Source organism: Pseudomonas sp. 30_B (genome assembly GCF_017491605.1).
Classification (GTDB): Bacteria; Pseudomonadota; Gammaproteobacteria; order Pseudomonadales; family Pseudomonadaceae; genus Pseudomonas.
This window is the reverse complement of record NZ_JAFGYY010000005.1, coordinates 167,285-222,580: the sequence shown is the minus strand read 5'-3', so window position 1 is coordinate 222,580 and position 55,296 is coordinate 167,285. Positions and strand designations below refer to the sequence as shown.

Genomic DNA, 55,296 nt, shown 5'->3' with positions numbered 1-55,296 from the left:
TCGCCCAGAGCGAAATCACCGTGATCCGCGCCCCGGGTGCCTTTGAAATCCCGCTGGTAGCCCAGAAAGTCGCCCAGCGCGGCGAGTTCGACGCCATCATCGCCCTCGGCGCGGTGATCCGTGGCGGCACCCCGCACTTCGAATACGTAGCCGGTGAGTGCACCAAGGGCCTGGCGCAGGTTTCCCTGCAGTTCGGCGTGCCGGTCGCCTTCGGCGTGCTGACCGTCGACTCCATTGAACAAGCCATCGAGCGCTCCGGCACCAAGGCCGGCAACAAAGGCGCCGAAGCTGCCCTGTCCGCCCTGGAAATGGTGAGCCTGCTGTCGCAGCTGGAGGCCAAGTGAGCCAGGACAGCGGCACTCCGGCAAAGCCCGCCAAGCCGAACAAGATCGCCATGCGTCGCAAGGCCCGCAGCCTCGCGGTGCAGGCCCTGTATTCCTGGCAGATGGCGGGCCAGCCGCTCAACGAGATCGAAGCGGCTTTCCGCGTCGATAACGACTTCAGCGATGTCGACGGCGCCTATTTCCACGAGATCCTGCACGGCGTGCCGCGCCTGAAGAGCGATCTGGACAAGGAATTCACCCCTTGCCTGGACCGTGCGCTGGAAGAGATCGACCCGGTGGAACTGGCCATCCTGCGCCTGGCCACCTACGAGCTGCGCAACCGCCTGGACGTGCCGTACAAGGTAGTGATCAACGAAGGCATCGAGCTGGCCAAGACCTTCGGCGCCACCGACGGACACAAGTTCGTCAACGGTGTGCTGGACAAGCTCGCTCCGCGCCTGCGCGCAGCGGAGCTGCGTGGCGCCAAGCGCTGAGAACCTGTCCATGCTCCTACTGCGAGACCGTGATCGGAATCCATGCGCTGCTCTACGTTCCGCTGACGGCCTCCCGCTTCAGATCCTGAACAGGTTCTGAGCATGGGTGAGTTCGAGCTGATCCGTCGCTACTTCGCCTCGGCCGCCTGTGCGGCCGGTGGCGAGGCAGTGGCCTTGGGGATCGGCGATGACTGCGCGCTGCTGGCGCCAAAAGCCGGCGAACAGCTGGCGATCTCTACCGATACCCTGGTCGTCGGCGTGCATTTTCCCGCCGTCTGCGATCCCTTCCTCCTTGGCCAGCGCGCCCTGGCGGTGTCCGCCAGCGACCTGGCGGCCATGGGGGCATCGCCCATCGGCTTCACCCTGGCCCTGACCCTGCCCGAGGCCGATCCGGCCTGGCTGGAGGGTTTCGCCCGCGGCCTGAACCTGAAGGCTCAGGAATGCGCCATGGCGCTGATCGGCGGCGACACCACCCGCGGCCCGCTGTCCATGACCATCACCGTGTTCGGCGGCGTGCCCGCCGGGCAGGCGATCACCCGCGCCGGTGCGCGGCCGGGCGACCTGCTTTGCGTTGGCGGTGCGTTGGGCGAGGCGGGCGGTGCCCTGCCACTGGTGCTGGGCGAGCTGACCGCCGAGGCGGCCATCGCCGAGCCGCTGCTGGCGCGCTACTGGTCGCCGCAGCCGCAGCTGGCCTTTGGTCAGGCGCTGCGCGGCAAGGCCACGGCGGCACTGGATATTTCCGACGGGCTGCTCGCCGACTGCGGGCACATCGCCCGCGCTTCGGGCGTGGCGCTCATCGTCGAAGCCGACAAACTGCCCGAGAGTCCCGCGCTGGAAGCCTTGCTGGGCGCCGAGCGCGCACAGCAGCTCAAGCTGGGCGCCGGTGATGACTACGTGCTTGCCTTTACCCTGCCTGCCGAGCATCTGCCGGCTCTTTCGGCGAACTGGCCGGCCCTGCGCGTGGTCGGTAGGGTGGAGTCTGGCTCCGGTGTCCGTGTGCTGGACGGACGGGGCGCCGATATCACGCCGCGCCAGGGCGGCTACCTGCATTTCATGGAGTGACCGTGACAGAACACCCCAACCAGGCCCCGGCCCAACCCGTGCCCCATTCGGTATGGAGCAACCCCTGGCATTTCCTGGCCTTCGGCTTCGGTTCCGGCACCTTGCCCAAGGCGCCCGGCACCTGGGGTTCGCTGGTTGCGCTACCCTTCATACCGCTGTGGCAGATGCTCCCGGACTGGGGGTATTGGCTGATGCTGGGCGTGACCATGCTGTTCGGTTTCTGGCTGTGCGGCAGGGTCGCGGACGATCTGCGCGTGCACGACCACGAAGGGATCGTCTGGGACGAGATGGTCGGCATGTGGATCACCCTCTGGCTGGTGCCGGAGGGTTGGTGGTGGTTGCTGGTGGGTTTCGTGGTGTTCCGCATCGTCGATATCTCCAAGCCCTGGCCGATCAGTTGGATCGACCGCAACGTCCATGGCGGCGTGGGCATCATGCTGGACGATGTGCTGGCCGGCGTATTCGCCTGGCTGGTGATGCAGGGGCTGACATGGGGCTGGGCCCGCTGGCTGATCTGAGGGCCGGTCCGATGTCTGCCTGCGCTTGCCCATGCTGCGTTGGAAACAGGCTCTGAGGACGATCGATGCGCCGACTGCTGTGCCTGCTCTGCATGCTGTGGTGGCTGCCGGCGTTGGCTGATGCTCCGCCCACTGAAATCCGCGTCGCCAGCGAGGCGTGGGCCAACTACACCCAGGCCGATGGTCGCGGACTGGCCTGGGACCTGCTGCGCGCCCTGTACGAGCCGGAGGGCGTGCGCCTGGTCCCGCGCAGCGAGCCCTATGTGCGCTCGGTCGGATTGGTGCAGCGTGGCGAGGCGGATGCCTGGGTCGGTGCCTATCGCGATGAAATCAGCAATGTGATCTACCCGCGCTGGCCTTTCGACGTCGACCCGATCGGCGCGCTGGGGCTCAAGGCGTCGCCGGTACCGAAGCCGGTGGATCTGGACCGCTACCGCCTGGCCTGGATGCGCGGTTATTCCTTCGACCGTTACCTGGAACACGTAAGCCAGCGCAACGAGCTGCAGCGTCGCAGCTCTGCACTGCCGATGCTCGACAGCCGGCGGATCGACTATTTCATCGATGCCCGCCCCGAGCTCGAGGAGATGCTTCAGGGCAAGGGCGTCGATGCCAGCGCCTACCGGATCACCGAAGTCGCCTCGATTCCGCTGTATCTTGGCTTTGCCAACAACGAACGTGGCCGCGCGCTCGCGCGTCTGTTCGATGCGCGCATGCAGGTGCTCTACCGCACTGGTGAGCTGGAGCGCCTGTTCGCCCGCTGGGATTGGCCCTATGCCCCACTCAAGCCGCTGCTGCCACCCAAGGAGTGATCGTGATGCCGCGTCTGTTCCTGCCCTTGTGCCTCTCCCTCTGTTCCGCGCTGGCGCTGGCTGCGCCCCAGGTGCGGGTGGTGGGGCTGTTCCCAGGAGCTGCGGTGCTCAACATCGATGGCCAGCGCAAACTGCTCAAGGTGGGGCAGACCGGTCCGGATGGCGTCCAGTTGGTCAGTGCCGATGCCCACAAGGCGGTGCTGCGTGTCGGTGGCACGGAGCAAACCTACGAGCTGGAGCGCGAGTACAACGGCGAGGGCTATTCGGCACCGGCGGCACGCACCGAAATGGGCATCGCCCGCGGCACCGGCGGCCATTACTGGGTTTCCGGGACCATCAACCACCAGAGTGCGCAGTTCCTGGTGGATACCGGCGCCACCACCGTGGCGATGAACGAAGGCCAGGCGCGCCGGCTGGGCATCGACTACCGCGCCGTTGGCACGCCGATGATGGCGTCCACCGCCAGTGGTACGGCCAAGGGATGGCGTATTTCGCTCAACAGCGTGAAACTCGGTGGCGTTGAGGTGCTGGGCGTCGAGGCGGTGGTGCTGGAAGGTGAGTTCCCCACCGAAATCCTGCTCGGCATGAGCTATCTCAACCGGGTGGGTTGGCGTGAGGACCAGGGCATGATGTATATCCAGGCCAAGCACTGAGGCGCTTCCATCGATAGCGTCGATGCTTATCTTGCAGAATTCGCAATGACGGTGCGGCCGGCGCTGCTGCTACAATGCCGGTCCTCCTTCCATAGATAAATCTTTCAGGAGTTTCCGGTGTCTGTCGTTTTCGTCGCCGCCTCCAAGCTGCCCACCCCCTTCGGCGAGTTCACCATGCATGGTTTCCTCGATGAGGAGACCGGCAAGGAACACGTCGCCCTGACCATGGGCCAGCTCGACGACGGCCAGCCGGCGCTGGGGCGTCTGCATTCCGAGTGCCTCACGGGCGACGCGCTGTTCAGCCTGCGCTGCGACTGCGGTTTCCAGCTCGAAGGCGCACTCGCCGCCATCGCCAAGGAAGGTCGCGGCGTGCTGCTGTACCTGCGTCAGGAAGGCCGTGGCATCGGCCTGCTCAACAAGATCCGCGCCTATGCCCTGCAGGACGAGGGGGCGGACACCGTGGAAGCCAACCTGGCCCTGGGCTTTGGCGCCGACCAGCGCGACTACGCGATGTGCCTGCCGATGCTCAAGCACCTGGGCGTCTGCTCGCTGAAGCTGATGACCAACAACCCGCGCAAGGTGAAAGCACTGGAAGGCTACGGCCTGACCGTCGCCGAGCGCGTGCCGCTGCAGAAGGGCCTGAACCCGCACAACAAGCGCTACCTGGCGACCAAGGCCGGCAAGCTCGGCCACATGCTGGGCAACATGCACCAGGGCGAAGCCGAGGCCGAGGTTTCCGCTTCGTGAACCGCGCCGTCGCCCGGCGCCGGCTGACTCTGATCTGGTGGCTGTTGCTGGCCCTCGCGCTGGCGCCGCAGCACCTGTTGCTGGCGCTGGCGGGTGAAACGGGCTGGCCGGAAGCGCTGGCCACGCCGGCTTTCGTAGCCGGTCTGATCTCGATGTTCCTCACCCTGCCGTTGTTCCGTGGCTACAAGCGTGCGCTGGTCGCTGCGCAGAATGCCCGCGACACGGCCGACGAGCCGGCGGCCTGGCAGGCGCTGGGCGCCGCGCAACGCCATGGTGTACTGGTCGGCAGCCTGCCGGCCTGGATTGGCGCCCTGGCGGTGCTGGTCAATCTGAGCGGCGTGGCCGTCCTGCTGCTGGGGCTGGCCAGCCTGGTCATCCTCTGGCTGTACCGTATTCCCCGCCAGCTCGTCTGATGCGCCGCATTCTCTGCCTGCTCACGCTGCTGGCCTTGCCGTTGGCGGCGGCGGAGCGGGTGGTCAGCCTGGCGCCGTCCCTCACCGACATGGTGCTCGAACTGGGCGCGGCCGACCGGCTGGTTGGCGTGCTCGACGGCGGGCCGCGTCCGCCGGCGTTGGATGGCCTGGCCTCGGTGGGGCGCTACGGCCAGGTGAACCTGGAGCAGGTGCTGGCCCTGCGCCCCGACCTCCTGCTGGTCTGGCCGGGGGCGGTGCCGGACGCGCAACTGGCCCAGCTGAAATCCTTCGGTATTCCCGTCTATCTCGCCGATCCCCATCGCCTGGACGATGTCGCGCGGCAATTGCGCGATCTGGGCGAGCGCCTGGGCCGGCAGGAGCAGGGGCGGGCGCTGGCGCGGCAATTCGAAGAGCGCTTGCAGGCGCTGCGTAGCCAGTACCGGCGGGAGCGGCCGCTGAAGGTGTTCTATCAGGTCTGGAATCGCCCGCTCTATACGCTGGGCGGCAACCAGATCATCAGCGATGCGCTGGGCGTGTGCGGCGGCCGCAACCTGTTCGCCGACCTCAGCCTGCCGGCGCCGCAGGTCAGCCAGGAGGCGGTGCTGGCGCGCGATCCGGAGGTGATCCTGGGCGGCAGCCATGCCGAGCTGCAAGCCTGGACGCGGATGCCGCAACTGACCGCCACCCGCCTGGGCCAGCTCTGGCCGATCCCCGACAAGAACCTGGAACGGCCGAGCTACGCCATGCTCGATGCCACCGAGAAGCTCTGCCGGTTGCTGGCGGGGGCCAAGGTCGCGGACTGAACCGGGCCGGTTCGCGAGCAAGCTCGCTCCTACAGGTCTGCGCCGGTGTGCTCTTCGTAGGAGCGAGCGTGCTCGCGAACAAAGCCGATGGGCGCACCTGGCTTAGAACCCCTCCAGCACGATCTTGCCCTTGGCCGTGTTGCTCTCCAGCAGCGCATGGGCGCGGCGCAGGTTGGCCGCGTCGATCCGGCCGAAGTGCTCGCCCAGGGTGGTCATCAGCACGCCGCTGTCGATCAGCCCGGCCACGCGCTGCAGCAGCTTGTGCTGTTCGATCATGTCGTTGGTCTGGAACATCGAACGGGTGTACATGAACTCCCAGTGCAGCGACAGGCTCTTCTGCTTGAGCAGGCGCACGTCGAGGCTGTCCGGGTCGTCGATCAGCGCCAGACGGCTCTGCGGGCGCAGGCTGGCAACGATCTCGGCCAGGTGCTGCTCGGTCTGGTTGAGGCTCGCGACGTGGGTGACTTCGCCGATGCCGATGCGCTTGAGTTCCTCGCTCAGTGGCTTGCGGTGATCGATCACATGGTGCGCACCGAGGTTGCGTACCCACTCCTGGGTTTCCGGGCGCGAGGCGGTGCCGATCACCGTCATGCCGGTGAGCTGGCGCGCCAGTTGGGTAAGGATCGAACCGACGCCGCCGGCGGCGCCGACGATCAGCAGGCTCTGCCCGCCGCTGGCGCTGCCCTCGGCCACCTGCAGGCGGTCGAACAGCAGTTCCCAGGCGGTGATGGTGGTCAGCGGCAGGGCGGCGGCATGGGCGAAGTCCAGGCTCTGCGGCATCGGGCCGACGATGCGCTCGTCCACCAACTGCAGCTCGGCATTGCTGCCGGGGCGCGTCAGGTCGCCGGCGTACCAGACCTTGTCGCCCGGCTTGAACAGGCTGACCTCGCTGCCCACCGCGCGGACCACGCCGGCGGCGTCCCAGCCGAGCACCTTGTACTGGCCTTCGGCAGGCTGGGCGCGCTGGCGCACCTTGGTGTCCACCGGGTTGACGGAGATGGCGCGTACCTCCACCAGCAGGTCGCGCGGGCCGGGCGTCGGTTCCGGCAATTCGATGTCGAGCAGGGCGTTCGGATCGCTGCTGGGCAGGCTCTGGGTGTAGCCGATGGCTTTCATGGGGCAGTCCTTCAGTCGATACGGTTCATCAGGCGGATATCGAGTTCCGCAAGGTCAGGTTCGGCGGCCTTCACGAAGGCCTGGAAGTGCGGGCTGGCCTCGTGTTCGGCCAGGGCTTCCTCGTCGCGCCATTGCTCGATCATGTAGATCAGGTCGGCGTCCTTGATGTCGCGGTGCAGGTCGTACTGCAGGCAGCCGGCCTCGGTGCGGGATGGCGCGAGCATGGCGTGCAGGTGCTGCTGCAGGCTGTCGGCGCGGCCGGGCTTGGCGCGAATGATGGCGATCAGGGTCAGGCTCATCCGGGGTTCTCCAGTGGGGCGGGGAAGGTGAGGGCATGCTGCTCTCTTTCGCCGGGAAGAAAAATCGCGTAAGTAGAGAGGCTCTTTCAAAGGAATTTTGAAAATGCTGCGTTTCGACGACTTGCAGATCTTCGTCCGCACCGCCGAGCGCGGCAGCCTCTCCGCCGCCGCCCGCGAGCTGGAGTTGTCCCCGGCGGTGGCCAGCGCGGCGCTCAAGCGCCTGGAAAGCAAGCTGGACGTGCGCCTGTTCGCCCGATCTACCCGCAGCCTGCGCCTGACCGCCGAGGGCGAGCTGTACTTGGCCCATGCCCGCGCCGCGTTGCAGAGCCTGGACGACGGGCGCCAACTGCTGGCCGGTGGCAAGAGCGAGATCGCCGGCAACTTCCAGGTTTCCGCGCCGTCGGACTTCGGCCGCAACGTGCTGCTGCCCTGGCTCGACGAGTTCCAGGCGCTGCACCCGCGGATGAGCCTGCGCTTGCTGATCAGCGACCGCCAGGCCGATCTCTACCGCCAGCCGGTGGACGTGGCCTTCCGCCTCGGCCTGCCGGGCGACTCGAACCTGGTCGCGTTGCCATTGGCCCCGGACAACCGCCGGGTGCTCTGCGGTGCGCCGGAGTACTTCGCCCGCCACGGCAAGCCGACCCACCCGGACGAACTGCAAAAGCACAACTGCCTGCTTTATATGCTGGGCGGGCGCGCTCACGAGCGCTGGCGCTTCAGCGACAGCCGCCGGCAGCACGAGGTGACGGTGCGCGGCGACCGCCTGTGTGACGACGCCGACGTAGTACGGCGCTGGGCCGTGGCGGGGCAGGGGCTGGTGTACAAATCCTGGCTGGACGTGGCGGCCGACGTGCACGCCGGCCGGCTGGAGGTGGCGCTGGCGGACTACCTGGGCGAGGCCACGCCGATGAACCTGTTCTGCACCCACCGCGCCCAGCTCAGCCGGGCGGTGACCCAACTGCGGGAGTTCGTCCAGCTGCGCTGCGCGGAACTGATGCGAGAGCGCCCCTGGGCGTAGGCGTCAGAGCGGCGCGTAGCGGTGGATCGCCGCTGACAGTCCCCAGGCGCTGGCCACTGCCAGCAGCACCATGGCCGCCGGCAGCAGGCTCCACCAGATGCGCGGCGCCAGGGCCGGCAGTTCCAGGCGCCGCTGGCTCAGCCACAGGCACGCGGCGCACACCGAGGCGCCGAGCAGGGCGCCGGCGATGATGTCGCTGGGCCAATGGGCGCCCAGATAGACCCGCGAGATGGAGATGAACGCTGCCGGGATGACGGCCAGCAACATCCAGGTCAGGCGCACGCGCGGGCTTTTCTCGCGACTGGCCAATACACCGAGTACCAGGAAGAAGGCGAAGGACGCCGAGGCGTGGCCGCTGGGCATGCTGAAGGCGGACAGCGGGTCGGCGATCACCTCGGGGCGGGCGCGACTGAAGAGGTGCTTGAGGGTGCCGTTCAGCAGCGCCGTGCCGATCAGGGTGGCGGCGGCGAAGATCGCATGGCGCCACAGGCGCAGCAGGGCGAGGAGGAGGGCGAGCAGGGCGCCGGCGATGAACTGGGTGCGGAAGTCGCCGACCCGGGTGACGGCCACCATCACCTCGTCCAGCCAGGCTTGGCGATGCTCCTGCACCAGTGTCATCAGTCCCTTGTCGAGGGCGTCCAGGTACGGCCAGCCGATCAGCATGGCGATCAGCAGGGCGAAGCAGCCGAGGGCGCCGATCAGCGGCGCGTTGCGCTCCCTGCGCAGTTCGGCGTGGAGGATCAGGGCGAAGACGGCGGCGATGCAGGCGGCGACCACCCCGGCTTCCGTCCAGAAGCCTTCCGGCAGGGGCAGGCGCATGGCCGCGCCGGTGGCCCAGCCGGGCACCAGGTAGGCGATGGACCAGCCGGCGGCGGCCACCACCGAGACGGCGAGGAAGCGGCCGAAGGGCATGTCGAGCATGCCGGCGATCATCGGTAGGAAGGGCCGCAGGGCACCGATGAAGCGGCCCACCAGCAGGCTGGCGACGCCGTAACGGGCGAAGAAGCCTTCGGCGCCGGCCAGCCATTCCGGGCGATGACGCAGTACCGGCAGACGGCGGATGTCCTGGTGGAAGTGGCGGCCGATCCAGTAGGACGAGATATCGCCCAGCAGGCCGCCGAAGAACGCCAGCGCCAGGGTCTCGCCCAGGCCGAGGATGCCGCTGCCGGCCAGCACGGCGATGGCGAAAAGCATCACCACGCCGGGCAGGATGATGCCAATGATCGCGGCGCATTCGAGGAAGGCGACGAGGAACAGGACTCCGGCGAGCCATTGCGGGTGGGTGGCCATCCAGGTGTTGAAGGCGGCGAGGTCGATCATCGGCGGGGTTCGTCCTGGGTTCCGAGCAGGTGGTAGTCGCGTCCTTCGACCTGCCCGCGGCGCAGTGGGTTGCGTGTGCAGAAGGGGGCGAAGGCGGCATCGACGAAACGGTATTGCAGGTGTTCGTCGCGCCCATGGGGAATGCCAAGGCGCGCGGCCTGGATGACTTGCGCGGGATGCTCGCCGAGGTCGTCGACGAACAGCCGCTGCGGGTCGAAGCGTTGGGCGTCCCAGTCCGGGACCTTCAGGCCCATGGCGCGGCAGAGCAGGGTCTGGCCGGCGCAGAGCTTGCCGATCGGGCGTTCGCTGCCGTCGGCGGCCGGGTTGAACTGGCGCATGCGGGCCAGCGCGTCGTCGCCGGAGATGCGGTCCATCCACGGATGCCCGGACTTGATCAGCACCGCGTTGCCGGCGCCGCCGGCGCTGAAGTTCAGCGAGTCGCCGCCGCGCGCGTAGTACATGTAGATGTGCCCGCCGTCGAGGAACAGCGCCTTGCGCTTCTCGGTGTAGCCGAGGGAGGCGTGGCTGCCCTTCTCCGCGAGGTAATAGGCCTCGGTCTCGATGATCCGCGTGGACAGCCAGAGCTCGCCGACCCGATGGCGAATCACTTTGCCCAGCAGTTCGCGGGCGACGGTGAGCGCGTCGCGGTTGAAGAAGGTATCCGGCAGGGGATTGGCGTCGGGCCAGGGCAAACTTAGGTTGGGTTCGTCGGGCATCGGATTGTCGGGCCAGGAGAGCCGGTCTTAGGCTGGCGAATCATAACAACAAGAATCTTAACCATGCCTGAACACGTCCGGGCCGACAGCGCCCACATCACCCCCAGCGCGCACTACACCGGCTACGTGTGGTTCCGCCACCAACTGGCCGAGCCGGCCTTCGCCACGACCTTCGGTCGCTGGGTGCATGGCTGCGTGGCGCCGATCAACTGGGGCGCGCGCATCGGTTTCGGGCTGAATATCGAAGATTTCCTGCTGCAACGTCACCTGCTGATCGATGCGCGGCTGACCCAGGCCATCGAGCAGCGCGGGGTCACCCAGGTGGTGGAGATCGCCTGCGGGTTGTCGCCCCGTGGTCGGCGCTTCCGCCAGCGTTATCCACAGCTCACCTACCTTGAGGCCGACCTGCCGCCCATGGCCGCGCGCAAGTCGGCGCTGCTGGAGGCGCAGGGCTGGCTGGACGGCCAGCACCGCGTCCGCCCTGTGGATATCCTCGCCGAGCAGGGCGAGCAGAGCCTGGGTGCCTTGCTGGCCGGGCTCGACCCGAGCCGCCCGGTGGTGGTGATCACCGAGGGCCTGGTGAACTATTTCCAGCGGCCGGTGATCGAGGGATTCTGGCGACGGCTGGCGGAGGCGCTACGGGTATTCCCGGAAGCGACCTACCTGACCGAGCTCTATCCCGACCTGTGCGAGCATCCGCGTTACCGACAGATTCGCTGGGGTGTGGGGCTGATCGGACGGCTGACGCGGGGTGGCTATCCGTTGCATTACCGCAGTGCTGACGAGATCGAGCAGGCGTTCATCGGTTGTGGTTTTGGCCGGGTGGGCGTGCTTGATCCGCAGGTGGAGGGCGCGGGGCTGGGCTTGCCGAAGGGACGGATGCCGAGTCTGGTAAGGGTGATCGAGGCGCGGGTTTAATCGATTCCTCAAGTGCTTGCGCGTTACAGGCGGGTTCTACGTGGACCAAAACCCCTCACCCTAACCCTCTCCCCAAGGGAGAGGGGACTGACATGGCAGCAAGCGGAACATCAGGGTTCCCGGGTCGCTCCGAACGGCCCCCTCTCCCTCTGGGAGAGGGTAGGGGTGAGGGCAGCCCGAGCGACGAACCATCAAGCCGCACACGCTCCCTGTTGCATCGGCACGATCATCGCCGCCAGCGCCGCGCTGGCCTGCGGATTGCCATGGGCAAAAATGAAGGCCAGGCCGTCGGCAGTACGTCGCAGCGGCAGGATATCCAGCTCAGGCAGTCCGGCGGCGGCGAGCTTCCAGCCCCGCGCGGGGCGCTCCGCCGGCAGATCAACGCGAATCAGCCCACCGAAATACCCTAGTTCTGCCACCTCACAGCGCCACTCGCCGCCTGCGCTGTTGCGCAGCAAGCCTCGCGAGTCGGCCGGTGCCAGGCGCGGCTCGAAGCGGCGCTCCAGATGCAGCAGCTGCTGGCGCTGGAAGCGCGTACTGCCCGCGGCGCTGCGCGGCAGCGGCTCACCGCACAGGAAGGGGTTGTACAGCCGGGCGCAGGCATCGCGGCGCTCGAACTGAGCCAGGTGGTCGGCATTGTGGATCAGCGCGAATTGCGCGTCCGCACAGGCATGGGCGAACTCGGCGTGCTCCCACGGCTGGGTGAAGTGGTCGTATTCGCCGGCCAGCACCAGGGTCGGGCATTGCGGGTGGCGGTCGAAGCCGCCGAAGGCCAGCAGGCGCTGGCTGTTCTGCCGATAGCGTTCGATTTCCGCCGGGGTCAGGCGCTGCAACTGGCGCAGCAGCGCCTTGCGGAACACCGGGGAAACGCCGGTATCGGCCAGGCGCAGCGGGTTGATCAGGCCGGTCAGCACGCCGTGGGCGAAGGGTTCCTGCTCGCCCAGTTCCAGGCGCGCCAGGGCTTCCTCCAGCAGCGCGCGGGCGCCGGGGCGGCCGAAGGCGGTGATGCCGGCCAGCAGCAGGCGACCGCAGCGCGCCGGGTGCCGGGCGGCGAACAGAGCGGCCAGGGCCGAGCCATAGGACAGCCCGATGGGCATCAGCGGCGGCAGTTGCAGGGTCTCGGCGAAGGCGGCGATCAGGTCGGCCAGGTCTTCCAGGCTCAGCTGCGGCGCCAGTTGCAGGTTGCCGCCCTGGCTGGGCAGGTCGAGCAGGATCACCGGGTGCCCGGCGAGCAGTTCGGAGACCTCGCTGGCGAAGGAACGGAAGCTCTGGAACGCGCCGCCCAGCAGCAGCACGGGCGGGCGGGGATCGTCTTCCCGCGAGGAGAAGGCCTGGTAGTGCAGTTGCCAACCGTCCAGGTCGAGCACCGCCGGGGCGGCGGTCAGCGTCTGGGCGCTGTAATCGGTGCGGTAGCGCATGGCAGTTCTCCGGCGGTGGGCCGCCTCTTGTTGTTCTTCCCTGGCGCCGTGTGATGGAGGCACGGGGGCATTTCGCACCAAGGCCTGCAGCCGTTCAGGCGAGGCCGATGCGAAACGACTGCAGGCCCTGAGCAAAGTAAACAGTGGATACGAATTTGTTTACCCAACCTTCGGGGGGCGATGCGGGAGGGGAGCGGCCCGGGTGTCACCGTTTCGCCGCCAGGCGCCTGATGGCGCGCAGGGGCGGCGTTACCCGGATGGGCGCGAAACGGCCTGTTTACCGGCCGGCTGCTGCGGCTGGCCGGTAAGGGCGCGCTCCCGCTATAATCGCGCATTTCCCTCACGCAGACGCGTTAGATCATGACCGAGTCCGTTCTCGACTATATGAGCCGCCTGGGCCGCGCCGCCCGTGAAGCGTCGCGCGTTGTCGCGCGCGCCACGACCGCGCAGAAGAACCAAGCCCTGCTGGCCGCTGCCGATGCCCTGGACGCTGCCCGCGCCCAGCTGACCGACGCCAACGAAAAGGACCTGGCCAACGGCCGTGCCAATGGCCTGGAGCCGGCCATGCTCGACCGTCTGGCCCTGACTCCGGCGCGCATCGACGACATGATCGAAGGCCTGCGTCAGGTCGCCATGCTGCCGGACCCCATCGGTGAGATCCGCGACATGCGCTACGTGCCGTCCGGCATCCAGATCGGCAAGATGCGCGTGCCGCTGGGCGTGGTGGGGATCATCTACGAATCCCGTCCCAACGTGACCATCGACGCCGCCAGCCTGTGTCTGAAGTCGGGCAACGCGACCATCCTGCGCGGTGGTTCCGAGGCGATCCATTCCAACCAGGCCATCGCGGCGTGCATCCAGACCGGCCTGGCCGCCGCCGGCCTGCCGACCAGCGCCGTGCAGGTGGTGGAAACCACCGACCGCGCCGCCGTCGGCGCGCTGATCACCATGCCCGAGTTCGTCGACGTGATCGTTCCGCGCGGCGGCAAGAGCCTGATCGAGCGCATCAGCCGCGACGCCAAGGTACCGGTGATCAAGCACCTGGACGGCATCTGCCACGTCTACATCGACGTCGCCGCCGACCTGGACAAGGCCATTCGCGTCGCCGACAACGCCAAGACCCAGCGCTATGCGCCGTGCAACACCATGGAGACGCTGCTGGTCCATGCCGGCATCGCCGACCGCGTGCTGCCGCCGCTGGCCGCCATCTACCGCGACAAGGGCGTGGAACTGCGCGGCGACGCCGCCACCCGCGCGCTGCTGGGGGCCGACGTGCTGGAAGCCACCGAGGAAGACTGGCGCACCGAGTACAACGCGCCGATCCTGTCGATTCGTATCGTCGACAGCCTCGCCGCGGCCATCGAGCACATCAACACCTACGGCTCGCAGCACACCGACGCGATCATCACCGAGAACTTCACCGACGCCCGCCGCTTCCTGACCGAAGTGGATTCGGCCTCGGTCATGGTGAACGCTTCGACCCGCTTCGCCGATGGTTTCGAGTACGGGCTGGGCGCTGAGATCGGCATCTCCACCGACAAGCTGCACGCCCGCGGCCCGGTCGGCCTGGAAGGCCTGACCAGCGAGAAGTACGTGGTGTTCGGCGACGGGCACGTGCGCACCTGATGAAGAAGGCGCGTCCCCGGCGGATCGGCCTGTTTGGCGGCACCTTCGATCCGGTGCACATCGGCCACCTGCGCAGCGCGGTGGAGATGGTCGAGCAGTTCGCATTCGACGAACTGCGCCTGATGCCCAACGCCCGTCCGCCGCACCGTGGCAACCCGCAGGTGTCCGCGGAACAGCGGCTGGCGATGGTCGAACTGGCGGTGGCCGACGTGGCGCCGCTGGTGGTGGACGACCGCGAGCTCAAACGTGACAAACCCTCCTACACCATCGACACCCTGGAGTCGCTGCGTGGGGAGCTGGATGAGCAGGACCAGTTGTTCCTGCTGGTCGGCTGGGACGCATTCTGCGGCCTGCCGACCTGGCATCGCTGGGAAGAGTTGCTGGAGCACTGCCATGTCGTCGTGCTGCAGCGCCCGGATGCCGACAGCGAGCCGCCGGAAGACCTGCGCGACCTGCTGGCGGCGCGCAGTGTTGCCGACCCGAAGGCGATGGCTGGCCCGGCCGGGCAGATCACCTTCGTCTGGCAGACGCCGCTGGCGGTTTCCGCCACCCAGATTCGCCTACTCCTGTCGCAGGGGCGCTCCGCGCGCTTCCTGGTGCCGGACGCGGTGTTGAACTATATCGAGGCACACGGCCTGTACCAGGCCCCTCACTGATCAAGTTAGAGAGTCATTTAATGCAAACCGAACAACTGGTCGAACTGACCATCGCCGCCCTGGAAGATCTCAAGGCGCAAGACATCACCGTCATCGACGTACGCGAGAAGACCAGCATCACCGACGTCATGGTCATCGCCACCGGCAGCTCCGGCCGTCAGGTCAAGTCGCTGGCCGACAACGTGCTGGAGAAGGTCAAGGAGCAGGGCGTGAAGCCCATCGGCAGCGAAGGCCAGGAAGGCGGCGAGTGGGTCCTGATCGACCTCGCCAACGTCGTGGTCCATGTCATGCAGCCGGCCACCCGCCAGTTCTACGACCTGGAGCGCCTGTGGCAAGGCGCCGAGCAGAGCCGCGCTCACCACAGCGCCGAGTAAGTCCGCCGTGCGTCTGCGTCTGATCGCGGTGGGCTCGCGCATGCCGCGCTGGGTGGAAGAGGGCTGGGCCGAGTACGTCAAGCGCCTGCCCTCGGAGCTGTCCCTGGAGCTGGTGGAAATCCCGTTGAACACGCGCGGCAAGAATGCCGACGTGGTGCGGCTGATCCGCCAGGAAGGCGAGGCCATGCTGAGCAAGGTCCAGCCCGGGGAACGGATCGTCACCCTCGAAGTCGAAGGCAAGCCCTGGAGCACCCCCCAGCTGGCGCAGGAGCTCGACCGCTGGCGCCTGGACGCGCGCACCGTCAACCTCATGGTCGGCGGGCCGGAAGGCCTGGCGCCGGAGGTCTGCGCGCGCAGCGAACAACGCTGGTCGCTGTCGCCGCTGACCCTGCCGCACCCGCTGGTGCGCATCCTGGTCGGCGAACAGATCTACCGCGCCTGGACGGTTCTGTCCGGGCACCCCTACCACAAGTAGTCGTAGCCGTTTTCGATGCCCCAGCCGATACAGCTCAAGGACCACGAGAAGGACGCCCGCCTGGTCCGCGCCCGCGTCATCGTCGGCGGGGTGGCGATCTTCCTGCTCGCCCTGGTGCTGGTGGCGCGCATGTATCACCTGCAGGTGACGCAGTACGACTACCACTCGACGCTGTCGGAAAACAACCGCGTCCACGTCCAGCCGATTCCGCCGAACCGTGGCCTGATCTTCGACCGCAACGGCGTGATCATCGCTGACAACCGTCCCAGCTTCAGCCTGACCATCACCCGCGAGCGCACCGAGAACCTGCAGGAGACGCTCAAGGCGCTGGTGGATATCCTCGGCCTCACCGAGGAAGACCAGGCCATCTTCGAGAAGCGCATGAAGCAGGGCCGCCGGCCGTTCGAGCCGGTGCCGATCATGTTCGAGCTCTCCGAAGAGCAGATCGCCCGCATCGCGGTGAACCAGTACCGCCTGCCCGGCGTCGACGTGACCGCGCAGTTCGTCCGCCATTATCCGCTGGGCGAACACTTCGCCCACTCGGTCGGCTACGTCGGGCGGATCAACGAGGCGGAACTGAAGAAGCTCGACCCGGTGGCCTATTCCGGCACCCACCACATCGGCAAGACCGGCGTGGAGAAGTTCTACGAGAACGAACTGCACGGCACCGTGGGTTACGAGGAAGTCGAGACCAACGCCCGTGGCCGCGTGCTGCGCGTGCTCAAGCGCACCGAGCCGGTGTCCGGCCGCGACATCGTACTGAGCATCGACAGTAAGCTGCAGGCCAAGGCCGAGGAGGCCCTGGCCGGCCGCCGTGGCGCCATCGTGGCGATCCAGCCGTCCACTGGCGAGGTGCTGGCGATGGTAAGCCAGCCGAGCTACGACCCCAACCTGTTCGTCACCGGCATCAGCTTCAAGGACTACTCGGCCCTGCGCGACTCCGAGGATCGTCCGCTCTACAACCGCGTGCTGCGTGGCCTGTATCCGCCGGGCTCGACGGTGAAACCGGCGGTGGCCATCGCCGGCCTCGACGCCGGCGTGGTGACGCCCGCCACCCGCGTGTTCGACCCCGGCTACTACCAGTTGCCGAACTACGACCACAAGTACCGCAACTGGAACCGCACCGGCGACGGCTGGGTGAACCTGGAAACCGCGATCATGCGGTCCAACGACACCTACTTCTATGACCTCGCCCACAAGCTCGGCATCGACCGCCTGCACGACTACATGAGCGAGTTCGGCTTCGGCCAGCGTGTGGCCCTGGACATGTACGGCGAGGCCGAAGGCCTGATGCCCTCGCGCCAGTGGAAGCGCGCGCTGCGCCGCCAGGCCTGGTTCCCCGGCGAGACGCTGATCCTGGGGATCGGCCAGGGCTACATGCAGGCCACGCCGCTGCAGCTGGCGCAGATGACATCGCTGATCGCCAACAAGGGCAAGTGGATCCGTCCGCACCTGGCCAAGACCATCGACGGCCAGCCGCCGGTGGACCCCGAGCCGATGCCCAACATCCTGCTCAAGGACCCGAACAACTGGAGTCTGGTCGACAACGGCATGCAGCAGGTGGTCCACGGCGCCCGCGGCACCGCGCACAAGGTCGGCGCCACCGCCGTCTACCGCATCGCCGGCAAGTCCGGTACGGCGCAGGTGGTGGCGATCAAGCAGGGCGAGAAGTACGACCGCTCCAAGCTCCTCGAACGGCATCGCGACCACGCCCTGTTCGTGGGGTTCGCGCCGGCGGACAACCCGCAGATCGCAGTGGCCGTGATGGTGGAGAACGGCGAGTCCGGCTCCGGCGTCGCCGCGCCCGTGCTCAAGCAGGTCATGGATGCCTGGCTGCTCGACGAAAACGGCAAGCTCAAACCTGAATACCAGCCTCAGGCCACGGCGGAGGCAGCCAAGCCATGACCAAGAACGGCAATTTCGACCGCACGCTGTCCAACGAAGACGTGATGAAGCGGCGCTCCAGCCTGCTGCAGCGTCTGCACATCGACGGCCTGCTGCTCCTGCTGCTGGTGACCCTGGTCTCCGTCGGCCTGTTCGTCCTCTATTCGGCCAGCGGCAAGAGCTGGGACTTGCTGATCAAGCAGGCTTCGTCCTTCGGCCTGGGCCTGGGCGCGATGTTCGTCCTGGCGCAGATCGAGCCGCGCTTCCTGGCGCGCTGGGTGCCGCTGGGCTACCTGATCGGCGTGGCATTGCTGGTGGTGGTGGACGTGATGGGCCACAACGCCATGGGCGCGACCCGCTGGATCAACATCCCCGGTGTCATCCGCTTCCAGCCGGCGGAGTTCATGAAACTGCTGATGCCCATGACCATCGCCTGGTACCTGTCCAAGCGCTCGCTGCCGCCGGGCTTCAAGCACAGCCTGATCGGCCTGGCGCTGATCGTGGTGCCCTTCGTGCTGATCCTCAAGCAGCCTGACCTGGGCACCGCCATGCTGGTGCTGGCCTCCGGCGCCTTCGTGCTGTTCGTCGGCGGCCTGCGCTGGCGCTGGATCATCACGGCCGTGTCGGCGGCGGTGCCGGTGGCGGTGGCCATGTGGTACTTCGTCATGCACGACTACCAGAAGCAGCGCGTGCTGACCTTCCTCGACCCGGAAAGCGACCCGCTGGGCACCGGCTGGAACATCATCCAGTCGAAAGCGGCCATCGGCTCGGGCGGCGTGTTCGGCAAGGGCTGGCTGCTGGGTACGCAGTCCCATCTGGATTTTTTGCCCGAAAGCCACACGGACTTTATCATTGCGGTGCTCGGCGAAGAGTTCGGCCTGGTCGGAGTGTGCCTCCTGCTGGTGTTGTACCTGCTGGTGATCTACCGGGGGCTGTGGATCACCGCCCAGGCGCAGACGCTGTTCGGCAAGTTGCTCGCCGGCAGCATCACCATGACCTTCTTCGTGTATGTGTTCGTCAACATTGGTATGGTCAGCGGGCTGTTGCCAGTGGTGGGGGTGCCGCTGCCTTTCATTAGTTATGGCGGAACTTCGCTGGTGACCCTGATGTCAGGGTTCGGGGTTTTGATGTCGATCCATACCCATCGCAAGTGGATCGCCCAGGTTTGATGACAAGAGTGAAGAAAGGGATGCAAGTATTGCGCGCCTGGGCTTCCAGGGGAGTGCATTGGGTCGGACTCGCGGGGGCGATCGGCATGTCCGGTGCCGCTGCCGCGGGCGATTACGATGGTTCGCCCCAGGTTGCCGAGTTCGTCAGCGAAATGACCCGTGAGTACGGCTTCGCCGGCGAACAGCTCATGGGTCTCTTCCATGACGTGGAGCGCAAGCAGTCCATCCTCGACGCCATCTCCCGCCCCGCCGAACGGGTCAAGACCTGGAAGGAATACCGTCCGATCTTTGTCACCGACGCGCGCATCAACCGCGGCGTGGACTTCTGGAACCAGAACGCCGAGGCCCTGGCCCGCGCCGAGAAGGAATACGGCGTGCCGGCCCAGTACATCGTCGCCATCATCGGTGTCGAGACCTTCTTCGGCCGCAACACCGGCAACTTCAAGGTGATGGACGCGCTGTCCACCCTGGGCTTCGACTACCCGCCGCGCGCCGACTTCTTCCGCAAGGAGCTCAAGCAGTTCCTTCTCCTGGCCCGCGAACAGCAGGTCGACCCGCTCAGCCTGACCGGCTCCTACGCCGGTGCCATGGGCCTGCCGCAGTTCATGCCGAGCAGCTTCCGCGCCTACGCCGTGGACTTCGACGGCGACGGCCACATCAATATTTGGAGCGACCCGACCGATGCCATCGGCAGCGTCGCCAACTACTTCAAGCAGCACGGCTGGCACACCGGCGAACCGGTGGTGTCGCAGGCGGAAATCGGCACCTCCACTGCCGAAGACGCGCTCACCCAGGGCCTGGACCCGCAGCTGAACCTCGGTCAGCTACGCTCTCAGGGCTGGCGCACCCATGACGTGCTGCGCGACGACCTGATGGTCACCGCCATGCGCCTGGAAGGCGACCAGGGCACGGAGTACTGGGTCGGCCTGCCGAATTTCTATGTGATCACCCGATACAACCGCAGCGCCATGTACGCCATGGCGGTCCATCAGCTGGCTGGCGAGATCGCCAAGGCGCGAGGTGTCCATTGAGCAAGCGAATCGCAAGTCCCGGCCTCTGGTCGCTGGCCGCCTGCGTTGGCCTGAGCACCGTGTTCCTCGCCAGTTGTACCGGTAACCGCGCGCCCCAGCAGCAGCCGGTGGCCAGCAGCGGCATTTCCGGCCCCTACGACTACAACCGCCCGCACCGCGACGGCGCGCCCTGGTGGGATGTCGACGTCTCGCGTATCCCCGACGCGGTGCCGATGCGGCATAACGGCCCGGTGAAGAACAACCCCTACACCGTGCTGGGCAAGACCTACTACCCGATGAACGACGCGCGCACCTACAGCGTGACGGGCACCGCGTCCTGGTACGGCACCAAGTTCCACGGCCAGGCCACCGCCAACGGCGAGCAGTACGACCTCTACGGCATGACCGCTGCGCACAAGACCCTGCCGCTGCCCAGCTATGTTCGCGTCACCAACCTGGACAATGGCAAGAGCGTGATCGTCCGGGTCAACGACCGTGGCCCGTTCTATTCCGATCGGGTGATCGACCTGTCCTTCGCCGCGGCGAAGAAACTCGGTTACGCCGAAACCGGCACCGCGCGGGTCAAGGTCGAGGGGATCGATCCGGATCGCTGGTGGGCCTCTCAGGGCAAATCGCAGCCGATGATCATGGCACTGCCGAAGATGGCAACGCCGCAGCCGTCCGCCGCGCAGCCCCAGGCCGTGGCCATGGCGCAACCGATCGAAACCTACACCCCGCCGCCCGCGCAGCACGCAGCGCCCATGGCGCCGGTTCAGATCGACTCAAAAAAAAACGCTTCATTACCAGCCGATGGCCTGTATCTCCAGGTGGGTGCCTTCGCCAACCCGGACGCTGCGGAGCTTCTCAAGGAGAAGGTCGGCAGCCTGACGGGGGCGAAATCCTTTATCAGCTCGGTCGTGGTCAACCAGCAGACCTTGTACCGAGTGCGCCTGGGACCGATCAACACGCAGGATGAAGCAAGCCGGATGCAGGACAGCATCCGTGTGGCCAACCTTGGCCAACCCAAGCTCGTGCACCTGGACTGAGATTCCACCGCACGCGCCGCAGCGGCACGCAGAGGCCGCGGCAACGAGTTCCCCCCAAGGGGATTGTTTGACCATTAGTGAACCCCAGAGAAACGGATGAACATCTTCAACATCGCCAAACGTCTGTCATTGCTTGTGCTGCTCAGCGCCCCCGTGGCCAGCTGGGCCGCTGAAGTCGTTCCCGCCGCGCCGCAACTGGCGGCCAAAGCCTGGGTCCTGATGGACGGCGCCAGCGGCCAGATCCTCGTCGAGAACGCTGGCGACGAACGCCTGCCTCCGGCCAGCCTGACCAAGCTGATGACTGCCTACATTGCTACCAAGGAAATCGAAGGCGGCCGCATCGGTGAGAACGACCAGGTCACCGTCAGTGAACATGCCTGGCGCACCGGTGGTTCGCGCATGTTCATCAAGGTCGGCTCCCAGGTCTCGGTGAGCGACCTGCTGCACGGCATCATCATCCAGTCGGGCAACGACGCCTCCGTCGCCCTGGCCGAGCACATCGCCGGCAGCGAAGACGCCTTCGCCGACATGATGAACACCACCGCGCAGAAGCTGGGCATGACCAATTCCCACTTCATGGACGCCACCGGCCTGCCCAACCCGGAGCACTACTCCTCCGCCAAGGACATGGCGATCCTGGCCCGCGCCATCATCTATGGCGAGCCGACCCACTACGCCATCTACGCGCAGAAAGAGTTCCTCTGGAACAACATCAAGCAGCCCAACCGCAACCTGCTGCTGTGGCGCGACAAGACCGTCGACGGCCTGAAGACCGGCCACACCGACGAGGCCGGCTACTGCCTGGTGGCCTCCGCCGTGCGTGACGGCCAGCGCATGATCGCCGTGGTGTTCGGCACCAACAGCGAGCAGGCCCGCGCCGCCGAGACCCAGAAGCTGCTGACCTACGGCTTCCGCTTCTTCGAATCGCAGACCTTCTACAAGAAGGGCGCCGAACTGACCAAGGCCATGGTCTGGAAGGGCTCCGAGCACGAAGTCAAAGCCGGCCTGGCCGAAGACCTGACCATGACCGTACCGCGCGGCCAGCTCAAGCAGCTGCAGGCCAACATGGTCGTCGAGCCGAGCCTGATGGCTCCGATCCAGCAGGGCCAGGTGATCGGCAAGGTCGAAGTCAAACTGGGTGACAAGGTCGTCCGTACCTCCGACCTGGTAGCCCTGAACGCCGTCGAGGAAGGTGGCTTCTTCCGCCGCATGTGGGACAGCCTGCGCCTGTTCTTCTACGGCCTGTTCAACTGACCGCCCGTCCCGGCCTTGCACTTTTGTATACAAAGCCGGGATTGATCCTCACGCGCAGTCGCAAACTCGGGTAAAATGCCCGCCTGCGACTGCGCGGTCCCCCCGTGGCCCGGCAGCCGTCGTCCGATCCACCCGGAGCGCCTCCATCCTGGGCGCTCATGCGGAGGCGGGCTACCCGCCCGCGAGTGCCATGACTGATACCCCTGATACTGTCGACACGACCGAACAGCCCGCGCCGAAGATCGAGTTCCCCTGTGAACGCTATCCGATCAAGGTCATTGGCGATGCTGGCGAAGGCTTCTCCGATCTGGTCGTCGAGATCATCCAGCGCCACGCGCCCGACCTCGACGTCACTACCCTGGTCTCCCGTGACAGCCGCAACGGCCGCTTCCTGTCCGTGCAGCTGCTGATCACCGCCACCAGTGTCGACCAACTGCAGAACATCCATAAAGACCTGCGCGCCACCGGCCGCGTCCACATGGTGCTCTGATGGGCGAAACGCTGGGCTTTCGTGAGCTGGGGATCCTCCCTTACGAGCCGACCTGGCACGCCATGCAGCGCTTCACCGCCGAGCGTGGTGCTGAAACCCCGGATGAAGTCTGGCTGCTGGAGCACGAGCGCGTGTTCACCCAGGGCCAGGCCGGCAAGGCCGAGCACGTACTGTTCCCCGGCGACATCCCGGTGGTGCAGGTCGACCGCGGCGGACAGGTGACCTACCACGGCCCCGGCCAGTTGGTGGCCTACCTGCTGCTCGACGTGCGCCGCTCCGGTATCGGCGTGCGCGACCTGGTCTCGCGCATCGAGCAGAGCCTCATCGGCCTGCTCGACAGCTACGGCGTCCAGGCTGTGTCCAAACCCGACGCACCGGGCGTCTATGTCGACGGCGCGAAGATCGCATCCCTCGGCCTGCGCATCCGCAATGGCCGCTCCTTCCATGGCCTGGCCCTCAACGTGGACATGGACCTGGAACCCTTTCGACGCATCAATCCCTGCGGATACGCAGGCATGGCCATGACCCAGCTGAGCCAGCTGGCGGGCCCCATCGCATTGGCCGATGTGCGCGAGCGCCTGCGTGGCGAACTCGTCCAGCGCCTTGGCTACGCAGCACAGAAGACCCTAACGGGCGGGATCTAACCTAGATGAGCACTGTTGTGGATAACCCAGGTCAGGCCGCCCCGGCCGCCAAGCCGGGCAAGGTGGAAGTCGGCGTCAAGCTGCGCGGCGCGGAAAAGGTCGCGCGCATTCCGGTGAAGATCATCCCCACCGACGAACTGCCGAAGAAGCCCGACTGGATTCGCGTGCGCATCCCGGTTTCCCCCGAGGTCGACCGCATCAAGCAACTGCTGCGCAAGCACAAGCTGCACAGCGTCTGCGAGGAAGCCTCCTGCCCGAACCTCGGCGAATGCTTCTCCGGCGGCACCGCCACCTTCATGATCATGGGCGACATCTGCACCCGTCGCTGCCCGTTCTGCGACGTCGGCCACGGCCGGCCGAAGCCGCTGGATGTGGACGAGCCGAAGAACCTCGCCATCGCCATCGCCGACCTGCGCCTGAAGTATGTAGTGATCACCTCGGTGGACCGCGACGACCTGCGTGACGGCGGCGCCCAGCACTTCGCCGACTGCCTGCGGGAAATCCGCCAGCTGTCCCCCGGCATCCAGCTGGAAACCCTGGTCCCGGACTACCGCGGGCGCATGGACATCGCCCTGGACATCACCGCCCAGGAGCCGCCGGACGTGTTCAACCACAACCTGGAAACCGTGCCGCGCCTGTACAAGTCCTCCCGTCCGGGCTCGGACTTCGAGTGGTCGCTGGACCTGCTGCAGAAGTTCAAGCAAATGGTTCCCCACGTGCCGACCAAATCTGGCCTGATGCTCGGCCTGGGCGAGACCGACGAGGAAGTCATCGAGGTCATGCACCGTATGCGCGAGCACGACATCGACATGCTGACCCTCGGCCAGTACCTGCAGCCCTCGCGCAACCACCTGCCGGTGCAGCGCTTCGTGCACCCGGACACCTTCGCCTGGTTCGCCGAGGAAGGCGAGAAGATGGGCTTCAAGAACGTCGCCTCCGGCCCGCTGGTACGTTCGTCCTACCATGCTGACCAGCAGGCCCATGGTACGAAAATCAGCTAATTGTCCTAGACCGCGCCGGTAAGCTCATATGGCCGGTCGAGTTCGATACCGTTCGGAAGTAACAAACGCCGCTCCTCCAGCCAGGTTGAGCGGCGTTTTTATGCTCTTGCGACTCACACTGAATCAACATGGGCGGTGGGCTGAATGGGAGGTCACGCGGCGAGTGTCGAAGTCTGACGTGCATTAATGAAATATTAATTAATATTTTTATGGGGTCGTAAGGGGGCAATTTGGAGGAATGGGATTATTCCTTGGTGGGGGATGGGCTTTTTCTGAGGTGAGTAATTTGGGGTGCGTGGATAGTCTTTAGTTAGGGTGAATAAATGCCCGAACTTAGGAGGTTTTCATGTACGTCGCTTTCAAGAAATTCGCTATTGCTGCAGTTATCGCTACGCCAGGTATCGCGCTTGCCGATAACACCATCACTTTCCAAGGTGAGGTAACGGACCAGACCTGTGCCGTCACTGTCAACGGCACCACAGGTAATGCCACTGTTCTGCTGCCCACCGTTTCCAGCGCCGACCTGGCCGCTGCCAACACTAAAGCTGGCGCTACTCCGTTCACTCTTGGGGTCTCCGGCTGCTCTCCGACCGGTCCGCAGGCTGTCAAGTTCAAGTTCAACGGCCGTAATGTCGACGCCAACGGCAACCTGAGCAACATCGCTGGCAGCAATCCGGCGAGCAATGTTGCATTGCAACTTCTGGAAAGTGTCGGTGGGAACCAGATCAACCTGAGCGGCGGTGTAGTAACCGCTAACTCCGTTATCAATCTGAATGGCGCCGCATCGGGTTCTCATGATTTTGGTGTGCAATATATTTCCGTACCTGGCAGCGCAACTGCCGGTTTGGTAACTGGCGTTACAGAGTATACCGCGTCTTATCAGTGATTGCTGATTGAACTGAAGCGAGGAACAAGGAAGTACCTCGCCCGGTTGTCGCTACTTCATTATTTGATTGCTATATCGCTGTACGATATTTGTCGTTATATCGCTGCTGTACTGCCTTGATTATTTTGTCTGGTACCTGGCCCTGCAAATAAAACTGCATGCTTGGCTGGATACCTGCATCTGATTTTTGGCATTCGGCCAGTGGCTAGCGGATGTCGCTCGACCTGGGAGGGAGAAGTTTGCAATGTGCACTTCGATCAAATTGTTGCTCGGTAATCGCCTGCTGCTGGCGATGCTCGCCTGTACCGGCTTGATGTTCTCGTCTTGGGCCTCTGCCAGTGTGGTGATAACCGGAACGCGGGTCATCTATCCGAGCAGTGTCACCGAAAAAACGGTGCAGTTGAGCAATCAGGACTCATACCCGAACGTGGTACAGGCCTGGGTCGACGTCAATGATCCCGATTCGACACCGGACAAGACTGATGCGCCATTTCTGGTGACGCCGCCGATGTTCCGCATGGAGCCCAAGACTGGCCAGAGCCTTCGCCTGGTCTACACCGGCAGCGGCCTGCCACAGGACAGGGAGTCGGTCTTCTATCTCAACGTTCTGCAGATTCCGCCGCGCAACGAAGCCTACAAGGACCAGAGCCAAATGTTGGTGATGTTGCGTAATCGGCTGAAGTTGTTCTATCGCCCCGCCGGTATTACGGAAAAACCGGAAAGCGTGGTGAAGAGTTTGCGCTTCAGTCTGAAACAGCAAGGCGCTGGTTGGGGGGTCGAAGTCGAAAATCCGACCGGTTATTTCGCTTCGTTCAGTGAAGGAAAGTTGGTGGTCAATGGCCATGAAACGTTGCTCGAAACCAGCATGGTTTCTCCCAGGTCGCAAGCCATATGGGAACTGCCAAAGAGTTTTTCGCTGCCTGCGGGGCCTGTCAGCATTCGTTGTCTGCTGGTGAATGATTACGGGGCGGAGATCAAGCTGGATCAAGAGGTCTCGCGCTGAACATGGCCGCTATAATCAAGGACCGGCAGCGCCCGGTAGTTCCATTCGTGCTCAATCGTTTGGCGCCGGTGGTTGCGGGGTTGTCGTTGTTATTGCTCGTGGAGTTTGCCCACGGCTCGGATCTGCTGGCCTATCAGTTCGATGACAACATGCTGCTGGGATCCTCTTCCGGACAATTGTCGCGCTTTAATAATCCGGACCAGTTCGACCCCGGCGTCTATAACGTCGATTTGTTCGTCAACGGCGCCTTCATTTCCCGGCAGTCCGTAGAATTTCGCCGGCGGGATCTGGAAAGTGGTCCGGTGACCGTTCCTTGCCTGAGTGACAGATTCCTGGTTCGGGACGCGCGCGTATTGCCCAACAAGCTGGTGACGACGCCATCCTCCGCGTCGCAGGAGCCGGCGGGCGACGCCCAACTGAGTTCCGAGTCCATCTGCAAGACCCTGGGCGAACGCGTGCCGGGCAGCGCATACAAGTTCGATGTCGCCGCGCTGCGCCTGGATCTTTCGATTCCCCAGGCGCTGATGGACAACAAGCCGCGAGGTTCTGTCAGCACCGACGAGCTCGATGCCGGTTCGACGATGGCATTCGTCAACTATGACAGCAGCTATTACCGCTCTCGCTACACCGGTCAGGGCGGGGCGACGTCCAATTATGGCTACCTGGGCCTCAACTCAGGTATCAACCTCGGTCTCTGGCGCTTCCGCCAGCAAGGGACTTACCGCTATTCTGACTATGGCGGGGAGACCACCCGTAGTTACAACGCCATCCGGACTTATGGACAGCGCGCGCTGCCCAGCCTGCGTAGCGAGATGACCGTCGGCGACAGTTACACGCCGGGCAGTCTCTTCAGCAGTCTGGCTTACCGGGGTGTCCAGCTCGCCACGGACGACCGCATGTTGCCGGACTCGATGCAGGGATACGCTCCCCAGGTGCGGGGAACGGCTTCGACCAACGCACGGGTCATTGTCAGCCAGAACGGCCATGACATCTACGAGACCACCGTGGCGCCAGGGCCTTTCGTTATCGATGACCTGGGTGGGACCAGCTACCAGGGTGACCTGGATGTGAGGGTCGTCGAGGCCGATGGCCGGGTATCCACCTTCACCGTGCCTTTCGCCGCGGTTCCCGACTCCATGCGCCCAGGGCAGTCGCGCTACAGCGCTACGCTTGGCCAGGCCCGCTATTACGATGACGATACCCAGGACCTGTTCGGCGATGCGACCTATCAGCGCGGCATCAGCAACAGCCTGACCGCGAACCTGGGGGCGCGTGTGGGCGATCGCTACCTGGCGTTCCTCGGCGGCGGGGTGCTTGCCACCGAGCTGGGTGCCTTCGGCTTCAATACCACCTTCTCCGACGCGACGGCGGAAAATGATGAGCGCAAGCAAGGGTGGCGCGCCGAGGCAACCTATAGCCGTACCTTCCAGCCGACCGCAACGACGCTGAACCTTGCGGGATACCGTTATTCCACGGATGGCTTCCGCGACTTGAGCGACGTGCTCGGTGTGCGCCATGCGGAAAAGGAAGGCACCAATTGGATGTCGACCACCTATCAGCAGCGCAACCAGTATCTGCTCAGCGTCAATCAGTCCCTGGGCGGTCTGGGCAGCCTTTATATCTCCGGTTCGACCGCCGACTACTACGACGGCAGCAGCCGCGATACGCAGCTGCAGTTCGGTTACACGAATACCTGGCGCGACCTGGCTTACAACCTGTCCTATACGCGGCAGAAGTCGGTGCACTACAACCCGAACTACAACAACGATCAACTGCCGGACTACATCACGCGCGACGAATCCCGCAATACCTACGACGACAGTGTGGTGATGCTGGCGCTGTCGTTGCCGCTGACGTCCGATAGCAACTCGCCGTATCTCTCCAGTTCGATCTCCCATCGTTCCGGCGACAGCAAGGGCGAAACCTACCAGAGTGGCCTGAGCGGCACCCTCGGCGAGGCTCGCACCACCAGCTACAACCTCAGTGCATCGCGTGACTCCGAGGATCACACCACGGGCTGGGGCGGCATGCTGCAACAGCAGATGCCTTCGGCGACCGTGGGTGCCACCTACTCCCAGGGCAACGGCTACAAGCAAGGCAGCGTCAGTGCCCGAGGCGCCGCCGTTGTGCATAGCGGCGGGGTCACCCTGGGACCCTATCTGAGCGATACCTTCGGCCTGGTCGAAGCCAAGGGGGCTACCGGTGCGACAATCCGTGGCGGGCGTGGCGCGAAGATCGATGGTTCGGGGTATGCCCTGGTGCCGTCCTTGACGCCTTATCGCTACAACCCCGTCGGCCTGGACCCACAAGGCATCGACAAACAGGCTGAGCTGGTTGAAACCGACCGTCAGGTTGCGCCCTATGCGGGGGCCATGGTCAAGCTGCAGTTCAAGACCCTGACCGGTCACGCTTTGTTGATCCGGGCGCTGCGGGCCGACGGTTCGACTTTGCCGCTCGGCGCCAATGTCCGTGACGCTAAGGGCGTGAACATTGGCATGGTTGGGCAGGGCGGGCAGCTCTACGCAAGGGCGGAAGGGACCCGTGGATATCTTCTGGTGCAGTGGGGCGACGCGGCGGATGAAAAGTGCCAGTTGGCCTATGACCTCACCGGTCAGCCATCCGATCAAGCGCTGGTTCGTCTTCAGGCTACCTGTACGCCAGTCACCTCATGAAGTGGGACCTCTCCATGGCAACCATTCTGAATAAAATTCTGAAGCTTCGTTTTTGGCCATTGGGCCGCGCCGTCAGGCTCATGCTGTGTGCGCTGTTGCTGGGGATCGGTATGGCCCGCCCTGCACTGGCGACTTGTTATCTGGTCTACAGTTCGAGCAATACTCCGGGGAATAACCAGATTCTGCCCAGTGAAGGAGTGGCTATCAGCTGGCCGGGCGCCTGCGATACCTGCAGCGGCAGTCTGGGCTTGCCGTCCGTCGTCGACGTCACCAGTTCGACCTTCCAGCCTTATGGCACGCTCCTGGCCAGTTCGACTGTGCCCTTCTCGACCTATGGCCAGCCAGGCGGCTATAACGCCGAGACCGTGTTTGCCCGGTGCCAAGCCAACGATGCCATTTATGAGATGTACTCCACCAACGGCGACAACCTCTACAGCGGCTGGTATCCCGATGGTGATTCCAACGGCAACACCTTGGGGCTCCAATCCGCCTATCGTACCGCGTGGCCGAACGTGCTCCTGCGTTTGACCAATCTCTCGACCGGACAGTACATCACCTACACGTGGCAAGAGCGGCCATTGAAAGGGTTGGATGTGGATTCGCGAGGGTATGTCCTGATTAAGGCGAAGAATCTAAGTGCGGTTCGGGCGGAGTTGTTCAGCGCGCCCCTGGAGTCCAGTGTCGGATTTCCCTTCAGCGCGACCGCCAAGTCGCAGCTCTATAATTACAGCCAGCCTGCGGCATATATCGCCCTGAAGGGGCCGGGACTGAGTTATCCGAATGTCGGTCAACCGCACTCGGGGGGAAACTGGAACGGCTGGTATTCTTATTATCCAGGCGCTATCAGTCTGTATAACAACGTGACATTGAAACGCTACCAGACTTGTTCGGTAGTGAATATCACGCCGGTAGTCATGTTCCAAACCATCTCGGTGGAGCAGTTGAATGCCGGAGTGAAGCGGGGCCAGCCCTTTAGTATCCAGTTCAATTGCCAAACGGGCGCCACGGTCAACAGCACTGCGGTCAACTCGACTGCACTGGGGATCAAAGCCTCTCCCGGCTCGGTGGCGGCATCGTCGCGGCTGGGATTGATAAATGCCAACGGTGGGCTGAGCTATCTGGTCTCCGATACCTACGGACAGCCGGATATGGCGGCGGGGGTAGGCATTCGCATCTATCGGAACAACGTTCCGATCAATCTGCTGGTCAATGAGAACTCGGCCAACGGAGCCTCCACCGCCAACGCTCAGGGCTGGTATCCCGCTGTGGGGCCTGCTACTCAGTTGCTTGGAACGTCTGGCGGCGTTAACCAGTACACAGAAGACTTCAGTGCGAGCCTGGAAAAGCTCAGCATCGGCACCCAACCTTCAGTAACGCCGGGCAAGGTGAAAGCCACTGCGCAGTTGATTATCCGTGTCCAATAGTCCGAGGATGCGCCGTCGCTTGCTCTGCGGCCTATTTTACGGGCTGGTGCTGTTCGCCAGTGCGCTGGTTCAGGCCGGCGTCACCACGGAGCGGACACGGGTTATCTTTCCGGCCGGCAGCAATGAGGTCAGCCTGAGGGTCGCCAATATCAATCCGTACCCAGTGATGGTTCAGACCTGGATAGACGACGGCGCACTGAACTCGACGCCGGACAAGTCCATCTCCGCTTTCATGCCCCTACCGCCGGTTTTTTCGTTGCTCCCCTCGGAGCATCGAACCTTGCGCCTTCTTTATACGGGCGAGCGCATACCCAGCAATCGCGAGTCCGTGTTCTGGCTGAACGTCTATGAAATTCCACCCACCGGCATGGATGCCCGGCAAACGCCCGAGCAACAGCGTCTGATAGTCGCCATGCGGACACAGATAAAACTCTTCTATCGCCCCTCGGAACTCCCCATGAAAGCGGTGCAGGCGGCTGGAAAACTGACTTTTTCCTTGCGTGCCGCAGACCAGGCCATGGTGTTGAGGATCGAAAATCCCACTCCGTACTACGTGACGCTCAGCGGTCTCGCCATTCGTCAGGGAATGAAGCAGCAGTCGATCATGGGCGACATGATTGCGCCCTTATCGTCATTGGAGTTGCCCGTCGCGGACTTGGTCGTCGGGCAGCGTGGGGAGGTTCTCTTCAACTGGATCGATGACGATGGAAACGCCCAAGACGCGAGTGCGGTGCTGCAGTAACCGCCGCTGCCCAGACCGGCTCGGTTAGCGTCCGATCTTCCGGCCGTCTGTCACTGGCTACTGCGCAAGCGTTGCAGCAGCAGGGGCGTCGGATAGCCGTCCTCCGGCCACGCGACGTATTGTTGGTAGGCACGCACCGCCTTGCGCGTATTGGCGCCGATGATTCCGTCGGCCGTTCCGGCCTGGAAGCCCTGGCGCGTCAGCTGCTGCTGCAGTTCGATCCGCTCGGAGCGGGTGAGCGGCGTATCTCCCCGTGGCCAGCTTCCCGCCAGTTGGCCTCCGCCCTTGAAGCTGTCCGCCAGCAGGCCCACGGCCAGGGCATAGGACGTGGAGTTGTTGTACTTGAGGATGGCGCGGAAGTTGTCCGTCACCAGGAAGGCCGGGCCGCGGTAGCCGGCCGGCAGCAGCAGCGAGGCGCTGGCCTGCGGTTCTCCTGGCAGGGGGCCGGCCGCCGGCTGTACGCCAAGGCGTTGCCATTCGCTGATGGGCTTGCGGATATCCATGTCCGCCAGGGCATAGTCGAAGTCCGGCGGCAGGCGTACCTCGAAGCCCCAGCTTTGTCCGCGTTTCCAGCCGGAGGTGCTCAGGTAATTCGCCGTAGAGGCCAGGGCATCGGTGGGCGAGCCCCAGATGTCGCGGCGGCCGTCGCCGTCGAAGTCCACGGCGTAGCGGTTGTAGGTGGTGGGGATGAACTGGGTCTGGCCCATGGCGCCGGCCCAGGAGCCGATCATGTTGCTTGCTGGCACGTCGCCGTGCTGGATGATCTGCAGCGCAGCGATCAGCTGGTCACGGCCGAAGTCCGGGCGGCGGCCTTCGTAGGCCAGGGTGGCAAGTGAACGGATCACGTTCTTGCTGCCCATCTGCTGGCCGAAGTTGCTTTCCATGCCCCAGATGGCCACCACGGCTTCGCGGTCGACGCCGTAGGTGTTGTCGATGCGTTGCAGTGCCTCGGCGTTCTGCAGCAACTGGTCCTGGCCATTGCGCACTCGCGCTGGGGAGACGGCGCTTTCCAGATACTGCCAGACGGGGCGGGTGAACTCGGGCTGGCTGCGGTCGGCGGTCACCACCGAGTCGTCTGGCTCGATGCCCTGGAACGCCGAATCGAACGTCTGTGGGCTGATGCCGGCGGCGAGTGCCTGGACGCGGAAGCCGTCGCGCCACTGGGCGAAGCTTTGCGTAGGTTGCGCCTGCACGCTGGCGGCGGAGTCCTTGGGCGGCGGCTCCGTGCAGGCGGTCAGCAGGCCGAGCGAGGCCAGGGTCACGGCGACGAGCAGGCAGCGTTGGCCGATAACAGTTGGAACGGGCTTGCGCATTGCTCTCCTCGAGTATTGGCAGGCGAGCGGCCACCATAACATGGCCACTGTGACGCGTCTGCGGCGGGCAGAAGCGGGGGTTGTAGGGTTGGATGGCTGCGCAGGACGAAAATTCCCGTATCGGGTTTTTACCTGTCGGGTGGTGGCAGCTTGTTTTGTAGGAGCGGACTTTGTCCGCGATGGCTATACGGGACCGGCCTGCCGGCCGGATCGCGGACGGAGTCCGCTCCTACGGGAGTCGCGGCACTTACTGCTTGGGCTGGACCCCGGTTTCCTGGTCGACCTTGGGGGCGCTCTGGCTCAACTCCTTGAGCATCTCGTCGTAGGCGGCGCAGTCGTCCGGACGCTCTTCGCTGGAGCGAGCCTTCTTCATTTCGGCGAGTTTTTCGTTGAGCTTCTGCGCGCGCTGGGGATCGCTGCGGGTGACTTCGGTGACCTTGGCGGCGACTTGCTTGCCCTTGGCCTCGGCTTCCTGGTCGGAGCAGAAGGCATGGGCATGGAGGCTGAAGGGCAGGATGAGGATGGTGGCGATGAGCGGGGCTTTCATGGCAGGACCTCCAGGGGCGTGGCTGTCCGGTTGAAAGCTAGAGGGCGGGGTGGTTCAGCTTTTCCGACGTTTCAGGCCGCCAGAAGCGAAGAAGCCTCCCAATTGTGGGAGGCTTCGCGGCGGTAGCTGCCTTTGCCTTTGAGGGGCGTTTCCTGGCGGCTGCGGAACAGCGGTTGCGCGACCAGGGATTTGGCCTTGTTCGGCCGTTTGGATTTCTTCGCCATCATGATGTCCTCATCGATACCGGCCCTTTGCCGGCGCGCGCATGTTCTGCCTGATTGGCACGCTTGTCCAATACCTTTGGTCAGTCGGCGGATGGGCCAAGGCCCGATGGCGGCTATCGGGGCTACTCTGGCTGCGGTGAGTTTTTTGACGCCATAGACAAGAACGAGGACAAGGGCGATGAAGTTTCTCTGCATGATCTACTTCGACGAGCGCAAGGCGGCTGAGCTGCCGGAGGCCGAGCTGCGAGGCATCGTCGACGACTGCATGACCTACAGCGAACAACTGCGGCGCAGCGGCAACTACATCGCCGCCCATGCGCTGCTACCCACGGTCACCGGCAGCACATTACGTGGCCAGGGCGACAAGCTGGCGATCACTGACGGGCCGTTCGCGGAGACCAAGGAGCAGCTCGGAGGCTTCTACCTGATCGAGGCCAGGGACATGGAGGAAGCCCAGCGCATCGCCGCAAAGATTCCGCCGGGACGCCTGGGCTGTGTGGAGGTGCGGCAGGTGCGCGAGTGGGAGTAGCGCCGACGGCGTTTGCCTTCGGCTTTTTGTAGGAGCGAGCTTGCTCGCGAATGACCGCGCTGAAGCCTCGTGGAGGTGGGAGCCTGTCGCTGTAGGGTCTAACGCTGTGGCGTTAGACGCTGTTAGCGAGCAGGCTCGCTCCTACAGGTTGGGGTTTGGCGGTAGTCTTGGCTTTAGGCCGATGGCAGGCTGATGCGCTGTCCGGCGACCAGCAGGGCCAGGCGGGCGAGGCTGCTCCAGGCATTGCCCGGCGCCTGTCCCTTGATCTGTGCGTCGATCAGTTGGGCGTCCTGCAGCATCTGGTTCCAGCGTGGCGCGGTGTGCCGTTGCAGGGCCTTGCTCATCAGTGGGCGGCGTTTGTCCCAGATGGGCGGGCGGGCCTGGCTGAAGGCCTTGTCCAGGGGAACGCCCTGGCTGAACTGCTGAGCGAGGCTGGCCAGCACGCGGATCTCCCGGGCCAGGGCCCAGAGAATCACCGGCGGCTCCACGCCTTCGCCGCGCAGGCCTTCGAGCATGCGCAGGCAGTGGGCGGCTTCGCCATTCAGGGCGGCATCGATCAGGCCGAACACGTCGAAGCGCGCGCTATCGGCGACCGCCGCCTGGACGGTGGCGGCGTCGATCTGCTGACCATCGGCCAGCAGCTTGAGCTTTTCGATTTCCTGAGCGGCGGCCAGCAGGTTGCCCTCCACCCGAGCGGCGATCAGGTCCACCGCTTCCTGGCTGGCGGCAAGGCCGGCCTGGGACAGGCGCTGGCGAATCCATTGCGGCAACTGGTGCACGTCGATGGGCCAGATCTGGATGAACTGGGCGACGTCGCCGTCGATCAGGGCCTTGGCCCACTTGGTCTTCTGCGTGCTGCCATCGAGCTTGGGCAGGCTGACCAGCAGAACGGTGTCCTCCGGCGGGCGCTGCAGGTATTCCAGGAGGATGGCCGCGCCCTTGTCGCCGGGCTTGCCGGAGGGCAGGCGCAGCTCGATCAGGCGCTTTTCGGCAAACAGTGAAAGGCTGGCGCCGGCTTCGAGCAGTTGGCCCCAGTCGAAGTTGGCTTCGGCGTTGAATACCTGGCGTTCACCGAAATCACGCTGGCGGCAGGCCGCGCGAATGGCGTCGCAGGCTTCCTGGCAGAGCAGCGGCTCGTCACCGCTGACGACGTAGACGGAGGCGAGGTTGCCCTGCAGGTGCTTGGCGAGTTGTCCGGGATTGAGCTTCATGATGAAAAAGGGGCCGGATCGTCCGGCCCCTGCATGTCACTCGGATTTCGGGAATTCGATCGGCGACTGCTGCGGCTGCGCCTTGGCGGCGTCGTCCGCGGCCTTCTGCGCATCCGCTTCGGCCTTGGCCTTGGCGTCGGCCTTGCGCTGCAGTTCATCCAGCTGGGCCGGGGTGATCATCTGCAGGCGCATGGCCATCTGCTGGACCAGGTCGCGGCGCATTTCTTCGCGGATCTGCGCGGCTTCCTGATCGGAGCCGACCAGGTTGTTCTCATCCTGTACGTAGACCTTGCGCACCTGGACCTGGCCGTTCAGCAGCAGCAGGTTGTTGGTGCCGCGGATTTCGTAGTCCAGGGTGTTGGTCAGCTGGTTCTCCGCGCTGCGTGCGGAGCTGGTGTAGCTGACGGTACGGCTGGTCACGTCCTCGCGGGCGAGGATGACGTGGTAGGGCGCGCGGGAAACGACTTTCACGCCGCTGCCTTCGAGAACCTGCTGGAGTTGCGTGACCGTTTCGCCGTAGGCGTTGCGGGCGGTCAGGTCGACTTCCTTGAGCGCAAAGTTCGTATCGCCCAGGCCGCGCAGTTGGAAACCGCAGGCGCTCAGCACGCTGGCCAGGCCGATCAGCGCGAGGCTGGTCAGGATACGTTTCATCAAGCTTCCCTCACTCCTGTTGATCCGGGGTGCCCGTGGCCAAGGTGCCACGGGCGAATAGGTCTTTTCCAGCGTCGTTTTCAGTTGGCCACGATGTTGACCAGCTTGCCCGGAACCACGATCACCTTGCGGATGGTCAGGCCGTCGGTGAAGCGCAGTACGTTCTCGTTGGCACGAGCCAGGGCTTCCACTTCTTCGCGGCTGGCACTGGCCGCCACTTCGATGTGACCGCGCAGCTTGCCGTTGACCTGTACCACCAGTTGCAGGCTGTCCTGCACCAGGGCGGCTTCGTCGACCTGCGGCCAGCTGGCGTCGATCACGGCGCCGTCCTTGCCCAGTTCCTGCCAGATCACGTGGCAGATGTGCGGGGTGATCGGGGCGAGCAGCAGGGTGACGCTCTCCAGGCCTTCCTGCAGCAGGGCACGGTCGGCGGCGGATTCGGTCGGGGCTTTTTCCAGCACGTTCATCAGGGTCATCACGGCGGCGATGGCGGTGTTGAACTTGTGGTGCTGGCCCACGTCCTGGCTGGCCTGGCGGATTGCCAGGTGGATGGAACGGTGGATGGCCTTCTGCGCATCGTCCAGGATGGACTTGTCCACGGCGCCCGCAGGACCTGCGTTGACGTGGGACTGGGCCAGACGCCAGACGCGGCGCAGGAAGCGGCTCGCGCCTTCGACGCCGGAGTCGGACCACTCCAGGCTCATGTCCGGCGGCGAGGCGAACATCATGAACAGACGGCAGGTGTCGGCGCCGTAGGCGTCGATCATGGCCTGCGGGTCAACACCGTTGTTCTTGGACTTGGACATCTTCTCGGTGCCGCCGATTTCCACCGGCTGGCCGTCGGTCTTCAGGCGTGCGCCGATGACCTTGGCCTTGGCGTCACGCTCGACTTCCACGTCGGCCGGGTTGAACCAGTCCTTGCTGCCGTTGGGGTTGGTACGGTAGTAGGTCTCGGCCACCACCATGCCCTGGGTCAGCAGGTTCTTGAACGGCTCGTCGGAGTCGATCAGGCCTTCGTCGCGCATCAGCTTGTGGAAGAAGCGCGCGTAGAGCAGGTGGAGGATGGCGTGCTCGATGCCGCCGATGTACTGGTCGACCGGCAGCCAGTAGTTGGCGGCCTTCTTGTCCAGCATGCCGTCTTCGAACTGCGGGCAGGCGTAGCGGGCGAAGTACCAGGACGACTCGACGAAGGTGTCCATGGTGTCGGTTTCGCGCTTGGCCGGCTGGCCGCATTTCGGGCAGCTGCAGGAGTAGAACTCGGGCATCTTGGCCAGAGGCGAACCGGCGCCGTCCGGCACCACGTCCTCGGGCAGGACCACCGGCAGCTGGTCGGCCGGGACCGGCACGTCGCCGCAGGCGTCGCAGTGGATGATCGGGATCGGGCAGCCCCAGTAGCGCTGGCGGCTGATGCCCCAGTCGCGCAGGCGGAACTGGGTGCGTGCCTGGCCCAGGCCCTTGGCGGCGAGGTCGGCGCCGATGGCGTCGAACGCGGCCTGGTAGCCGAGGCTGTCGTACTTGCCGGAGTTGACGGTGACGACGCTGTCGTCCTTCAGGCCGTACCATTCTTTCCAGACGGTCGGTTCGAAGTCGTTGTCGGCACCGACCTGGGCGATCACCTGCTTGATCGGCAGGGCGTACTTGTTGGCGAACTCGAAGTCACGCTCGTCGTGGCCCGGAACGGCCATCACGGCGCCTTCGCCATAGGTCATCAGCACGTAGTTGGCGATCCACACCGGCAGCTTCTCGCCGGTCAGCGGGTGCTCGACGAACAGGGAAGTGGCGACGCCTTTCTTCTCCTGGGTGGCGATGTCGGCTTCGGCGACGCCGCCGCGCTTGCATTCGTCGATGAACACCTGCAGCGACGGATCGCGCTGGGCGGCCAGGGTGGCCAGGTGGTGCTCGGCGGCCACGGCGACGTAGGTGGCGCCCATCAGGGTGTCCGGACGGGTGGTGAAGACCTTCATCTGGCCGGCTTCGCCGATGGAAGCCTGGTCATAGGGGAAGGCGATCTCCATGCCGCGGGACTTGCCGATCCAGTTGCGCTGCATGGTCTTGACCTGCTCGGGCCAGCCCGGCAGGTCGTCGAGGCTGGACAGCAGCTCTTCGGCGTAGGCGGTGATCTTGAAGTAGTACATCGGGATTTCGCGCTTCTCGATCAGCGCGCCCGAACGCCAGCCACGGCCGTCGATGACCTGCTCGTTGGCCAGTACGGTCTGGTCCACCGGGTCCCAGTTCACGGTGCCGTTCTTGCGGTAGATCACGCCCTTCTCGAACAGGCGGGTGAACAGCCACTGCTCCCAGCGGTAGTAGTCCGGCTTGCAGGTGGTGACTTCGCGGGACCAGTCGATCGCCAGGCCCAGGCTGTTCAGCTGGGACTTCATGTAGGCGATGTTGTCGTAGGTCCAGGCCGCCGGTGCGACGTTGTTCTTCATCGCGGCGTTTTCCGCCGGCATGCCGAACGCGTCCCAGCCCATCGGCTGCAGGACGTTCTTGCCCTGCATGCGGTGGTAGCGGCTGATTACGTCACCGATGGTGTAGTTGCGCACATGCCCCATGTGTAGCTTGCCGCTCGGATACGGGAACATCGACAGGCAGTAGAACTTCTCCTTGCCGGCGACTTCGTCGACGCGGAAGGAGTTGTGTTCGTTCCAGAAGTTCTGGGCCTGGGATTCGATCTCGAGGGGCTGATATTGCTCGTGCATGGCGCGATTTGAACCTGTACGGAAAAGAAGTGTGCAGCCAGGGAGGTCGAGTGGCCCTCCGCTCAACCGACCCCTGAAACGACATGGGCCCGGTGGCTACAGAAAGCCTCGTAGCATACATGACCCCTCCCCGAGCCGGTAGCCCGCGCCGTTTGTCGCACGCTCGGTGTGGCGCGGGGTGGGCCGCTAAGCTTTGCCTGAAGGCGGGAGGTTTCCGCCTGTCTTGAGGTGACTGATGGCTGAGTTGCATCGCACAAGTGCTTCGGGTTCGGGTCTGTATGAACGGTTGCTGCAACGACTGGCGCTGGCCCTGGATGAGGCCGATACCGCCGAACGTTTAAGGGATGAGTGCCCTGTCGAGTTGGAACTGCGCGGCTTGAGCAGTGCGGAGATGGAGTTGATCCGCGCCTACCTCGATCAGGATGTGAACTGGCTGCGCGGCTGGCACGCCGCTGCAGAGGAATTGGCGCTACTGGAACAGGGGCCCGCACGGGCCTCCCGGCCGCCGCGCCACGTTGCCCCGCCCAGCAGCCGCCCGCGGCTGATCGGGCGCCCGCATACGCAGCAGTTGCAATGCGCGTTGTGCGGCACGCCGGTGGCCTGGAGCCGCAGCCAGGGTGTGTTGCCCTGCTCGTCCTGTGGTTCCCAGTTGTTCCGCAACGCGAAAGCGCGCGGATAGCGCGGTGATCCGTTAGGCTTGGCGCTCGACAAGGAGTCGCCAATGCCGTTTCGCTACATTCTCAAACAGATTCTGATGCCGCCGGGACTGCTGCTTCTGCTGCTGCTCCTGGCGTTTGTCCTGCGCCGGCGTTTTCCCCGCTTCTCCATCCTGTGCTTCTTCAGCGGTTTCCTCGGCCTATTGGCGATGAGCCTGCCGGTAACCGTGGAGTGGGGCGCGCGCCTGCTGGAGCAACAGGCGCCGCTGAAGCAGGCGGACTGGGCGGGGCTGGCGCAGCGCGCCGATGCCATCGTGGTACTGGGTGCCGGCCGGATGCGCGGCGACCGCGCCTGGGACGAGGACCAGCCCGGCCTGATGGCCTACGAGCGGCTGCGCTACGCCGCTCGCCTGGCCAAGGCCAGTGGCTTGCCGGTTCTGACCTCGGGTGGACTGCACTACGGTGCGCCGCCCTCGGAGGCCTACATCATGGCCCGCAGCCTGAGCGACGACTATGGCGTCGCGGTGCGCTGGCAGGAGGGGATGAGTCGCACCACCTGGGAGAACGCCCAGCTCAGCGCACCCCTCCTGCGCGAAGCGGGCATCCGACGCGTGGTCCTGGTGACCCACGCGACGCACATGCCGCGTGCGCTGTGGAGCTTCGAGCATGCAGGATTCGAGGTGGTGCCGGCACCGGTGGGGTATATCGGCGTGGACAACGCCCGGCCGCTGGGTGGCTGGCTGCCGGAAGGGCGGGCGGTCTGGCAGAGCGAACAGTTGCTCAACGAGGCGATCGGGTTGGTGGGGTATCGGTTGTTCTATCGATGATGCCAGGCTTTCGTAGGAGCGGACTTCGTCCGCGAAGGCTTCCGGCGCGATGCGGGTCTATCGCGGACGGAGTCCGCTCCTACGGTCAGATCGAATTCTGTCCCGTGAATGAAAAAGGGCCTCTCACGAGGCCCTTTTTGCGATCAGCGGAACAGCCGGCGCTCTTCCGGATGCGTCCGCCGACGGACCAGTGCCCACACCAGCAGCACCGCGCCAACGATCACCAGCGGCCAGACGCGCCACTTCAGATAGGGCGTCAGGCCCTGCATTGGCACCACTTCGCCGTGCAGCACGCCTTGCTGGAACTGCGGGATCTGCACCGCCAGCTTGCCGAACGGGTCGATCAGCGCGGTGACGCCGTTGTTGGTGCCGCGCACCATCCAGCGCCCGGCTTCCAGGGCGCGCATCTGCGCCATCTGCAGGTGCTGCAGCGGGCCGATGGAGGTGCCGAACCAGGTGTCGTTGCTGATGGTCAGCAGCAGTTGGCTCTGTGCCGCCAGTTCAGCGGCGAATTCCGGGTAGACCACTTCGTAGCAGATGTACGGCGCGATGCTGTAGCCCTTGGCCTTGAGCAGCGGCTGGTCGGCCGGGCCGCGGGCGAAGTCGGACATCGGCAGGTCGAAGAAGGCGATCAGGCCGCGCAGGATGTCCTGCAGGGGAACGTATTCGCCGAAGGGCACCAGCTTCTGCTTGAGGTAATCGCCGCTGCCGTCGCCGACCACGGTGATGCCGTTGTAGTAGCGCACGCCCTCGGCGGTCTTCTGGCGCACCGGAACCCCGGTGATCAGCGCGGCCTTCTTGGCGGTGGCGACCTCGTTGATCATCGCCAGGTAACCGGTGGCCTGGTCCTTGAGCACGGGAACGGCGGTTTCCGGCCAGACGATCAGGTCGAAGCCGTTCTGCTCGGCAGTCAGGTCGCGGTACAGCTCAAGCTGGTGGGTAACAGCCTTCGGGTCCCACTTCATTTCCTGGGCGATGTTGCCCTGCAGCGCGGCGACCTTCAGCGGGGCGCCGGCCGGCACGGTCCAGGCGTGGCCCTTGTAGGCGATGCCGACGGCCCAGGGCGCGATCAGCAGGATCAGGCCGGCGACCAGGCGCGCGGGGCGCTGGGTCAGCGCCGGGATGTTGATGATCAGTGCGCCGGTGAGGGCGATGCTGAACGACACCAGCCAGACCCCGCCGATGGGCGCGAGCCCCGCCAGCGGGCCTTCCAGTTGGCTATACCCGGCGTAGAGCCAGGGGAAGCCGGTGAGGAACCAGCTGCGGAACAGCTCCAGCACCACCCACAGCGCGGCAAAGGCCAGCGCGTCGCTGACCGGCGCGTTGTTGCGGCGGAACAGGCGCACCCAGGCCCAGGCGGGCAGGGCGAAGAAGAAGGCCACACCGGCGCTGAAGCCGATCACCAGGAAGGCGGCCAGCGGCCCCGAGGCACCGCCGAAGTCGTGGATGCTGAAGTAGATCCAGCTGGTGCCGGCGATGAACGCACCGAAGCCATACCACCAGCCGCGCCACAGCGCGGAGCCGGCGGTGGTGCCGCGCAGGCCGAGGTAGAACAGGGCGAGGGACAGTAGCGCCAGCGGCCAGTAGCCGAACGGCGCCAGGGCCAGCGGGGTGAGCGCGCCGGCGGCCAGGGCGAGCAAATGGCCTGGCAGGCCGGGGCGGGTGATCCAGCGCATCGGTAATCCTTGTGGCGGTTAAGCGATGCGCAAGAGTAATGGAGAGACGAACGGTAGGCTATGGGGATGGGGGCCAAAAGCCATGAGCCGTCTGCAATGTGATGTTGCAGGAAGGGGCGGGTTCGGCCGGGTGCCGGCCGATGGGGGCAATGTTCGTGATTTCCCGTAGGAGGGGGCCATGCCCCCGAATCGCGGGCATGGCCCCCTTCTACAGGGATCGCGGAGGCTCAGTCCTGCAGCGGAGTCAGGCGCAGCAGGTGCAGCCGGCGGCTGTCCGCGTTGAGCACGCGGAAGCGGAAGCCGCCCAGCTCGGTGGTCTCGTTGCGCTTGGGCAGGTGGCCGAAGGCGCTCATCACCACGCCGCCGACAGTGTCGAATTCATCGTCGGAGAACTCCGCGCCGAAGAAGTCGTTGAAGGCTTCCACCGGGGTCAGCGCCTTGACGATGAAGTCACCGCTGGGCAACGGCTTGATGTAGCTGTCTTCCTCGACGTCGTGCTCGTCCTCGATGTCGCCGACGATCTGCTCCAGCACGTCCTCGATGGTCACCAGGCCCGCCACGCCGCCGTATTCGTCGATGACGATGGCCATGTGGTTGCGGTTGGCGCGGAACTCGCGCAGCAGCACGTTCAGGCGCTTGGACTCGGGCACGAAGGTGGCCGGGCGCAGCAGGTCCTTGATGTTGAAGGCGTGGTTCTGGTCGTGAAGGATCAGCGGCAGCAGGTCCTTGGCCAGCAGGACGCCCATGATGTCGTCCAGGCTCTCGCCGATCACGGGGTAGCGTGAATGCGCCGCCTCGATGATGGCGGGAAGGAAGTCGGCGGGTTTCTGCGTCGACTTGATGGAGATCATCTGCGAGCGCGGGATCATGATGTCGCGGACCTGGAGGTCGGCCACCTGGATCGCGCCTTCGACGATGGACAACGCCTCGCTGTCGAGCAGCTTGTTGTCGTGGGCTTCGCGCAGGAGCTCAAGCAGCTCCTGGCGGTTTCTCGGCTCATGGGCAAAAGCCTGGGTGATCTTGTCCAACCACGACTTGTGCCCATTGCTCGATCGGTCTTCGCTCATCTTTCCTTGCTCGTTGGCGTTTATTCTTCGTCGGCCGCATACGGGTCAGGATGACCCAGTTCGGCCAGCAATTCCCGTTCCAGGCCTTCCATTTCCTCGGCCTCGACATCTTCGATGTGATCGTAGCCGAGCAGGTGCAGGCAACCATGGATAACGAGGTGAGCCCAGTGGGCCTCGACGGACTTGCCCTGTTCGGCGGCTTCGCGCTGCACCACCGGGGCGCAGATCACCAGGTCGCCGAGCAGCGGGATGTCCAACAGCTCGTCGGGAACGTCGGCGGGGAAGGACAGTACGTTGGTGGCGTAGTCCTTGTGTCGCCAGGTCTTGTTCAGTTCGCGGCCTTCGCTTTCATCCACCAGGCGGATGGTCAGCTCCGAGTCGTTCTGGCGCTGGCGCAGGGCCAGTTCGCACCAGCGGCGGAAGTCGGCTTCGCTCGGCAGGCCGGGTGCTTCGGAAGCAATCTGCAGGTCCAGCTCAAGCATGCTTGCCGCCCTGGCTCTCGACCCCGGTCAGGCGGTTCTCGTAGGCGTCGTAGGCATCGACGATGCGCTGCACCAGCGGGTGGCGCACCACGTCCTTGGACTTGAAGTGGGTGAAGCTGATGCCGGGCACGTCGCGCAGCACTTCCATCACGTGCTTCAAGCCCGAGCGGGTGCCTTTCGGCAGGTCGACCTGGGTGACGTCGCCGGTGATCACCGCGGTGGAGCCGAAGCCGATCCGGGTGAGGAACATCTTCATCTGTTCCATCGTGGTGTTCTGGCTTTCGTCGAGGATGATGAAGCTGTTGTTCAGCGTACGGCCGCGCATGTAGGCCAGCGGCGCGACTTCGATCACCTGGCGCTCGATCAGCTTGGCCACGGTCTCGAAGCCGAGCATCTCGTACAGCGCGTCGTAGAGCGGGCGCAGGTACGGGTCGATCTTCTGCGACAGGTCACCGGGCAGGAAGCCGAGCTTCTCGCCGGCTTCCACCGCCGGGCGCACCAGCAGGATGCGGCGGATCTGCTCGCGCTCCAGGGCGTCCACGGCGCAGGCCACCGCGAGGTAGGTCTTGCCGGTACCGGCCGGGCCGATGCCGAAATTGATGTCGTGATTGAGGATGGCCTTTACGTAGCGCTGCTGGTTGGCGCCGCGCGGGCGGATGTGCGCCTTGCGCGTCTTGAGCGTCACCAGGGGTGCTTCGGGCGCGTTGGCCAGGTCTTCCAGGCCGGATTCCTGCAGGAACAGGTGAACCATGTCGGGGGTCAGCTCGGTGCCGTTCTGCACTTCGCGGTAGAGGCGCTGCAGCAGGTTTTCGGCCGCTTGGGTGCGCTCGGGCTCACCGACCAGTTCGAACTGGTTGCCACGGTTGCGAATCTCGATGTCGAGGCGCTTCTCGATCTGGTGCAGATGCTCGTCGAACTGCCCGCACAGGTTGGCAAAGCTGCGGGCCTCGAAAGGTTCGAGCATGAAACGATGGATATCCAGAGGGGCGTTCAAGGGTTCTCTAAGTCGCCGTATTGCGAAAGGGGAATGGTCGAAGAATAACCCCGGGCGAGCGAGTACGAAAGTTCGGACGCCATCGGGGCATTCAGCGGTCGATGATCAGTGATGTGCTTCCACGAGGGTGGCGCGCAGGGAGTTGGGCAGTGCCTCGTAGATTTCCACGTCGACGAACTGGCCGATCAGGCGCGGGTTGTCGCAGCGGAAATTCACCACACGGTTGTTCTCGGTACGGCCTTGCAGCTGACCCGGGTCGCGCTTGGCGTAGTCGGTGACAAGGATGCGCTGAATGGTGCCGACCATCCGTCGGCTGATCTCGAAGCCCTGCTGCTGCAGGCGGCTGTTGAGGATCAGCAGGCGCTGCTTCTTCACTTCGTCCGGGGTGTCGTCGACCAGGTCGGCGGCCGGGGTGCCCGGGCGCGAGCTGTAGATGAAGGTGAAGGAGAAGTCGAAGCCGACGTCTTCCACCAGCTTCATGGTCTGCTCGAAGTCCTGCTCGGTTTCGCCGGGGAAGCCGACGATGAAGTCCGAGCTGATGCAGATGTCCGGCACCGCCGCCTTCAGCTTGCGGATGCGCGACTTGTATTCCAGTGCGGTGTGGTTGCGCTTCATGGCCGCGAGGATGCGGTCGGAACCGGCCTGCACCGGCAGATGGACGAACTTCACCAGTTGCGGCACTTCGGCATGGGCGGCGATCAGCGCGTCGGAGAATTCCAGCGGGTGCGAGGTGGTATAGCGGATGCGCTCGATGCCATCGACCTCGGCGACCACGCGGATCAGTTCGGCGAAGTCGGCGATGCGTCCGTCGTGGGTCTGGCCACGGTAGCCATTGACGTTCTGGCCCAGCAGGGTGACTTCCTTCACGCCGTTCTCGGCCAGGTGGATCACCTCGGCGAGCACGTCGTCGAACGGGCGGCTGACTTCCTCGCCGCGGGTGTAGGGCACCACGCAGAAGGTGCAGTATTTGCTGCAGCCTTCCATCACGGAGACGAAGGCGGTGGGGCCGTTGACCTGCGGTTCGGGCAGGCGGTCGAACTTCTCGATTTCCGGGAAGGACACGTCTACCTGTGGTTTGCGGGTGGTGCGGGCGGCGTCGATCATCTCCGGCAGGCGGTGCAGGGTCTGCGGACCGAACACCACGTCGACGTAGGGCGCGCGCTCGCGGATCGCCGCGCCTTCCTGGCTGGCCACGCAGCCGCCGACGCCGATCACCAGGTTCGGGTTCTGCTGCTTGAGTGCGCGCCAGGCGCCCAGCTCGGAGAACACCTTCTCCTGCGCCTTCTCACGGATCGAGCAGGTATTGAGCAGGATGACGTCGGCTTCTTCGGCCTTCTCGGTGATTTCCAGGGCCTGGTGTTCACCCAGCAGATCGGCCATTCGCGAGCTGTCGTACTCGTTCATCTGGCAACCGTGGGTCTGGATGAAAAGCTTCTTGGCCATGAAATCTGTCTTGGGCTGGTTAAAAAATGACCGCACATTATATGCCTCGGCGCCGGTGTCTGCCACCGCTGGCTGAGTGGCGAGGGCGCGGCTGTGCTATGCTGCGTGCCCATTTTGCAAAGCTGTCATCCTTCGTTCATGAGCAAGCGCGAGAACCCGATCTACAAGGTGGTCTTCCTCAACCAGGGCCAGGTGTACGAGATGTACGCCAAGCAGATCTATCAAAGCGATCTGTGGGGCTTCCTGGAGATCGAGGAGTTCGTCTTCGGCGAGCGCACCCAGGTGGTGGTGGACCCCAGCGAGGAGAAGCTGAAGGCGCAGTTCGATGGCGTCATCCGCAGCTTCGTGCCGCTGCACTCGATCATCCGCATCGACGAAGTGGAGCGCCTGGGCACCGCGAAGATCAGCGAGGCCAAGATCAGCGGTAACGTGATGCCGTTCCCCATGCCGATGCCCGGCAAGGACAGCTGACGCTCAGCTTTTCGCTTTTCGTAGGAGCGAGCTTGCTCGCGAACCGTCCAGCACCGAAGTCAGCCGTATAGTCCTGTTCGCGAGCAAGCTCGCTCCTACAGCGTATGTGAACTTGGCGTGAGTCAGGGCAGCGGCGAGAACGGCGAGTTGCCGGCGGTCTGCAGTTCGATCAGGTAGTTGCGGAAGATTTGCCCGAGCACCTTGGTGGCGATGTCCAGTTCATCCTTGTTCATCTGCTCGGCGACCAGGTCGGCGCTGTCCATGGCGTCTTCGGCGCCGTTCACCGCGGCCATCTTCAAGACGATGTAGGCCTGCACGTTGTTGGCCTTCACCCCTTCACCGCGGAAGAACATGGTGCCCAGGCGCAGTTGCGCATTGGCATGGCCCTGCAGCGAGGCTTTCTCGAACCAGTGCAAGGCGGCCTGGAAGTCGCGCGGGGCGAGGTCGCCGGTGTAATAGAACTCGCCCAGTTCGTACTGCGCCTGCGCATCGCCGCCATTGGCGGCCTGCTGGCAGCTGGCCAGTGCCTGTTGCAGTTGCTCGGGAACGGTATTGAGGACGCAGCGGCCGGTCGCCGGAATCAGCAGCGAGTTGCCGCCCGCCTGGGTCAACAGGGGGAAGGCGAGCAACAGGCAACCCAGGAGCAGGGTACGACCGGTGCGGTACATGGGGAACAGCGGCCTCCAGAATCGGGGCGGGCAAAGCCCGGCCAGCGAATTGCGCCGGCTTTCACATTATGAAATAAGCGGGCGCTTCCTTACAAAGTCTTTACCTTCTTTTCTGATTTTTCTGCTGGGGCGGTCAGAATGGCGAGAAGGGACGTAACGCGGGAATAAAGGCGGGGCAGAGCGGAAGGCGCCCGTTCGGGCGCCTTCACAGGGACTTACTTGAGCGCGGCGAAGGCGCGCTCGGCGGCGTCCAGGGTCAGCTTCAGCTCGGTTTCGCCGTGGGCGATGGAGGTGAAGCCGGCCTCGAAGGCGCTCGGCGCCAGGTACACGCCGGCGTCCAGCATCAGGTGGAAGAAGCGCTTGAAGCGTTCCACGTCGCTGCCCATCACGTCCTCGAAGGTGACGATGTCGTCGGCGCCGGTGAAGTACAGGCCGAACATGGCGGCGCCCGCCTGGGTGGTCACGAAGGGTACGCCGGCGGCGTCGGCGCGCTCCTGCAGGCCTTGCAGCATGCGGGTGGTGTAGGTGGTCAGTTCGTCGTGGAAGCCCGGACGGCTGATCAGGCGCAGGGTGGTCAGGCCGGCGGCCATGGCCAGCGGGTTACCCGACAGGGTGCCCGCCTGGTAGACCGGGCCGAGCGGGGAAATCTGCTCCATGATCTCGCGCTTGCCGCCGAAGGCGCCCACCGGCATGCCGCCGCCGATGATCTTGCCGAAGGTCGACAGGTCCGGGGTGATGCCGTAGTGCGCCTGGGCGCCGCCCAGGGCAACGCGGAAGCCGGTCATCACTTCGTCGAAGATCAGCACCACGCCGTGCTGGTCGCACAGGCGGCGCAGGCCTTCGAGGAAGCCCGGGGCCGGCGGTACGCAGTTCATGTTGCCGGCGACCGGCTCGACGATGATGCACGCCACTTCCTTGCCGACTTCGCCCAGGGTCTTCTCCACGGCGGCGATGTCGTTGAATGGCAGGGTCAGGGTGTGCTTGGCGAAGGCCGCCGGCACGCCGGGGGAGTTCGGTACGCCGAAGGTCAGGGCGCCGGAGCCGGCTTTCACCAGCAGGCTGTCGGAGTGGCCGTGGTAGCAGCCTTCGAACTTGATGATGCTGTCGCGGTCGGTGTAGCCACGGGCCAGGCGGATGGCGCTCATGGTGGCTTCGGTGCCGGAGCTGACCATACGCACCATGTCCATGGACGGAACCAGGGAGCAGACCAGATCGGCCATTTCCACTTCCAGCGCGGTCGGCGCGCCGTAGGACAGGCCGTGGTCGAGCTGCTTGCGCACGGCGTCGAGCACGTCCGGGTGGCTGTGGCCGAGGATCATCGGGCCCCAGGAGCCGACGTAGTCGACGTAGCGCTTGTCATCCTCGTCCACCACGTAGGCGCCTTCCGCGTGCTTGAAGAACAGCGGGGTGCCGCCGACGCTCTTGAACGCGCGCACCGGCGAGTTCACGCCACCGGGGATGTGTTTCTGGGCATTGGCGAAAAGCGTTTCGGAACGGGACATGGGGAACCTCGCGAAGCTGTCGGGTGCCGGGCGCGTGGGCGCTCAGCGGGTTTCGAAGAGTTGGCTGAAGGCGCGGGCGCGCTGTTCGACTTCGGCCGGAGTGTCGGCGGCGAACAGCGCGTGGATCACGGCGATCATGTCGGCGCCACGGGCGATCAGCTCGGGCGCGTTGTCCAGGGTCACGCCGCCGATGGCCACCAGCGGTACGTTGAAGCGGGACTTGGCCTGTTCCAGCAGTTCGACGCTGGCGGCCGGAGCGCCCGGCTTGGTCTGGGAATTGAAGAAGCGGCCGAAGGCGACGTAGCTGGCGCCCTCGGCGATGGCCTGTTCGGCCAGGTCGAGGCTGGCGTGGCAGGTGCCGCCGATGACGGCGTCGCGGCCGAGCAGGGCACGGGCGGCGGCCAGCGAGCCGTCGGTCTGCCCCAGGTGCACGCTGACGCCCAGGCGCGCGGCCAGTTCGGCGTCGTCGTTGATCAGCAGGGTGGCGCCGTAGCGCGCGCAGAGGTCGCGCAGCGCTTCGGCTTCACGCAGGCGGCGCGAGGCGTCGTCGGACTTGTCGCGGTACTGCAGCAGCTTGGCGCCACCCTTCAGGGCGGCTTCGACGTAGGGCAGCAGGCGGCCGCCGTCGAGCAGCTGGCTGTCAGTGATGGCGTAGAGTCCGCGCAGTTTCATCAGGGCCTCGATCATTGGAGCGGTTGGATCAGTTGCAGTAGTCCAGCGGCAGGCGGCGCGGGATGTACTGGCCGTGGCCAGGGGCTTCCGCGTCGCGCAGGGTGCGCCAGGTGTAGTCCAGGGCGCTGCGCACTGCGCTCACCAGTTCCTCGCCCAGGGCCAGGCGGCCGGCGAGGGTGCTTGCCAGGGTGCAGCCCGAGCCGTGGTAGCTGCCCGGCAGGCGCTGGCAGGTGAAGGTGTGGCGCTGGCCGTCGCGGGTGTACAGGCGGTTGTGCACTTCGGATTCGTCGCCGTGGCCGCCGGTGATCAGCAGGTGCTGGATATAAGGCAGCAGCTTCTCCGCGCACTCGTCCGCCGAGCCCTCGGGCAGTTCGGCGAGGATGCGCGCCTCGGGCAGGTTCGGCGTGGCGATGGCGGCGATCGGCAGCAGCCGCTCGCGCATGGCGTAGCCGACGTCGTCCTTGCCCAGCGAACCGCCACCGCCGGCGCGCAGCACCGGGTCGCAGACCAGCGGCACGCCCGGCAGGGACTGCATGATCTCCACCACGGTGTCGACCATCTGCACCGAGCCGAGCATGCCCAGCTTGACCGCTGCCACCGGCATGTCGGCGATCACGGCGTTGGCCTGGGCCAGCACCCACTCGCGGTCGAGCACGCGGAAGTCGGAAACGTTGACGGTATCCTGAACGGTCAGTGCAGTGACGGTCGGCGCCGCGTGGCAGCCTTGGGCGATCAGGGCTTCGATATCGGCCTGCAGGCCGGCACCGCCACTGGGGTCGTGGCCGGACAGGCAGAGCACTACGGGACGGGAGGTTGGCGTTTTCATGGCGCGGGAGCTTATCACCAAAATGTGGCCTTGAGCTGACCGAGCGGTCCGATCCGCGTCGCTCGCAGGGCCCTCCGGGTTGAGTGGCCGAATGCCACGTGGCACAAGGCCTGTGCTAGAGTTCGCCGATTCCAACACAACGCCTCTACGGCGCGCCGAAGCGGGAGATGGGGCTCCCCGGCGCGGCTGTCGGCGGCACTGCGGGGCACCATGCGGCATTGGCTGATCTTCCTGATCGTTCTTCTTCTCTCGCCGATGGCGAATGCCATCACCTTCGACGAGCATGTCGGGCAATTGCCGCTGGGCCGGGCAATGGATGTGTTCGAGGATGTGCGCGGCACGGCCGATATCACGGAGATCAGCTCCCCGGCGCTGGCCGCCAGCTTCCGCCGCCATGAGCGCGACGTGCTCAATGCCGGCTACTCGCGCTCGGTGTTCTGGCTGCGCCTGGACCTCGACTACCAGCCGAAGGCTTCCCATGACCCCGCCAACTGGCTGCTGGAACTGGCCTACCCGCCGCTGGACAAGCTCGACCTGTACCTGCCCGACGGCAAGGGCGGCTTCAGGCTCGCCCAGCGCACCGGCGACACCCTGCCGTTCGCCAGTCGGCCGATCCGCCAGAACAACTACCTGTTCGACCTCAAGCTGGAGCCCGGCCAGCCGCTGCGGGTGTACCTGCGCCTGGAAAGCCAGGGTTCGATCCAGGCGCCGCTGACGCTCTGGTCGCCCAAGGCCTACCTGGAAGAACAGCCGGGCCGCATCTACGTGCTGGGCATCATCTACGGCGTGCTGCTGGTGATGCTGATCTACAACCTGTTCATCTTCCTCAGCGTCCGCGACACCAGCTACCTCTATTACATCCTCTATATCGCCTCGTTCGGCTTCTACCAGATCTCGGTCAACGGCGCCGGCATCGAATACTTCTGGCCCAACAGTCCCTGGTGGGCCAACGCCTCCACGCCCTTCCTGATCGGCTCGGCCGGCCTGTTCGGCTGCCAGTTCGCCCGCAGCTTCCTGCATACCCGCGAGCACAGCCTGTGGATCGACCGCCTGCTGCTGGTGCTGATGGCCGTCGGCGCGCTGGTGATGACCCTGGCGCTGACCGTCAGCTACGCCGTCGCCCTGCGCCTGGCCACTTACCTGGCCCTGGCCTTCACCGTGGTGATCTTCACCGCCGGCATCCTCGCCTGGCTGCGCGGCATGCGGGTGGCACGCTACTTCATCTTCGCCTGGACCGCCTTCCTGCTCGGCGGCGTGGTCAACACGCTGATGGTGCTGGGCCTGCTTCCCAACGTCTTCCTCACCATGTACGCCAGCCAGATCGGCTCGGCGCTGGAGGTGGGCTTGCTGTCCCTGGCGCTGGCCGACCGCATCAACGCCATGAAGGAAGAGCGCACCCGCATCCTCCAGGAAACCAGCCGCAAGCTGGAGCAACTCAACCTGGAACTGGCCAGCAGCAACCGCCTGAAGGATGAGTTCCTCGCCACCGTCACCCACGAACTGCGCACGCCCATGAGCGGGGTGATCGGCTCGCTGGAACTGATGCAGACGGTGCCGATGGATGTCGAGCTGGCGCAGTACCACAAGACCGCCAACGGCTCGGCGCGGGACATGATGCGCATGGTCAACGACATCCTCGCGCTGCTCGAACTGCAGGCCGGCAAGCTCTATCCGCGCCGCGAGCCGTTCAGCCTGCGTGGCCTGTGCGATGGCCTGCGCGCGCAGTACGCGCCGCGCGCCGAGGAGCGCGGGCTGCGCTTCGAGCTGCAACTGGACGAAAGCCTGCCCGACACCCTCGAAGGCGACGCCGGCAAGCTGGCTCAGGCGCTGGGCTACCTGATCGACAACGCCATCAAGTTCACCCACCACGGCGGCGTCAGCCTGCGCATCAGCGGTACGCCCAACGCGGAAGGGCTGGCGCTGCGCCTGGAGGTCCAGGACAGCGGGATCGGGTTCACCACGCCGTCGGATGGCTCGCTCTACCAGCGCTTCCATCAGCTCGACGGTTCGCTGACCCGCGAGTACGGCGGCCTGGGCATCGGCCTGGCGTTGTGCCGCAAGCTGGTGGCGCTGCTGGGTGGCGAGCTGTCCCATGAGTCCGCGCCGGGGCAGGGCAGCTGCTTCAGCCTGACCCTGCAGGTCGGCCAGCCGGTGCAGAGCATCGCGCCGCCGCCACGCCGCGCGGGTGGCCAGGCGCTGCGTGGTCCGGATCAGTGCACCGTGCTGGTGGTGGAGGACAACGCCATCAACCAGCTGGTGATCCGTGGCATGTTGCTCAAGCTCGGCTACCGCGTGCGGACTGCCGACAATGGCGCCGAAGCCATCGACCTGCTGCGCCGCGAGTCCGTCGATGCGGTGCTGCTCGACTGCCAGATGCCGGTGATGGACGGCTTCGCGACCTGTCGCGCCCTGCGCACCCTGCCCGGTTGCAGCGATTTGCCGGTGCTGGCGATCACCGCCCACAGCCACTGCGGCGACCGCGAACGCTGTCTGGCCGCTGGGATGAGCGATTACCTGGCCAAGCCGGTGAAGTTCGAGGAATTGCAGACGCTGTTGCATGACTGGCTGCTGTGCCAGCCGGGGTTGACCAGCCACGCGTGACGGTCGGCGATGTGCGCGATCAGCGCGCACCGTCCCTTGTAGGAGCGGGCCATGCCCGCGATGGGCCACGCCTCGCGCCGGACAGCATCGCGGACGGAGTCCGCTCCTACGCGATCCCAAATCCCTCTGCCAGCCCAATAAAAAACGCCGCGCTACCTTCCGGTAGCGCGGCGTTTTTCGTTAACGAGCAGTCAGGCTCAGACCTTGACGACCCAGCCTTCCGGGCCTTCGACGTCGCCAGTCTGGATGCCGGTCAGCTCTTCGTAGAGACGACGGGTCACCGGGCCGACTTCATCGCGGCTGTAGAAGACGTGCAGCTTGTCGTTGTACTGGATGCCGCCGATCGGGGTGATCACGGCAGCGGTACCGCAGGCGCCGGCTTCCTTGAAGCGCGCCAGGTCGTTGATCTCGACGTCGCCCTCGATCACCTTCAGGCCCAGGCGCTGGGCGGCCAGCTCCATCAGCGACAGACGGGTGATACCCGGCAGCACGGAGCTGGAGCGCGGAGTGACGAACTCGTTGTCGTGGGTGATGGCGAAGAAGTTGGCCGAGCCCACTTCCTCGATGCGGCTGTGGGTGGCCGGGTCGAGGTAGATGCAGTCGGCGAAACCGGCCTTCTTGGCCTGGGAGCCCGGCAGCAGGCTGGCGGCGTAGTTCCCACCGACCTTGGCGGCGCCGGTGCCCTGGGGAGCGGCGCGGTCGTAGGTGGAGATCATGAAGTCATGGGGCTTCATGCCGCCCTTGAAGTAGGCGCCGACCGGGATGCAGAACACCGAGAAGATGAACTCCGGGGCCGGGCGCACACCGATGTTGTCGCCAACGCCGATCACGAACGGGCGCAGGTACAGGGCGCCGCCGGAGCCGTACGGGGGAATGAAGCGCTCGTTGGCGCGGACGACCTGCTTGCAGGCATCGATGAACTGCTCTTCGGACACCTGCGGCATCAGCACGCGGGCGCAGCTGCGCGCCATGCGCGCGGCGTTCTGGTTCGGGCGGAACAGGTTGATCGAACCGTCCTTGCAGCGGTAGGCCTTCAGGCCTTCGAAGCACTGCTGGCCGTAGTGCAGCGCCGTGGAACCCTCGCTGATGTGCAGGGTGTTGTCCTCGGTCAGCTTGCCGTCGTCCCACAGACCATCGCGCCAATGGGAGATGTAGCGGAAATCGGTCTTGATGTAATCGAATCCGAGCGAGCCCCAATCGATGTCTTTTTGTTCCATGGTTGCCTCATTCAATGGGATTACCGGCCGCTTTCGCCTGCAAGGGAGTGGCAGGCGAGCGTCCGGACAGATGACTTCGGGACCCTGACGGCGGGCGCGGCCTGGATCGATCAGGATTCGGCTGCGCGGCGGGAACGGCGTTCTCCGCGTGATGGTCGCCACCAGGACTCCACCAGGACTTGCCATGATACCGGCGATAATCGCGGCTGTCGGCACTTGCAGGCGAATATCCCTGCCATCAGTCGCATCGGGAACCGTGCGACACCCCTGAATGGAGGTTGCACAGTCTTGTCCGGATAGGCACTACCGCTGGCGCTTTTGCCCCTTTGGGTAAGAAATGAAGCATGGTTCACTGCTTGAAAGTCCTGAATCCGGATTCAGAACATGGCCTACCGTGTCACCGAAGCGCGCCTGCGCCGAGACGTCGAGGAACGCGAGCGGATACTCTCCCTGGCGCTGGCCCGGGTAGCCGACGGCGGTTTCGCCGCGTTGACCATGCAGACCCTGGCCGACGACGCCGGCATCGCCACCGGCAGCCTGTACCGGCACTTTCGCGGCAAGGGAGAGCTGGCCGCCGAAGTCTTCGCCCGCGCCAGCCAGCACGAAGTCGATGCCCTGGCCGAGGTGCTGCATGCGCCCGGAAGCGCCACCGAACGCCTGACGCGCGGGCTGCGCCAGTTCGCCGCGCGCGCCTGGGGCAGCCGTCAGCTGGCCTTTGCGCTGATCGCCGAACCGGTCGACCCCGAAGTCGACGAGCAGCGCCTGGTTTACCGCGAAGCCTACGCGGCGCTGTTCGTGCAGTTGCTGGAGCAGGGCATCGCCCAGGGCGAATTCCCGTTCCAGCCCGTTCACCTGGTCGCCGCCTGTCTGGTCGGCGCCATCGCCGAAGCCCTGGTCGGGCCGCTGTCGCCGCCGGCACGCGCCGCGCGGGATGCCGGCCAGCCCGGCGCGTCGCTGGCGGATGTCAGCGATGCCCTCGTGCATTTCTGCCTGCGCGCCGTCGGTGCGTCCCTTTCCATCCTGCAAACGCCTGCCAAGGAGGATCAGCCATGAACCTGCACCCGTACGCCGAAACCCACGAAGTGACCAATCAGGTGCCGCCGCTGGACGGCGCCAACCTCTACCGCATCGACCTGCCGCTGCAGGAATGGGTGCGCCGCTACGAGGGCGGCTGGGCCGAGCAGAAACTCGACGCCTATGGCGCGCTGGCCGGCGGGCCGCTGATGGCGGCGGGCTTCCTGGCCAACGAGAACAAGCCGGTGTTCAAGTCCCATGACCGCTACGGCCACCGCATCGACCTGGTGGAATTCCACCCGGCCTACCACGAGCTGATGCGCGCCTCGATCAAAGCCGGGATTCCCTCCATGCCCTGGACCGACCCGCGCGCCGGCGCCCAGGTCGCCCGCGCCGGCCTCAGCTACCTGCACAGCCAGGCCGAAGCCGGCACCGGCTGCCCGCTGACCATGACCTTCGCCAGCGTGCCGGCCCTGCGCCTGCAGCCGGACATTGCCGAGAAATGGCTGCCGAAAATCCTTGCCACCGAGTACGACCCGCGCAATCTGCCCATCGAGCAGAAGGCCGGCGCCACCATCGGCATGGCCATGACCGAGAAGCAGGGCGGTACCGACGTGCGCGCCAACACCACCCGCGCCTACCCGGTAGGCATTCCCGGCCCGGGCCAGGCCTACGAGCTGGTCGGCCACAAGTGGTTCTGCTCGGCGCCCATGTGCGACGCCTTCCTTACCCTGGCCTATACCGACAAGGGCCTGACCTGCTTCCTGCTGCCGCGTCACCGTCCGGACGGTAGCCGCAACGAGTTCTACATCCAGCGCCTGAAGAACAAGCTGGGCAACTGGTCCAATGCCTCCAGCGAAGTGGAATACCGTGGCGCCCTGGCCTGGATGATCGGCGAGGAGGGGCGAGGGGTTCCGACCATCATCGAAATGGTCGCCATGACCCGCTTCGACTGCATGATCGGCTCAAGCTCGCTGATGCGCCAGGCGCTGACCCAGGCCGCGCACCACTGCGCCTACC

General features: G+C 65.2%; 56 protein-coding genes (2 of these 56 only partly in view). 35 read left to right on the top strand and 21 right to left on the bottom strand.

What is annotated here, in order from left to right; translation table 11 throughout:
* The 9 genes from ribE to J5M67_RS07495 form a co-directional block, all read left to right on the top strand.
* A protein-coding gene (gene ribE / locus J5M67_RS07535) for a 6,7-dimethyl-8-ribityllumazine synthase (RefSeq protein WP_081517125.1) crosses the window boundary here: on the top strand, positions 1-344 show its 3' portion. Its footprint begins 133 nt before the window's first position; the window shows 344 of its 477 coding nt (coding positions 134-477); the start codon falls outside the window, past its left edge; it ends in the stop codon at positions 342-344.
* Between the two features lie 50 nt (positions 345-394).
* A complete protein-coding gene (gene nusB, locus J5M67_RS07530; protein WP_243434567.1) occupies positions 395-817 on the top strand; it encodes a transcription antitermination factor NusB in 423 nt (140 codons plus the stop codon).
* Positions 818-919: 102 nt separating this feature from the next.
* Positions 920-1,879: a thiamine-phosphate kinase gene (thiL, locus tag J5M67_RS07525; RefSeq protein WP_207884687.1), complete on the top strand. Its 960-nt coding sequence runs from the start codon at positions 920-922 to the stop codon at positions 1,877-1,879.
* Between the two features lie 2 nt (positions 1,880-1,881).
* Entirely contained in the window at positions 1,882-2,397 is a 516-nt protein-coding gene (locus J5M67_RS07520; protein ID WP_207884686.1) for a phosphatidylglycerophosphatase A, read from the top strand.
* A 65-nt stretch (positions 2,398-2,462) separates the two neighbouring features.
* Entirely contained in the window at positions 2,463-3,206 is a 744-nt protein-coding gene (locus tag J5M67_RS07515; protein WP_207884685.1) for an ABC transporter substrate-binding protein, read from the top strand.
* Between the two features lie 5 nt (positions 3,207-3,211).
* Positions 3,212-3,859 (top strand): TIGR02281 family clan AA aspartic protease, encoded by a 648-nt coding sequence (locus tag J5M67_RS07510; protein WP_207884684.1) that lies wholly within the window; start codon positions 3,212-3,214, stop codon positions 3,857-3,859.
* A gap of 117 nt (positions 3,860-3,976) precedes the next feature.
* Positions 3,977-4,606: a GTP cyclohydrolase II gene (gene ribA, locus J5M67_RS07505; protein ID WP_207884683.1), complete on the top strand. Its 630-nt coding sequence runs from the start codon at positions 3,977-3,979 to the stop codon at positions 4,604-4,606.
* Positions 4,603-5,019, top strand: a complete 417-nt coding sequence (locus J5M67_RS07500; RefSeq protein WP_207884682.1) for an MFS transporter — start codon at positions 4,603-4,605, stop codon at positions 5,017-5,019. Before ribA ends, J5M67_RS07500 begins: the two co-directional genes overlap by 4 nt.
* On the top strand, positions 5,019-5,822 hold the full coding sequence (locus J5M67_RS07495; protein WP_207884681.1) for a cobalamin-binding protein: 804 nt from the start codon (positions 5,019-5,021) through the stop codon (positions 5,820-5,822). Before J5M67_RS07500 ends, J5M67_RS07495 begins: the two co-directional genes overlap by 1 nt.
* 102 nt (positions 5,823-5,924) lie before the next feature.
* Here J5M67_RS07495 and J5M67_RS07490 read toward each other — a convergent pair whose 3' ends face one another.
* Positions 5,925-6,938, bottom strand: a complete 1,014-nt coding sequence (locus tag J5M67_RS07490) for a zinc-binding alcohol dehydrogenase family protein (protein ID WP_207884680.1) — start codon at positions 6,936-6,938, stop codon at positions 5,925-5,927.
* Between the two features lie 11 nt (positions 6,939-6,949).
* The gene (locus J5M67_RS07485; protein ID WP_207884679.1) at positions 6,950-7,237 is read right to left on the bottom strand and encodes a putative quinol monooxygenase; all 288 of its coding nucleotides are present in this window, start codon (positions 7,235-7,237) and stop codon (positions 6,950-6,952) included.
* A 103-nt stretch (positions 7,238-7,340) separates the two neighbouring features.
* Here J5M67_RS07485 and J5M67_RS07480 point away from each other — a divergent pair, with 103 nt between their 5' ends.
* Positions 7,341-8,255, top strand: a complete 915-nt coding sequence (locus J5M67_RS07480; RefSeq protein ID WP_207884678.1) for a LysR family transcriptional regulator — start codon at positions 7,341-7,343, stop codon at positions 8,253-8,255.
* Between the two features lie 3 nt (positions 8,256-8,258).
* Here J5M67_RS07480 and J5M67_RS07475 read toward each other — a convergent pair whose 3' ends face one another.
* Together J5M67_RS07475 and J5M67_RS07470 are read right to left on the bottom strand one after the other, a co-directional pair.
* Entirely contained in the window at positions 8,259-9,575 is a 1,317-nt protein-coding gene (locus J5M67_RS07475) for a bifunctional DedA family/phosphatase PAP2 family protein (RefSeq protein ID WP_207884677.1), read from the bottom strand.
* A complete protein-coding gene (locus tag J5M67_RS07470; RefSeq protein ID WP_207884676.1) occupies positions 9,572-10,291 on the bottom strand; it encodes a DNA-3-methyladenine glycosylase in 720 nt (239 codons plus the stop codon). Before J5M67_RS07470 ends, J5M67_RS07475 begins: the two co-directional genes overlap by 4 nt.
* A 63-nt stretch (positions 10,292-10,354) precedes the next feature.
* On the opposite strand from J5M67_RS07470, the gene J5M67_RS07465 reads away from it, so the two are divergent.
* Positions 10,355-11,209 carry a class I SAM-dependent methyltransferase gene (locus J5M67_RS07465; protein ID WP_207884675.1) on the top strand — a complete coding sequence of 285 codons (855 nt, stop codon included), beginning with the start codon at positions 10,355-10,357 and terminating at the stop codon, positions 11,207-11,209.
* Positions 11,210-11,400: 191 nt separating this feature from the next.
* Here J5M67_RS07465 and J5M67_RS07460 read toward each other — a convergent pair whose 3' ends face one another.
* A complete protein-coding gene (locus J5M67_RS07460; protein WP_207884674.1) occupies positions 11,401-12,627 on the bottom strand; it encodes an alpha/beta fold hydrolase in 1,227 nt (408 codons plus the stop codon).
* Positions 12,628-12,987: 360 nt separating this feature from the next.
* On the opposite strand from J5M67_RS07460, the gene J5M67_RS07455 reads away from it, so the two are divergent.
* The 17 genes from J5M67_RS07455 (at position 12,988) to J5M67_RS07375 (ending at position 30,983) form a co-directional block, all read left to right on the top strand.
* Entirely contained in the window at positions 12,988-14,253 is a 1,266-nt protein-coding gene (locus J5M67_RS07455; protein ID WP_207884673.1) for a glutamate-5-semialdehyde dehydrogenase, read from the top strand.
* Positions 14,253-14,909, top strand: coding sequence for a nicotinate-nucleotide adenylyltransferase (gene nadD / locus J5M67_RS07450; protein WP_207884672.1), 657 nt, complete (start codon positions 14,253-14,255; stop codon positions 14,907-14,909). The genes J5M67_RS07455 and nadD overlap by 1 nt, the downstream gene beginning before the upstream one ends.
* Before the next feature lie 20 nt (positions 14,910-14,929).
* A complete protein-coding gene (gene rsfS / locus J5M67_RS07445) occupies positions 14,930-15,283 on the top strand; it encodes a ribosome silencing factor (protein ID WP_207884671.1) in 354 nt (117 codons plus the stop codon).
* A 7-nt stretch (positions 15,284-15,290) separates the two neighbouring features.
* Positions 15,291-15,758, top strand: coding sequence for a 23S rRNA (pseudouridine(1915)-N(3))-methyltransferase RlmH (rlmH, locus tag J5M67_RS07440; protein WP_207884670.1), 468 nt, complete (start codon positions 15,291-15,293; stop codon positions 15,756-15,758).
* 15 nt (positions 15,759-15,773) lie between these two features.
* Entirely contained in the window at positions 15,774-17,663 is a 1,890-nt protein-coding gene (gene mrdA, locus J5M67_RS07435) for a penicillin-binding protein 2 (RefSeq protein ID WP_207884669.1), read from the top strand.
* 44 nt (positions 17,664-17,707) lie between these two features.
* Positions 17,708-18,811, top strand: coding sequence for a rod shape-determining protein RodA (gene rodA / locus J5M67_RS07430; protein ID WP_207884751.1), 1,104 nt, complete (start codon positions 17,708-17,710; stop codon positions 18,809-18,811).
* Positions 18,812-18,819: 8 nt separating this feature from the next.
* Positions 18,820-19,842: a lytic murein transglycosylase B gene (gene mltB / locus J5M67_RS07425; RefSeq protein WP_207884750.1), complete on the top strand. Its 1,023-nt coding sequence runs from the start codon at positions 18,820-18,822 to the stop codon at positions 19,840-19,842.
* Positions 19,839-20,867, top strand: a complete 1,029-nt coding sequence (locus J5M67_RS07420) for a septal ring lytic transglycosylase RlpA family protein (protein ID WP_207884668.1) — start codon at positions 19,839-19,841, stop codon at positions 20,865-20,867. Before mltB ends, J5M67_RS07420 begins: the two co-directional genes overlap by 4 nt.
* A 96-nt stretch (positions 20,868-20,963) precedes the next feature.
* Entirely contained in the window at positions 20,964-22,121 is a 1,158-nt protein-coding gene (locus J5M67_RS07415) for a D-alanyl-D-alanine carboxypeptidase family protein (protein ID WP_207884667.1), read from the top strand.
* Positions 22,122-22,311: 190 nt separating this feature from the next.
* The gene (locus J5M67_RS07410) at positions 22,312-22,611 is read left to right on the top strand and encodes a DUF493 domain-containing protein (protein WP_207884666.1); all 300 of its coding nucleotides are present in this window, start codon (positions 22,312-22,314) and stop codon (positions 22,609-22,611) included.
* A complete protein-coding gene (lipB, locus tag J5M67_RS07405) occupies positions 22,611-23,255 on the top strand; it encodes a lipoyl(octanoyl) transferase LipB (RefSeq protein ID WP_207884665.1) in 645 nt (214 codons plus the stop codon). Before J5M67_RS07410 ends, lipB begins: the two co-directional genes overlap by 1 nt.
* 5 nt (positions 23,256-23,260) lie before the next feature.
* Positions 23,261-24,256: a lipoyl synthase gene (lipA, locus tag J5M67_RS07400; protein WP_207884664.1), complete on the top strand. Its 996-nt coding sequence runs from the start codon at positions 23,261-23,263 to the stop codon at positions 24,254-24,256.
* A 346-nt stretch (positions 24,257-24,602) separates the two neighbouring features.
* On the top strand, positions 24,603-25,142 hold the full coding sequence (locus J5M67_RS07395) for a fimbrial protein (protein ID WP_207884663.1): 540 nt from the start codon (positions 24,603-24,605) through the stop codon (positions 25,140-25,142).
* A gap of 244 nt (positions 25,143-25,386) precedes the next feature.
* Positions 25,387-26,145, top strand: a complete 759-nt coding sequence (locus J5M67_RS07390) for a molecular chaperone (protein ID WP_243434554.1) — start codon at positions 25,387-25,389, stop codon at positions 26,143-26,145.
* Positions 26,146-26,147: 2 nt separating this feature from the next.
* The gene (locus J5M67_RS07385; protein ID WP_207884662.1) at positions 26,148-28,817 is read left to right on the top strand and encodes a fimbria/pilus outer membrane usher protein; all 2,670 of its coding nucleotides are present in this window, start codon (positions 26,148-26,150) and stop codon (positions 28,815-28,817) included.
* A gap of 80 nt (positions 28,818-28,897) precedes the next feature.
* Complete coding sequence (locus tag J5M67_RS07380) at positions 28,898-30,241, top strand: fimbrial protein (protein ID WP_243434562.1); 1,344 nt, start codon at positions 28,898-28,900, stop codon at positions 30,239-30,241.
* Positions 30,242-30,248: 7 nt separating this feature from the next.
* Positions 30,249-30,983, top strand: a complete 735-nt coding sequence (locus J5M67_RS07375; RefSeq protein ID WP_207884660.1) for a molecular chaperone — start codon at positions 30,249-30,251, stop codon at positions 30,981-30,983.
* A gap of 50 nt (positions 30,984-31,033) precedes the next feature.
* Here J5M67_RS07375 and J5M67_RS07370 read toward each other — a convergent pair whose 3' ends face one another.
* The 3 genes from J5M67_RS07370 to arfA all read right to left on the bottom strand — a co-directional run bounded on the left by J5M67_RS07370 (position 31,034) and on the right by arfA (position 33,067).
* Positions 31,034-32,296 (bottom strand): lytic murein transglycosylase, encoded by a 1,263-nt coding sequence (locus J5M67_RS07370; RefSeq protein ID WP_207884659.1) that lies wholly within the window; start codon positions 32,294-32,296, stop codon positions 31,034-31,036.
* A 247-nt stretch (positions 32,297-32,543) separates the two neighbouring features.
* Positions 32,544-32,843 carry a hypothetical protein gene (locus tag J5M67_RS07365; RefSeq protein ID WP_207884658.1) on the bottom strand — a complete coding sequence of 100 codons (300 nt, stop codon included), beginning with the start codon at positions 32,841-32,843 and terminating at the stop codon, positions 32,544-32,546.
* Positions 32,844-32,914: 71 nt separating this feature from the next.
* Positions 32,915-33,067 (bottom strand): alternative ribosome rescue factor ArfA, encoded by a 153-nt coding sequence (gene arfA, locus J5M67_RS07360; protein ID WP_207884748.1) that lies wholly within the window; start codon positions 33,065-33,067, stop codon positions 32,915-32,917.
* A gap of 178 nt (positions 33,068-33,245) precedes the next feature.
* On the opposite strand from arfA, the gene J5M67_RS07355 reads away from it, so the two are divergent.
* The gene (locus J5M67_RS07355; protein ID WP_207884657.1) at positions 33,246-33,596 is read left to right on the top strand and encodes a YciI family protein; all 351 of its coding nucleotides are present in this window, start codon (positions 33,246-33,248) and stop codon (positions 33,594-33,596) included.
* Between the two features lie 173 nt (positions 33,597-33,769).
* On the opposite strand, the gene holA is transcribed toward J5M67_RS07355, so the two are convergent.
* The 3 genes from holA to leuS all read right to left on the bottom strand — a co-directional run bounded on the left by holA (position 33,770) and on the right by leuS (position 38,160).
* Complete coding sequence (gene holA / locus J5M67_RS07350; protein WP_207884656.1) at positions 33,770-34,807, bottom strand: DNA polymerase III subunit delta; 1,038 nt, start codon at positions 34,805-34,807, stop codon at positions 33,770-33,772.
* Positions 34,808-34,843: 36 nt separating this feature from the next.
* Complete coding sequence (lptE, locus tag J5M67_RS07345) at positions 34,844-35,458, bottom strand: LPS assembly lipoprotein LptE (protein ID WP_207884655.1); 615 nt, start codon at positions 35,456-35,458, stop codon at positions 34,844-34,846.
* An 80-nt stretch (positions 35,459-35,538) separates the two neighbouring features.
* The gene (gene leuS, locus J5M67_RS07340; RefSeq protein ID WP_207884654.1) at positions 35,539-38,160 is read right to left on the bottom strand and encodes a leucine--tRNA ligase; all 2,622 of its coding nucleotides are present in this window, start codon (positions 38,158-38,160) and stop codon (positions 35,539-35,541) included.
* Between the two features lie 235 nt (positions 38,161-38,395).
* Between leuS and J5M67_RS07335 the strand changes: the two genes are divergently transcribed.
* Together J5M67_RS07335 and J5M67_RS07330 are read left to right on the top strand one after the other, a co-directional pair.
* Positions 38,396-38,839: a hypothetical protein gene (locus J5M67_RS07335; RefSeq protein ID WP_207884653.1), complete on the top strand. Its 444-nt coding sequence runs from the start codon at positions 38,396-38,398 to the stop codon at positions 38,837-38,839.
* A gap of 42 nt (positions 38,840-38,881) precedes the next feature.
* Positions 38,882-39,643 carry a YdcF family protein gene (locus J5M67_RS07330; RefSeq protein WP_207884652.1) on the top strand — a complete coding sequence of 254 codons (762 nt, stop codon included), beginning with the start codon at positions 38,882-38,884 and terminating at the stop codon, positions 39,641-39,643.
* 143 nt (positions 39,644-39,786) lie between these two features.
* Here the strand turns inward: J5M67_RS07330 and lnt are convergent, their stop codons facing one another.
* The 5 genes from lnt to miaB all read right to left on the bottom strand — a co-directional run bounded on the left by lnt (position 39,787) and on the right by miaB (position 45,305).
* The gene (gene lnt, locus J5M67_RS07325) at positions 39,787-41,319 is read right to left on the bottom strand and encodes an apolipoprotein N-acyltransferase (RefSeq protein ID WP_207884651.1); all 1,533 of its coding nucleotides are present in this window, start codon (positions 41,317-41,319) and stop codon (positions 39,787-39,789) included.
* A gap of 227 nt (positions 41,320-41,546) precedes the next feature.
* The gene (locus J5M67_RS07320; RefSeq protein WP_207884650.1) at positions 41,547-42,386 is read right to left on the bottom strand and encodes an HlyC/CorC family transporter; all 840 of its coding nucleotides are present in this window, start codon (positions 42,384-42,386) and stop codon (positions 41,547-41,549) included.
* Positions 42,387-42,406: 20 nt separating this feature from the next.
* The gene (gene ybeY, locus J5M67_RS07315) at positions 42,407-42,868 is read right to left on the bottom strand and encodes an rRNA maturation RNase YbeY (protein ID WP_207884649.1); all 462 of its coding nucleotides are present in this window, start codon (positions 42,866-42,868) and stop codon (positions 42,407-42,409) included.
* On the bottom strand, positions 42,861-43,862 hold the full coding sequence (locus J5M67_RS07310) for a PhoH family protein (protein WP_207884648.1): 1,002 nt from the start codon (positions 43,860-43,862) through the stop codon (positions 42,861-42,863). Before J5M67_RS07310 ends, ybeY begins: the two co-directional genes overlap by 8 nt.
* A gap of 105 nt (positions 43,863-43,967) precedes the next feature.
* Positions 43,968-45,305 (bottom strand): tRNA (N6-isopentenyl adenosine(37)-C2)-methylthiotransferase MiaB, encoded by a 1,338-nt coding sequence (gene miaB / locus J5M67_RS07305; RefSeq protein WP_207884647.1) that lies wholly within the window; start codon positions 45,303-45,305, stop codon positions 43,968-43,970.
* A 138-nt stretch (positions 45,306-45,443) separates the two neighbouring features.
* Between miaB and J5M67_RS07300 the strand changes: the two genes are divergently transcribed.
* Positions 45,444-45,776 carry a DUF1820 family protein gene (locus J5M67_RS07300; RefSeq protein ID WP_207884646.1) on the top strand — a complete coding sequence of 111 codons (333 nt, stop codon included), beginning with the start codon at positions 45,444-45,446 and terminating at the stop codon, positions 45,774-45,776.
* A gap of 122 nt (positions 45,777-45,898) precedes the next feature.
* Here the strand turns inward: J5M67_RS07300 and J5M67_RS07295 are convergent, their stop codons facing one another.
* From J5M67_RS07295 to J5M67_RS07280, 4 genes are all read right to left on the bottom strand, one after another.
* Positions 45,899-46,444 (bottom strand): tetratricopeptide repeat protein, encoded by a 546-nt coding sequence (locus tag J5M67_RS07295; RefSeq protein ID WP_207884645.1) that lies wholly within the window; start codon positions 46,442-46,444, stop codon positions 45,899-45,901.
* 215 nt (positions 46,445-46,659) lie between these two features.
* Entirely contained in the window at positions 46,660-47,946 is a 1,287-nt protein-coding gene (gene hemL, locus J5M67_RS07290) for a glutamate-1-semialdehyde 2,1-aminomutase (RefSeq protein ID WP_207884644.1), read from the bottom strand.
* Positions 47,947-47,988: 42 nt separating this feature from the next.
* A complete protein-coding gene (gene thiE / locus J5M67_RS07285) occupies positions 47,989-48,618 on the bottom strand; it encodes a thiamine phosphate synthase (RefSeq protein ID WP_207884643.1) in 630 nt (209 codons plus the stop codon).
* A 28-nt stretch (positions 48,619-48,646) separates the two neighbouring features.
* Entirely contained in the window at positions 48,647-49,444 is a 798-nt protein-coding gene (locus tag J5M67_RS07280) for a hydroxymethylpyrimidine/phosphomethylpyrimidine kinase (RefSeq protein WP_207884642.1), read from the bottom strand.
* Between the two features lie 210 nt (positions 49,445-49,654).
* Between J5M67_RS07280 and J5M67_RS07275 the strand changes: the two genes are divergently transcribed.
* Positions 49,655-52,045: a hybrid sensor histidine kinase/response regulator gene (locus tag J5M67_RS07275; protein WP_207884641.1), complete on the top strand. Its 2,391-nt coding sequence runs from the start codon at positions 49,655-49,657 to the stop codon at positions 52,043-52,045.
* Positions 52,046-52,242: 197 nt separating this feature from the next.
* On the opposite strand, the gene J5M67_RS07270 is transcribed toward J5M67_RS07275, so the two are convergent.
* Positions 52,243-53,262, bottom strand: a complete 1,020-nt coding sequence (locus tag J5M67_RS07270; protein ID WP_207884640.1) for a branched-chain amino acid aminotransferase — start codon at positions 53,260-53,262, stop codon at positions 52,243-52,245.
* 384 nt (positions 53,263-53,646) lie between these two features.
* Here J5M67_RS07270 and J5M67_RS07265 point away from each other — a divergent pair, with 384 nt between their 5' ends.
* On the top strand, positions 53,647-54,315 hold the full coding sequence (locus J5M67_RS07265; protein WP_207884639.1) for a TetR/AcrR family transcriptional regulator: 669 nt from the start codon (positions 53,647-53,649) through the stop codon (positions 54,313-54,315).
* Positions 54,312-55,296, top strand: partial view of an acyl-CoA dehydrogenase family protein gene (locus J5M67_RS07260; RefSeq protein ID WP_207884638.1) — the 5' portion only. It continues 665 nt past the right edge of the window; the window shows 985 of its 1,650 coding nt (coding positions 1-985); the start codon lies at positions 54,312-54,314; its stop codon lies off the right edge, out of view. Before J5M67_RS07265 ends, J5M67_RS07260 begins: the two co-directional genes overlap by 4 nt.

Excerpts from the sequence above, each read along its gene's own strand:
- nusB (WP_243434567.1), top strand. The coding sequence starts at position 395 with ATGCGTCGCAAGGCCCGCAGCCTCGCGGTGCAGGCCCTGTATTCCTGG.
- thiL (WP_207884687.1), top strand. The coding sequence starts at position 920 with ATGGGTGAGTTCGAGCTGATCCGTCGCTACTTCGCCTCGGCCGCCTGT.
- J5M67_RS07515 (WP_207884685.1), top strand. The coding sequence starts at position 2,463 with ATGCGCCGACTGCTGTGCCTGCTCTGCATGCTGTGGTGGCTGCCGGCG.
- J5M67_RS07510 (WP_207884684.1), top strand. The coding sequence starts at position 3,212 with ATGCCGCGTCTGTTCCTGCCCTTGTGCCTCTCCCTCTGTTCCGCGCTG.
- J5M67_RS07495 (WP_207884681.1), top strand. The coding sequence starts at position 5,019 with ATGCGCCGCATTCTCTGCCTGCTCACGCTGCTGGCCTTGCCGTTGGCG.
- J5M67_RS07490 (WP_207884680.1), bottom strand. The coding sequence starts at position 6,938 with ATGAAAGCCATCGGCTACACCCAGAGCCTGCCCAGCAGCGATCCGAAC.
- J5M67_RS07485 (WP_207884679.1), bottom strand. The coding sequence starts at position 7,237 with ATGAGCCTGACCCTGATCGCCATCATTCGCGCCAAGCCCGGCCGCGCC.
- J5M67_RS07480 (WP_207884678.1), top strand. The coding sequence starts at position 7,341 with ATGCTGCGTTTCGACGACTTGCAGATCTTCGTCCGCACCGCCGAGCGC.
- J5M67_RS07475 (WP_207884677.1), bottom strand. The coding sequence starts at position 9,575 with ATGATCGACCTCGCCGCCTTCAACACCTGGATGGCCACCCACCCGCAA.
- J5M67_RS07470 (WP_207884676.1), bottom strand. The coding sequence starts at position 10,291 with ATGCCCGACGAACCCAACCTAAGTTTGCCCTGGCCCGACGCCAATCCC.
- J5M67_RS07465 (WP_207884675.1), top strand. The coding sequence starts at position 10,355 with ATGCCTGAACACGTCCGGGCCGACAGCGCCCACATCACCCCCAGCGCG.
- J5M67_RS07460 (WP_207884674.1), bottom strand. The coding sequence starts at position 12,627 with ATGCGCTACCGCACCGATTACAGCGCCCAGACGCTGACCGCCGCCCCG.
- J5M67_RS07455 (WP_207884673.1), top strand. The coding sequence starts at position 12,988 with ATGACCGAGTCCGTTCTCGACTATATGAGCCGCCTGGGCCGCGCCGCC.
- nadD (WP_207884672.1), top strand. The coding sequence starts at position 14,253 with ATGAAGAAGGCGCGTCCCCGGCGGATCGGCCTGTTTGGCGGCACCTTC.
- rsfS (WP_207884671.1), top strand. The coding sequence starts at position 14,930 with ATGCAAACCGAACAACTGGTCGAACTGACCATCGCCGCCCTGGAAGAT.
- mrdA (WP_207884669.1), top strand. The coding sequence starts at position 15,774 with ATGCCCCAGCCGATACAGCTCAAGGACCACGAGAAGGACGCCCGCCTG.
- rodA (WP_207884751.1), top strand. The coding sequence starts at position 17,708 with ATGAAGCGGCGCTCCAGCCTGCTGCAGCGTCTGCACATCGACGGCCTG.
- J5M67_RS07415 (WP_207884667.1), top strand. The coding sequence starts at position 20,964 with ATGAACATCTTCAACATCGCCAAACGTCTGTCATTGCTTGTGCTGCTC.
- J5M67_RS07410 (WP_207884666.1), top strand. The coding sequence starts at position 22,312 with ATGACTGATACCCCTGATACTGTCGACACGACCGAACAGCCCGCGCCG.
- lipB (WP_207884665.1), top strand. The coding sequence starts at position 22,611 with ATGGGCGAAACGCTGGGCTTTCGTGAGCTGGGGATCCTCCCTTACGAG.
- lipA (WP_207884664.1), top strand. The coding sequence starts at position 23,261 with ATGAGCACTGTTGTGGATAACCCAGGTCAGGCCGCCCCGGCCGCCAAG.
- J5M67_RS07395 (WP_207884663.1), top strand. The coding sequence starts at position 24,603 with ATGTACGTCGCTTTCAAGAAATTCGCTATTGCTGCAGTTATCGCTACG.
- J5M67_RS07390 (WP_243434554.1), top strand. The coding sequence starts at position 25,387 with ATGTGCACTTCGATCAAATTGTTGCTCGGTAATCGCCTGCTGCTGGCG.
- J5M67_RS07385 (WP_207884662.1), top strand. The coding sequence starts at position 26,148 with ATGGCCGCTATAATCAAGGACCGGCAGCGCCCGGTAGTTCCATTCGTG.
- J5M67_RS07380 (WP_243434562.1), top strand. The coding sequence starts at position 28,898 with ATGCTGTGTGCGCTGTTGCTGGGGATCGGTATGGCCCGCCCTGCACTG.
- J5M67_RS07375 (WP_207884660.1), top strand. The coding sequence starts at position 30,249 with ATGCGCCGTCGCTTGCTCTGCGGCCTATTTTACGGGCTGGTGCTGTTC.
- J5M67_RS07370 (WP_207884659.1), bottom strand. The coding sequence starts at position 32,296 with ATGCGCAAGCCCGTTCCAACTGTTATCGGCCAACGCTGCCTGCTCGTC.
- J5M67_RS07365 (WP_207884658.1), bottom strand. The coding sequence starts at position 32,843 with ATGAAAGCCCCGCTCATCGCCACCATCCTCATCCTGCCCTTCAGCCTC.
- arfA (WP_207884748.1), bottom strand. The coding sequence starts at position 33,067 with ATGGCGAAGAAATCCAAACGGCCGAACAAGGCCAAATCCCTGGTCGCG.
- J5M67_RS07355 (WP_207884657.1), top strand. The coding sequence starts at position 33,246 with ATGAAGTTTCTCTGCATGATCTACTTCGACGAGCGCAAGGCGGCTGAG.
- holA (WP_207884656.1), bottom strand. The coding sequence starts at position 34,807 with ATGAAGCTCAATCCCGGACAACTCGCCAAGCACCTGCAGGGCAACCTC.
- lptE (WP_207884655.1), bottom strand. The coding sequence starts at position 35,458 with ATGAAACGTATCCTGACCAGCCTCGCGCTGATCGGCCTGGCCAGCGTG.
- leuS (WP_207884654.1), bottom strand. The coding sequence starts at position 38,160 with ATGCACGAGCAATATCAGCCCCTCGAGATCGAATCCCAGGCCCAGAAC.
- J5M67_RS07335 (WP_207884653.1), top strand. The coding sequence starts at position 38,396 with ATGGCTGAGTTGCATCGCACAAGTGCTTCGGGTTCGGGTCTGTATGAA.
- J5M67_RS07330 (WP_207884652.1), top strand. The coding sequence starts at position 38,882 with ATGCCGTTTCGCTACATTCTCAAACAGATTCTGATGCCGCCGGGACTG.
- lnt (WP_207884651.1), bottom strand. The coding sequence starts at position 41,319 with ATGCGCTGGATCACCCGCCCCGGCCTGCCAGGCCATTTGCTCGCCCTG.
- J5M67_RS07320 (WP_207884650.1), bottom strand. The coding sequence starts at position 42,386 with ATGAGCGAAGACCGATCGAGCAATGGGCACAAGTCGTGGTTGGACAAG.
- ybeY (WP_207884649.1), bottom strand. The coding sequence starts at position 42,868 with ATGCTTGAGCTGGACCTGCAGATTGCTTCCGAAGCACCCGGCCTGCCG.
- miaB (WP_207884647.1), bottom strand. The coding sequence starts at position 45,305 with ATGGCCAAGAAGCTTTTCATCCAGACCCACGGTTGCCAGATGAACGAG.
- J5M67_RS07300 (WP_207884646.1), top strand. The coding sequence starts at position 45,444 with ATGAGCAAGCGCGAGAACCCGATCTACAAGGTGGTCTTCCTCAACCAG.
- J5M67_RS07295 (WP_207884645.1), bottom strand. The coding sequence starts at position 46,444 with ATGTACCGCACCGGTCGTACCCTGCTCCTGGGTTGCCTGTTGCTCGCC.
- hemL (WP_207884644.1), bottom strand. The coding sequence starts at position 47,946 with ATGTCCCGTTCCGAAACGCTTTTCGCCAATGCCCAGAAACACATCCCC.
- thiE (WP_207884643.1), bottom strand. The coding sequence starts at position 48,618 with ATGAAACTGCGCGGACTCTACGCCATCACTGACAGCCAGCTGCTCGAC.
- J5M67_RS07280 (WP_207884642.1), bottom strand. The coding sequence starts at position 49,444 with ATGAAAACGCCAACCTCCCGTCCCGTAGTGCTCTGCCTGTCCGGCCAC.
- J5M67_RS07275 (WP_207884641.1), top strand. The coding sequence starts at position 49,655 with ATGCGGCATTGGCTGATCTTCCTGATCGTTCTTCTTCTCTCGCCGATG.
- J5M67_RS07270 (WP_207884640.1), bottom strand. The coding sequence starts at position 53,262 with ATGGAACAAAAAGACATCGATTGGGGCTCGCTCGGATTCGATTACATC.
- J5M67_RS07265 (WP_207884639.1), top strand. The coding sequence starts at position 53,647 with ATGGCCTACCGTGTCACCGAAGCGCGCCTGCGCCGAGACGTCGAGGAA.